The sequence below is a fragment of the Methylotenera sp. genome, from assembly GCF_029945535.1.
In the GTDB taxonomy this organism is placed as follows: Bacteria; Pseudomonadota; Gammaproteobacteria; order Burkholderiales; family Methylophilaceae; genus Methylotenera.
Genome location: NZ_JAQSCU010000013.1, coordinates 174,536 through 232,206, shown reverse-complemented (window position 1 = coordinate 232,206; position 57,671 = coordinate 174,536). Strand labels below are relative to the sequence as shown.

Genomic DNA, 57,671 nt, shown 5'->3' with positions numbered 1-57,671 from the left:
AAACATGAAGAAGAAGCTAAGTTAGTCGCCAATATTGCACTTTGGCACGATGCCCGTGTAATCGTAGCGGCTCAAACAGCTAAGCAATACTCTAACTATCGGTTGTGTGAGAGCTTGAATATAGTAGCAAAAAAGAATGCTGATTCTAGTCGTGAAACGGCTCGACTATCAGATTTAACAGCAAAAGCTGGTTTTTTAGCGCCTGCCAGCGCCAGTCAATCCTTAGCCCAAGCTGCAGAAGCAGCCAATCTGCAAAAGAAACAAGCACTAGAATGTACTTTAAATATTAAAAGTTTAGTTGCTATCACAGCAATACCTGAATCTGAGTTAGTTGCAAAACTTGCAACTAATAGTGGTGTAATACCCACCCCTGCCGATATTGAAATAGCCGAAATGCCTGCAGGTCTACTAGCACAACGCCCTGACGTTCTGAATGCTGAGCGAAATGTTGCTGCAGCCAGTTTTGAAATTGTGTCGAATGAGGCACAGCGTTATCCTCGCTTAAGCTTAGCAGGAAATATAGCGTTAAGTTACGACTCATTCTCTCGTACATTCAGCAAAAATCGATCTGCATTAGACGGGCTGACATGGTCAATTGGCCCTCTGGCAGTATCTTTGCCGATTTTTGATGCTGGAGTCAGAGCTGCTAATGTAGAAAATGCTAAAGCACAATATGAAGCCGCCAAAGTCACTTACGAAAGCGTGGCACGAAATGCTGTGCGTGAGGTAGAGGAAGCTTTAGCCACTCTAAACAGTACGGCACAACGCTTTAACGATGCCAATCAAGCTGCAGAAGGATTTAAAATATCTTTAGCTGCCACTGAAGCTCGCAACAAAGCCAGCCTAGGTAATTTATTTGAACTTGAAGAGGCGCGCCGTGCGAGTCTGCAAGCCGACAATAATTTACTTATCTTAAAGAATGAACGGGTACTTGCATGGATTTCTTTATATCGCGCTATGGGTGGTGGCTGGACTGCGGCACTAAACTCCCCAACACTTATTTTTGACCAAAAACTTAATCAAACCGAACAGCTGGAAGCTGATTCTATAGCCACAGATTCTGCGCCTACTGATTCAGCTCAATGAGATAAGCCATGACACAAGTAACTAAGCCATTACCAGCCAATTTATTAGAGAACAAGTTTCTCCTATTACTTTTACCAATCTTAGCATTTGCTCCAATTCTTGGTCTTGCTGAAAAAACCAGCACAGAAACAATCTCTACGCCAGCGCTCACGGTAACACTCATACAGCCACAACAGACTGTTCTACCGCTCAAAATATCAGCCAATGGTAATATCGTAGCCTGGCAAGAAGCCATTATTGGCAGTGAATCCAACGGCTTACGACTCACACAAGTGTTAGTGAATGTGGGTGATGTTGTGAAAAAAAGTCAATTACTCGCAACTTTCTCTGCGGAGTCTATTGAGGCGGAATTAAACCAAGCTAAAGCAAGTTTAATGGAAGCCGAAGCACAAGGCCGAGAGGCAATCAATAATTCAGACCGCGCACGCACTTTACAAAATACTGGCGCTATGTCGAATCAGCAAATTGATCAATATACAACCGCCGCAGACACGTCTAAAGCAAGAGTTGAAGTAGCAAAAGCTGCAGTGGCCACACAAGAGATACGCTTAAAAAATACTAGAATTTATGCGCCTGATAGCGGCGTTATTTCTTCACGTAGCGCTACGGTTGGCGCGGTGATGGGTGCAGGTAGCGAGCTATTCAAATTAATTAGACAAAGTCGCCTAGAGTGGCGTGCCGAAGTTGTATCGAGTGACTTAGCCAAAATAAAAGCAGGCATGCAAACCAACGTCATTGCAGCAGATGGCTCAAGCTTCAAAGGTAAAGTACGTATGATTTCGCCAATAGTGGATACACAAACCCGCAATACGCTTATCTACGTTGATTTACCAGCTAACAGCTCAGCAAAAGCTGGTATGTATGCAAAAGGTGAGTTTATCTTAGGTCAATCAAGCACCTTAGCGCTTCCTCAGCAAGTGCTGGTGCTACGTGATGGCTTTACCTACGTGTTTGCAGTTAGCAATATCAATGGTAAAAAAATTGCCAAGCAAGTTAAAGTGAAGACTGGCAGGCGTGTAGGTAATCTCGTTGAAATTATCAGCGGTATAGAACCTAACCAGCAGCTTGTAGCTACTGGTGGTGCATTTTTATCTGACAATGATTTAGTGAAGATTGCTCCGCAAGCTAATACTAAAAAATAAAACCTTAACAATTAGCTTTTATAAAGACCCATAACCGCATGAATATTTCTGCTTGGTGTATTAGAAATCCGATTCCTGCCATCATGCTATTTGTGATGCTGTCGTTCGCAGGCGTCATTAGCTATCAAGCAATGAAAGTGCAAAACTTTCCTGATCTTGATTTACCTACTGTGGATATTACCGCGTCCCTTCCCGGTGCCTCGCCTGCGCAGCTAGAAACTGAGGTTGCGCGTAAGATTGAAAACAACTTAGCGTCATTACAGGGCTTAAAGCATATTTACACCAAGGTGCAAGATGGCGTAGTCAGCATTACGGTCGAGTTCCGCTTGGAAAAACCTGTACAAGAGGCGGTAGACGATGTGCGCTCAGCCGTAGCACAAGTCCGAGCAGATTTACCTAGCGACTTACGTGATCCTGAAATCAGTAAACTCAACGTAGCATCATCACCTATATTGTCTTACACCATTAGCTCGCCAGGCATGGATGATGAGGCGCTCTCTTGGTTTGTAGATAACGAACTCACCAAAAAACTACTCAGTGTAAAAGGCTTGGGCAAAGTCAGCCGTGTAGGCGGCGTCAATCGTGAGATTCGCGTTGAGCTAGATCCAAGCAAACTACAAGCACTCAATGCTACGGTGGCAGAAATTTCACATCAATTGAAATTAAGCCAAATGGAGTCTGCTGGCGGCCGCACTAAACTTGGTGATAGCGAACAACCCATGCGCACCATTGCCATAGTCAAATCTGCCGAAGCCATCGGCGATATTGAACTTAACTTAACTGATGGCCGGAAAATTACACTCAATCAAATCGCTAATGTGTCAGATAGCTTTGCCGAACCACGCTCCGCAGCATTTCTGGATGGTAAACCAGTAGTTGGTTTCGAAATCTCACGCAGCAAAGGTGCGAGCGAAATTGAAGTGGGTGATGGCGTAGAAAAAGCCTTTGCTGAACTCAAGCTCAAGCACCCAGATATTGTACTCACTGAGGCATTTAACTTTGTGCAACCAGTTCGAGATGAATACAAAGCGTCTATCACCATGCTGATAGAAGGTGCCATTCTTGCGGTGTTCGTTGTGCTTCTATTTTTACGTAACTGGCGTGCAACTTTTGTTTGTGCAGTAGCGCTGCCATTATCAGTTATTCCCGCGTTTATCGGCATGTCCAGCTTTGGCTTTAGTATCAACATTGTTACGCTTTTAGCGCTATCACTCGTGATTGGTATTTTGGTAGATGACGCCATTGTAGAAGTCGAAAATATCGTACGCCATTTACGCATGGGCAAAACGCCCTATCAAGCAGCGATGGAAGCTGCCGATGAAATTGGCTTAGCCGTGATTGCCACTACATTTACCCTAATTGCCGTATTTTTACCTACAGCATTTATGAGCGGTATCCCAGGTAAATTCTTTAAACAATTTGGCTGGACTGCGGCTTTTGCCATCTTTGCATCACTTGTGGTGGCGCGTGTGCTCACACCAATGATGTCAGCTTACCTGCTCAAACCAAACAATACCCATCAAGAAGATGGCGCAATAATGCGTACCTATTTACGTTGGAGCCATTGGTGCTTGCAACACCGATTAATTACAGTGATTGCAGCTATATTATTTTTATTTGGCTCAATTAAACTGATTCCATTGCTACCTACTGGCTTTATTCCTGCGGATGATAGCTCACAGACACAAGTTTACTTAGAGCTTGCCCCTGGCTCAACATTAGAACAAACCAAGCAATCAGCCGAAGAAGCACGACAAATCATCAAAAGTATTGCCCATATCAAAACAATCTATACAGCTATTGGTGGCGGCAGCGCAGGTACCGATGCTTTTGTGAGTACGGGCGCTGCTGAAACAAGACGAGCAACCCTGACAATTGCCCTAGATCCTCGCTCTGAAAGACCCCCTAAGCAAGAAATTGAAAGCCGTATTCGTGACGCACTCACTAATCTAGCAGGTGTCCGTAGCAAAGTTGGCTTAGGCGGCTCAGGTGAAAAATATATACTGATGTTGAGTGGTGATGATTCTGCTGCCTTACAAGAAGCGTCTAATGCCGTTACACAAGATTTACGTACGATTCCTGGCATAGGCAATATTGCCTCTAGCGCAACGCTCATTCGCCCTGAAATGATAGTACGCCCAGACTTTAGTAAAGCTGCCGACTTAGGCGTAAGCAGTAATGCGATTAGTGAAACATTGCGTATCGCTACCGATGGCGATTATGATTTTTCTGTGGCTAAGTTGAATCTTAGTCAGCGCCAAGTGCCTATTGTCGTCCAGTTATCAGATGAAGCACGTAAAGGTCAAAGCATATTAGAACATTTAACCGTGCCCGGCTCTAAAGGCCCCGTCATGCTCGCGCAGGTAGCAGACTTTAATTTAGAAGGCGGCCCGGCAGTGATAGACCGCTATGACCGCACGCGTAACGTACAGATTGAAGTTGAACTCTCCAAACTTACTTTAGGCGATGTTACCGAAGCGGTAAAACACCTACCTAGCTTACAAAAGCTACCTGCAGGTATTAAACAAACTGAAATCGGTGATGCGGAAGTCATGAATGAATTATTCGGCAGCTTTGCATTGGCAATGCTCACCGGCGTGCTATGTATCTACATTGTATTGGTCATTTTGTTTAAAGACTTTTTACACCCATTTACCATTTTGGTCGCGCTACCCTTGTCATTAGGTGGTGCATTTGTAGCACTTTTAGTCGCAGGCAAAAGTTTTTCTATGCCTTCACTTATTGGACTGGTCATGCTCATGGGCATCGCCACTAAGAACTCAATCTTGCTGGTGGAATATGCCATCGTGGCACAACGCGATCACGGCCTAAGCCGCTTTGACGCCTTAATAGACGCCTGCCACAAACGTGCAAGACCGATTGTGATGACAACCATCGCTATGGGTGCAGGTATGCTACCAATTGCCGCTGGCTGGAGTGCTGGTGACACCTCATTCCGCTCTCCTATGGCTGTCGCTGTTATTGGTGGTCTAATGACCTCTACGCTATTAAGCCTATTGGTGATTCCATCAGTATTTAGCTATGTTGATGATATCAAGAATTTCTTTAAACGCAGGTTCGAATAGTTACCCTGCGTCTGTGATTAATTTAGACACACCAGAACAATTCAAACTCCAGTAAATCGACAATCATAAAATCGAAATGTTACTACAGAGCAATTAATCAGTAAGGCCTTACTGCAACTTTGGCTTTTCATCAGGATATGCCTTCAAATAAATCGCTAAATCCTCATCTAATGTATCCCAATTAATGGTTCTTGCCACCTTAGCATACACCCAATGGACGATCGAATTATTATGCTGACAGTAATTAGTGAGAGGGATCAACTGATTACCCAATTCAACTTTTGCCGAGTAACCAGTTTGACCGCTCTGTATGGATTTTGCTTTAATAGAGGCAGACCAATCAACTGCGACTTCCCATAATCTGAAATATAAAAACCACTCTTTTGGTTTTGTATAATCTATGCCGATGAATTTATTAATGACATGGTCGCCCATTGCAAAGCACAGCATAAATGCAACTACTCGTTTGCTTTCGCGCTCTTTTAGCACCACAAAATAAGCGTGTTTTTCAGCAGCGATTAAATCAAAGAACTTGCGATTTAATCGCTCGAATTTGGTTGAGCCTTTTTCATAGGTTTGCCAAAACAGGTTGAAAATCTCATCCATTATGGCGTTATCTGGCTGCTGAATGACTTCTACATCTACAGGTGCGCCTGCCGCAGCTTTTAATTTCTTTTTTAACTTATTGCGGCGTGACGATTTAAGGGTGCTTAAATAGCCTTCTTTAGTCGAGTTTGGTAACTCCACCACAGTACCGGGGAAGCTGACTAATGGGAATAAGTTAGACGGGAATGCGGCAAAGTCTGGTGCATACTCCTGCGGAAAATCTTTCCAAACGCGCATAGATGCATTGAGCTTTCTGGCTTGAAGCACCATTGAGTCATTGACGAGACGCAGCACTTCAACACGATTGACGTTATTGAGCATGCCTACCCTGCCCTCATCGCTGCAAGGTGAGCCGATAAATAGCGTGCGTTGGTACAAAGCGGATGGTATGGCTTTTCCAACAATATTTGCTAATGGCAATAGTGGTGCTGGCAATACTAATCGCATCGGCACGTTCATAACAAAAGCTGGTGCTATTGCGATTGGGCCGTTGGAGTCACTGACTTGTGCGTATAAAAATGTGAATTGGTCGGCAATGCCGCATTGCTCAAGTACTTTGTACCACCAGCGACCTTCAAAGGGCGCAGGAAAGCAGGCTTCCCATAACTCAGAGGCAATCTCTGATTCAGAATTCAACCAGTTAATCGTATATTCAACCAATTACGCGTTCCAATACTTCATAAATCTTCGAAAAATCGCTCTCGTCCAGCCACGGGCTATTCGTGATGGTTAATGTACGTGCTGCAAAGTCTTGTGCATTGGGCGCTTTAACTTCACTAAAGGGCAAATATTCATAGTCACACAAAGCATATATGAATAAACGCCCTACGCCCAGTTTGGCTGACCAAAGCTCTGCCAAGGCAGCATCTCGCGATTGTTGCGTAGGCATTAATACCAAAAGATATGGCCATGTGCCTGTGTCTCCTTCGGCATCGTCCATCACGTTTATGCCATGAATTTTGCAGAGTTGCGCCTTACGATTAAACGCTTGCTTGCGGCTGACCTCATGAAAATCGGGTAATCTCATTAAGGCTTTTGCCCCAATGGCTTTACGCCAACGCCCTACATGATGTACAGGGAAGTCGGCTAAACAGTCATCCCCTACCGCCTCAATTAACTTACCTTCTTGAAGGTTCTTCCGTAATGGCATGCCAAAAACAAGACCTAAACCTAGCGGCCGATAAAATACATAATAGCCAATCAGGCCTAATAATCGCTGTATTTCCCATGTCAGTTTAAAAGGTACGATTTCAACATGGGTGGTTTTTAACGCCTCTCGCACTTCACTTTTACGTGCAATAACTGCACCACCACCGTAAATGGTTAAGCCCTTACCTACGCCTAAGCTATAACAGCCAATATCACCAAGCGTACCAACCAACTGCCCCTGCCAACGCGCGCCTAAGGCTTGTGCGGCATCTTCCACCACATAGGCACCACATTTTTGCGCGATTTTCATAATGCTAGCTAGGTCTGCAACGCGTCCACCAAGGTGAGTAGGCATAATCGCCAAGGTATCTTCATCACAAGCGGATTCAAGCGAGGTTAAGCAAAAATCAAAATGATTCTTTTTAGTTTCACAAATAATTGGTTTTAGGCCACAGCGCAAAATAGCGAGCGGTACAAATGGGCAAGTGTATGCGGGAATAATGACGGAACGGCGATTACTTAAGTGCTTAAGTGCTGCCAGTGCAACCATAATAGCCGCCGTACCTGAACTTTCAATTTGTACATATTCTTGCTGTAAAAAAACCGCTAAACCTTCTTCAAGCGAAGTTTTACTTGGTAAAAAATCCGACATTGAAAGAGGCAAGCCAGCAGTTGGTGGCGGTTCATGAAATAAATGAGCCATGTTGCTTTGCCTTAATTACGCTTTATTCATAAGGATACTAGCCATGTGGATACTTAGCCTCACTTAAACTCAAGAACACAATGCCAACCATGATGCTCACAGCACCTAGTAATTGCATAGTGGTCAGCTTTTCACCAAAATAGCTGGCTGAAATCAGCAATACTGGAATTAGCCCTAAATGCGAAGCTGCAAACGCAGGGCCGACTGGGGCGTGCTTTAACAAAGTCATCCAAGCAAAAAATGCCCCTATGTAACCTAGCACAGCCGCGTATAACCAAGGGTTATACAGCACAACTAGTAACCAATCTACACTCATTACAAATGCGCCAGCTTGTACAGATGCAAGTTTAATAGAAACCTGCGTTAAGGTATCAAAAGCGATTAAGATTGCAAAGCCGATGGCATAGAAATATAGCTTCTTCACGCGTAGCCCCCAACCAGTGCCACTCCCACTGTAATAAAGGTGATGCCTATAATACGTAAAGGGTCTAACATTTCTTTAAAGATCAACCTGCCAGCAATCATGATGGCTACAGTATTGAACCCACTAAGCAATATACCAAGCGACAATGGCAGCATGGAAAGCAAAACTAACCACAACATAAACTCTAAACAAAAGCAGAATATACCAACCCAGAGTGGCAAAGATGACAACATGCTTTTCCAACGCAGAAGTTCGCTTTCACTCTCGGTAACAGCTGCATATTTGAACGCAATATGCCCTGTAGTATCAACAACGATATTTAACAACCAAACAAAAATGGCGAGTGTAGACAAAGAGAATTTACCTAGCGAAGGTTAATATGATGCTTAATATTTTTTGTTGAAATGATAAATATTTCTTACCGCTTTGCACGGAAGAAACATCATCAGTTTAATTTTTTCAGAATCAAAGCAGCGCCTGTACCGCCAAACGCAAATGAATTTGACATAGCATATTCAAGCTTTGGTAAGGTTTTAGAGTGATTAGGCACATAATCTAAATCGCATTCAGGATCTGGATGCGCTAGATTAATTGTAGGTGGCAGTGTGTTGCTATGCACTGCGAGCGTAGTGATGACTGCCTCAAGCGCGCCTGCCGCACCCATCAAATGACCATGCATAGACTTAGTCGAGCTAACGCTCAATTCATGCGCATGTGAACCAAACACCTTCTTAATAGAATTGGTTTCAGTAATATCATTTAGCTTTGTACCAGTACCATGCGCGTTAATATATTGAATTGCATTTGCGCTTAAATTTGCATCATTGAGCGCTGCTTGCATAGTTGCAGACTGCCCATTCACGGAGGGTTGTGTTATGTGGTTACAATCATTCGCAGCACCATAGCCTGCAACCTCTGCATATATCTTAGCGCCACGCGCGACCGCATGTTCATAAGACTCTAATACAAGCATCGCAGCCCCTTCACCAAGTACTAAGCCTGTGCGGTTTACCGAGAATGGCTTACAAGAGGCGCCAATATCACTGGGATCTTCTTCTGCCAGTGTTCTTAAGGCTTCCCATGCTTTCATCGTACCAAAGGTCAAGAGTGCTTCTGTACCACCAGCTAACATCACGTCAGCATATCCATGACGAATCAATCTAGAAGCTTCGCCAATAGCCACTGCGGATGAAGAACATGCCGTAGAGAAAGTTTGATTAGGACCGGTGAGTTTATGCTCTAAAGCAATGGCCGAAGCCGCTGCATTATTCATACCCATCAACACGGTAAAAGGCTTTAATCTACTCGCACCATCTTTAAAAAGTCTAACATAACCATCTTCCACAGACTGCGCGCCGCCCATACCTGTTCCAAGATATATGCCCATGCGAGGTTTCAAGGCATCATCTATAGTTAAGTGGGCATCCTTAATCGCCTCTATACTAGTATGTAGCGCAATCTGACTAGTGCGGTCCAACATTGAGTAGGTATGTTTAGTGAAGTAGTCTTCAGGATTGAATTGAGCTTGCGCGGCTATTTTGCAATCCATTTGATCTACAAATGGAGTATCTAAGCGCTTGATACCAGAAATGCCAGAAAATACATTTTTTGTTAACTCGGCAAGGCTATTACCGAGCGGTGACACGATACTTAAGCCAGTAATGACTACCCGTTGCGCATTTGACGAATAAGCCATATCTATTTTAAATTTCTGTTCTAAACTTTAAGGTTTCTGAGTAAGTATTAGCTGATGCACCAAGATTGCAACATCATGCAAGGTAGTAATATTTACTTGGTCGTTAGGTACTTTAATTTTAAAGTAATCTTCCGCGCTAAAAATAATATCAAAGGTATCAAGCGAATCTAATCCTAGCTCTTGTAAATTACTTTCAGGCAGAATAGTCGCAATATCAATTTCCATTTTATCAGCAATCATTTTTGCTAATGCATTTGAAACTTCTTCAATACTTGGGTTTACTTTATCATTTGTTGTCATTATCTATTCACTTCTCAGCAACTTCTATGCAGCGATTAAAATTTTAGCGTTCGAAGTTAATATGTGTGCTTGTTCTTTGCAAAACTGAGCAGCCCGCTTAGCAACATCATCTTTACGTTTGTCGAGCGTAAGTACATGGTAAGTGTCATCGACAAAAAAGGTTTCTACAGTTTCGGATGAGATATTCGCTTGTGTGTAATGTGCGTTTTTAATACTAGCCATATCATCTTCTGTTGCATGAACAATTAAAGTTGGCACAATCACCTGTTTCAGCGCTTTTTTAGTCGCATTAATCAAACGCACACTTTCTAGAATCACAGTGGCTGGCGTTTTGAAATAGCCAATTTTATCTGCCGCCTGATTATCGCGATTTTCTAAAATAGCATGTACTAATGCACGCGTACGCTCATCTTTAATGCCATATGGAGAGGTTTCTTCCCAATGTACAAAATATTTAAGCGGTGTATAAAGTACAAGTGGTAATAAGATTGCTTGCTTTAATTTTGGTACGTTCCAACCATCGTAAAAAAACGTTGTTGAAAGTAGAATAACGCCAGCAACTTGATTGCCTTTTTTTGCCGCGAGTAAAAGTGCAATCAAAGCGCCCATAGAAAGACCTGCTACAAATACATGATCACACTCTTGTTTAAGTGCATCAAATGCCTTCTCAATTGACAAGTACCAATCATGCCATTTAGTAGCTGATAGCGCTTCGATGGTAGCACAATGCCCTGCCAGTTCAGGGCAAGCAACAGTGAAGCCCTTACGAGCAATCACTTTGCCAAACTGCTTCATCTCAGTAGGCGTGCCCGTAAGGCCATGAACCAACAATACGCCTACACTACCTTTACGCTCGATAAAACCAACAGGCCCCAACAACTCATCAATAGTAGGCTTTCCTGAACTTGGCTTTTCAAAAGCATCGTGCACGTGATTACTCATATCTTTATAGTATTCTAATGTTCAGCAACGATTACTTAGCGCCGCAGCGTTTAAGTAAAGATTCAAACAATTGGATACCTAGATCAATTTCTTCATTCGTAATCAATAACGATGGTGCCAAAGTAATTACATTCTTTTGATAGCCACCAATGTCTAGCACTAAGCCATACATTTTACCGCCAATATCAATATCGCCTTTTAAGCCTTCATTAAACATTTGGTCTGCTAATTGACGGCTGGCAGTAAAGCCATCATCAGTGCATAACTCAATACGCAATGCCAAACCTAAGCCACTGACATCACCCACACATTTCCAGCGCGATTTTAAACCTTCAATCGCTTTTAGAAAGTATGCACCACGTTCATTAACCTGCGCCTCAAAATCACCCTCAGCCGTCATTTTCAGCACTTCTAAAGCCACTGCTGTACCTAGCGGATTAGAGGCAAAAGTTGAGTGCGTAGTTCCTGGAGGAAATTTCTCTGGATTAATATACTCTTCTTTAGCCCAAATACCTGAAAGCGGATTTAAGCCGTTTGTAATCGCTTTACCGAATACAAACACATCTGGAACGATTCCAAAGTTTTCCCAAGACCATAATTTACCTGTACGGTAAACACCCATTTGAATTTCATCGGCAACAAGTAATATATTACGTTTTCTTAAGCTTTCTTGGAGTTTAGCCATGTAACCTTCTGGTGGAATAATGTAACCTCCAGTACCTTGCATAGGTTCAATGTAGAACGCTCCAAATTCACTCTCATTTGTTTTCACATCTAAAACTGATTGATATTCAGTTTCAAATAATTTTTCAAACTGTGTATGGCAATATGTGTTGCAGGTCTCCACTTTCATGTCGTACGGACAACGGAAGCAATATGGATATGGTACAAAATGTGCTCGATCAGCAAAGTTACCAAAACGACGACGATAGCGGAAGCTAGATGTAATAGCTGAAGCGCCAAGCGTACGTCCATGGTAACCACCCATAAAGGCAAACTGATGTGTTTTACCTGTATGGTTACGTACTAATTTCAATGAATCCTCAACAGCTTGAGCGCCGCCTACATTAAAGTGAACGCGGCCTTTTTCACCGTATTTATCTTCCATGTATTTACAAATTATTTCTGCTAACTCTACTTTTTCTTTATGTAAATATTGACTAGCTAACTGCGGCAATGTGTCTACTTGCTTATGCAAAGCATCTGATAAACGCTTGTTTTTATAACCAAAGTTCACCGCGGAATACCACATTTGCCAATCTAAATATGGTGTTTTATTTTCATCGAACAAGAAGCTGCCTTGGCAATCTTCAAACACTTTTGGTGGATCTGCATAATTCACAGTATCGCCATGTGAGCAATATTTGTTATTTTTATCTAAAATCTCAATTATCTTTGCATCCATCAAAAGCACTCTTTCATTCTCAAAGTTATTTTATAAATTAAGCTATAAATTAAACTGTAGTTGTAATATTACTGCTTGATTAGCAACTATTTTACGCTACTTGCTGACCTGTCAACGCTCTCGCTGTAAGCTTTTTGGCAGAATCCCATTTTTTGACCACATCTAAAACTTCAGCAAACGTCTGAAACCTTCTAAAAGGAATATTTTCTTGCTCACAATGAGTAATTAATTTGCCTTTTGCAAACACAACGTCCGCATGTTTAGCCAAGCAATAGTCAGATTTACCATCACCAATTAACACCACAGGACCACCCACATCTGAAGATAACTGCTCAGCAATTTGACACTTACACACGCCATTACCTGCTTTGCATTCTGTGTTGCGATATGGGTAGCTAATTGACACACCATTAGGCTTAAACGTTAGTTTATTTGCATAAATCGGCATTTCGGGAATTGCAGCATTGTGAGTAGCCACATCAATCGCATGATCTAAGCCATCACTGACTATCGCTACTTTAGCGAATTGGCTAATATATTTATGAAATGGAATAAAACTAGCATCAAGCTGAATGCCGCGAAAGAAATTCTCCAGAGTAACTTGATCAACCTCAACCAAATCTAACTGCTGCTTCATGCATTCTATAGCGGTAATATTACCGTTTAACCATTCGTCTTCAAGATCTTTCCATCGATCATCTGCGAATCGCTCAAGCATTGCATCTACCGTGTCACCAACAGAAAGCGTACCATCAAAATCAATTACAAAAAGCATCTATATCCTCTAGTTGTTAAGTAGGATTCAATTACTAAAGGTAACATTCTACTTGAGAATTGCTTACACAAGCTTACAGTTTAAAAAGAGCATAGCCAATTCTGTATACAACAGCCTCAAAAAATAACCAGTCAATTGCGAACCTTATAGGTAATACTCATCACAAAGTAAAAATACATTAACCGATTATATTGATTAGGATTTTATGAGGATTTACTGCTACTTGGTGCCGACGGAGAGACTCGAACTCTCACGACTATTCGTCACAACCACCTCAAGGTTGCGTGTCTACCAATTCCACCACGACGGCAATTTTCTGAGACTAGCTCAGAATATCTAACTATTTTGGTATATCTTGCGCCGGCACTACTGGCGGAGTAACAGCATCAGTTTTTGCTGCTGAAGAAGAGGCATTCACAACAGCACTTTTCTCTGCCAAGACTTTAACCACACTGCCACCACCCTCTTTATGGCTAGACATGTAAGCTAGCGTTAAACTTGTAGTGAAGAATATCAACACAAAAACCGCCGTTGCGCGGCTCATAAAGTTAGCCGAGCCAGACACACCGAATAAGCTGCCAGATGCGCCGCTACCAAATGAAGCGCCCATATCAGCGCCTTTGCCATGCTGCAAAAGAACCAAGGCAATCACGCCTAGCGCTGCAATCACATGAATTACTAATACTAATTTTTCCATTTTCCACCTAATGCTATTTAATTTTTACAACCAATACAGAACTCATACCGCAATAATTTGTTACGCCTTTTTAGGCTGCAACGCGACATATTTGTTCAAATTCTTGTGCATTTAATGAGCACTTGCCGACAAGACCTCCGTCTATATCCTGCATAACGAATAATTGTACCGCATTTTGCGGGTTTACGCTGCCCCCATAGAGGATTTTCATGCTTGCTGCAGCCTCTTTATCTAGCATAGCAACCTTGCCACGAATAAATTCGTGCATGCTTTGCGCTTGATCAGAACTTGCAGCTAGACCTGTACCAATGGCCCAAATTGGCTCATATGAAACCACTGATTTAGCAAATACGGCTGCGCCATATGTACTGATAATAGTATCTAATTGCTTACCAACCACCATTTGCATGACACCTGCTTCGCGTTCAATCAAAGTTTCACCCACGCACAAAATAGGCGTTAAACCATGCGCTTGCGCTTGCACAAATTTAGTGGCGATATTTTCATCTGATTCACAATAGGCCGTTGCACGTTCCGAATGACCAATAATCACATAGCTTGCACCAAAGTCTTTAATCATTGCGGCGCTCACTTCACCTGTGTGTGCCCCTACTGCATCTTTACTTAAATTTTGCGCACCCCAAGCGATATTGGTATTTTGCAACATGGATTGCGCTTGCGCTAGATAAGGATATGGCACACAAACAACAACATCAGTATTTTTTAGGGAGGACAGCTGATTAATATAAGCTTGAAGCAACCGCTTATTTTCGGCCATATTGCCATGCATTTTCCAATTGGCAACGACTAATTTTTTACCCATGCTAACCTTAGTTGATATTTACAAACAGGATTTTACATTTTTAATTGTGGATAGTCATCGTTTAACTAGACGTTAAGATTAACTAGGCAGACTGTGAGCTTAATTGATTAATGATATTCCGTGCCTCAATCGCAACCTCTGATGCAACAAGACCTACCGGGCCGACTCCTTTTGCAACTAGTGCATCGGCCGCCGCTCCATGTACAAAAACACCTAACTTAGCTGCATTTAAGCCACTTACACCCTGTGCTAAGAAGCTGCCAATAATGCCACTCAGTACATCCCCAGTGCCTCCACTAGCGAGACCAACATTGCCTGTAGAGTTAATAAAGTAATTGCCATCGTCATATGCCACCACGGTATTAGCACCTTTAAGCACGCAGGTCGCATGCAGAATGTGCGCTAACTTAAGTGCGCTTTCAGTTCGGTTTTGCTGAATATCTTCGCTAGTCACATCAAGCAATCTAGCGGCTTCTCCAGCGTGAGGCGTAATGACTGTTTCAGCATGGCGCTTTTTGCAAATTGCAGTTAAATATGAATGTTTAGCCATTAGATTAAGCGCATCAGCATCTATCAATAACACTACATTTTGACTCAACCAGAACTCCAACATCTCGATAGCTGCTTGTGATTGACCAAGCCCAGGACCAATCACAACACAATCCAGTTGCGCTAAGTTAGTTAAGTCAGCTGGTTTGCGAAACATGATTTCAGGGTGCAGCATATCAACACTAGGCGAGTTGCTTGATAAACAAGCTGCATAAACTCGCCCTGTACCGCTCAACAAGGCAGCTCTGGCTGACAGCAACACAGCGCCGACCATGCTAGCGCCACCACCAATAATCGCCAGACTGCCGAATGTGCCTTTATGCGCATCAACTTTACGTGCTGGCAAAGTGTTTCCCAGCATGCTTTGCATTAACAAATGAGGGTTAGATTGTGCTGTTTTGATGATATCAAATCCTAAAGTTTGCTAAAGATTGTAAGATAAATCCATCACGTTGCTTAATGACCAAAAGCAGAACTGGCCTGCTTATTACGCCTTAATTAAGGGTAAGCTTAAAGACCTGTAGACTATTATAGTCATAAACTTAGCCATAAAATTTACTCAATCCGCATTGGAGATATTTTATACGACTACTCGTAGCTAAGACAAAACCAGAATCACATAACATTGCTATAGGTGAGAATACTTTATGATGAATGTACTTTATATTGTTTGGAAACCACATGATGATATTGGTGTTCCCATTATTGATGAGCAACATCGCGCGATTGTTGCCACCATTAACTCACTCTACTATTTCATCCAAGAGGGTTGGGGGCTTTCTGCGCTTGCACCAACGCTCAATATTATTAAAAGCTACTCTAGCTTTCACTTCAAAACTGAAGAAGGAATATTATCTAAGGCAGGATATAAAGAGTTACATAAGCACATTATGGCTCAAAAGCAATTCACAAAAGATGTAGACGCTGCTGCCCAAGAAGCCATCGCCTATAAAGATGCTTTTATATTACTTAAATTTTTAAAAGACTGGTGGATATCTCATTTGAAGAAAGAACATGTCGAATATGCCGCTAGCCTTGATACGCTAAAAGAAAAAAGCGACGACTAATCAGATTTAAATCGCCACATAACGTAGATTCAGTTGCACTTTTTGCGTACCGTTATAACTATTGGTTTGCAACTGATAAGCGACTTGAATTGTGCTTGGTAAAAACTCGGCGTGATTAAAATAAATCGCATCAATGACACTTGCATCTTTTTTCAAGCTAAGTTTAAGATGTTTTTCGCCTAGCAAACGCTGATTCAGCACTTCAAACTCATCATAAAACAATGGTGTTGCGAACCCCTGCCCCCATACTTGGTTTTCCAGCGCTTGTGCCGTTGCAAAAGTCATTTCGCTTTTGCTCAAGCTACCGTCAACCTCTAACACGGACTCCAAATCGGCTTCAGTAATCAAGCTTTTCACTACAGCCTCAAAACTTTGATTGAACAATTCAAAATCAACCTGCTTAATAGTGAGGCCAGCAGCCATGGCGTGCCCACCAAACTTTAAAATTAAATCTGGCTGATGTTTACTGAGCAAATCAAGCGCATCGCGTAAATGCAAACTAGCAATAGATCTACCCGACCCTTTAAGCAAGCCATCACCAGCACTTGCAAAGGCAATCACAGGGCGGTGATAGCGCTCTTTAATGCGCGATGCCAAAATACCAATGACGCCTTGGTGCCAATCTTCCTGATAAATGCTAATCGCAAATTGATTATCAATATTAATCTCTTCCAACGACAGGCTTGCGCCATCTTGCATGTCAGCTTCTATGCTGCGGCGCTGCACGTTTAAATCTTGCAAACGCTGTGCAATTGTTGTGGCTTCAAGTTCAGATTCGGCAAGTAAACATTGTATGCCTAAAGTCATATCATCCAGCCTGCCAGCGGCGTTCAAACGAGGGCCTACATAAAAACCTAAATCTTGTGCATTGGTACTTTGCGGCTGACGGCCTGCAACTCTTAATAAAGCCAATATGCCTTGCGAACAAGCGCCTGCACGGATTCTGCGCAAACCTTGTTCGACTAGAATGCGATTATTATCATCTAGCTTCACCAAATCTGCCACTGTACCCAATGCGACTAAATCGAGTAATTCTGTTAAATTTGGCTCTGGCTTTTCTGCAAAAAGACCACGCTCTCGCATTTCAGCACGCAAACCGAGTAAGCAATAAAACATTACGCCTACGCCAGCCAGATTCTTGCTGGCGAAACTACAACCATGTTGATTAGGGTTAATAATACAAGCAGCTTCTGGCGTGACTTGGCCTGGTAAATGATGATCAGTAATTAACACCTGTATGCCAAGCGCATTCGCTGCTGCTACGCCATCTACACTGGCAATACCATTATCGACGGTAATAATCACATCAGGTTGCTGCATAGCAGCTAGCGCTACAATCTCAGGCGTTAAGCCATATCCGTATTCAAAGCGATTTGGTACTAAAAAATCGACCGTTGCGCCAAAAGCTTTTAGTCCTTTCACGGCGACAGCCGTTGCGGTAGCACCATCAGCGTCGTAATCACCAATCACCAGTAATTTTTTATTGGCTTGAATCGCATCAGCCAATAGCTTTGCCATGGCTACGTTATTGGTCAGCGTATTAGGGGGCAATAGATTGCTTAAATAAATGCTGAGTTGATTTGCATCGCTAATGCCGCGTGCCGCCAATAACCGCGCCATCAGTGAGGATGCGCCTGATGCTTGCAAAGCCTGCGCTGCTTGAGATGGAATATTACGTTGTACAATTTTGGTCATTTGATCTTGGTCATTCCAGATATTGCATAATAGGTTTTGGTTTTCGCCAAAACTTATAGATATCTAACGGTTTAATCACAACCACTAAGCATTTTTCATAAAAACCTAAATTCAAAGTGAGTTGCTCAATCTGTTTATTTCTTAATGCGGCAAATAAAGATGTAATCCAAGTTTCATCTAAGCCATTAGTTTGAGAGTGATTACTTTGTGGCAATGTTAGCCGCACATGCTGTGCCGTACTCTGCAAAATTTTATCTAAACTCGCAGCTACGGGCTGGCAAGATATATTTGCCCATGCTGCCAAACCTTGGTTTAAAACATCATTCGCAATGATTAAATCAACATCATGCTGCAACACCTTAGATGATGGCATGACGCCGCCGCCAGACAACCAAACACTATTTACCACAAGCTCACCACTAGATTCGCGTGCTTCATTGGCTGAGTGATCATGCAGCAGCATTTGCACTTCATTCAGTATAGATTTCCACTTTGCAGAATCTACACCTTGCGGCATAAAGTGATGCACGTTTTTATCCATAGCCACGCTGGGCAAGGTTGTTGCAATGTGCGCAACTTTATCCGCATGCAAATACCATGCGCCTGATTTGCCAATACAGAATACCAAGCCATCTTGTTCAAAATGTTTATTTAAACTGGCAACCATCAGCGTTGCATGTTCTGGCTTTATGAACAACGGTGCGGGTTCACTTAGACTAAAACAATCTCGCTGCATCACAAAATGCACTGGGTCGGCTCGCAGCCAATAACTATCACTTACCGCTAAGCCATCCGCCGCGGCACTAATGGCGGCAATAGGCAAGTCGCCCTTTTCATTTAATCCAAATTGCTGAGAAATTAAGGCTTCTAATGGTACGTTCAATTGTGCAACCTGAGCTTTTGCCAGCAGACGTGACAATGCACTTGCACCTTGCAAGTTGGCTAACTCATGGTTTAAAACGCAATCTACCGTTAATTTCACACAAGACTCATCTTAATAATACCTATAGGCTAGATTTTACTTGCAAGCATCATTGCATGGGTGATTTCGCATAGGAAATTCTGAAATATAAAAAAACCCAGCAACCTCTTTGGGGCTACTGGGTTTAATCATTGCCTAGCTTTATGGGCTAGACTAATAAACTATTATTTAATTAACTGCTATCTTTACTTACGATTTTTACAGTGAGGCTTAATAGTAACGTCTGTCACCTCGGTCATCATCATGTTTATCCCAACCACGGCGACCGCGGTCATGGCTATCATGATCATCATCCCAGCCTCTATTGTAGTTAGCAGGCTCCACATAACTTACTTGCGAAACTACACGGCTACGTGGCTCTATTGCTACATTCACATCAATATAGCGGCCAGGCTGTTCATTCGTGACAGTGCTATAAGTTCTACCGTTGTATTCATAGCTCACTAAATAACCTGTAGTCACACTTTGCCAATTATCAACTTGGTAACATGTTTGCACTGGCACGCTACGCGTACCGCCGTAACCACGTTGATTATTCGCGATACTATTACCGGCTATGGCACCTACACCAGCACCCACCGCAGCGGCAGCAACACGGCCATTACCACGACCCACAGTATTACCTAGCAAACCACCAGCAATACCACCGATGATGGCACCAGCCATAGAATTATTACCGCCATTGCTATAGCTTTGTTGTTGATATTCTGTACGGCATTCTTGGCGCGGCACATTCACACGCTCTATTTGAGGTGTTGATGAAAGCACGCGGGCTGTATCAGAATATTGATCAGCCATTGCTGGCACTGCAAACACTGCAGTCAATAAAGCTGGTACTAACATTTTTACTCGCACGTTTTTTACAAAACTCATTTTATTTCTCCTTTTTGTCTAGCTGACTTTTATGATTTAAGTTAAGTCGCTAGACCTTAGTTACGCCTAATTAGCGCGATGGATTGAATTCAAAAATTAGCACTTTTAACATTCAATCTCTGCGATTTATTTTGCAGATGGTGAGTTAACGCGTCTATTTTCTGTTTGGACTACAGACAATTGTTACGAATTTGTAACTAATGATTTTCATTAGAGAAACTAACCGACCAATCAATAGTCTTAGTAGTAGTTATTTATCGTTATGTGACATTAGTTACAAAGTATTAGCAATCAAGAGTGAATAATGCATTTAGCTGCTTAACCATAAAGCAGAACATTGGAGAACTATATGAATATAATCAAACAATTAACAATAGTCATCGGTCTAATGCTAAGTAGCCACTCCTACGCCGCAGAGTTTAATAATCAATGTACCAATGGTTTATCACAAGGCATCTCATTTACGACTAACTGTGAAATTAAAGAAGTATTTGGTGGTAAAACTTATTGCTTCAGTGGTGAAGCCGCAAGAGCAGCATTTTTAGCCAATCCGCAAGAAGTCATCAATAAAGCGAGTGCCTTTTATGCCAAAAATGCAGATAAAGCAGTTAAAGATGTTGAACCAGAACGTGAAAAAATCAGTCAAGCCGATGCACTTAAGCAAATTAACAGCACAAATTGTGACTTAAGTAATAAAGACGCCGGATATTTAGAGTTCGATAAAATGGATTTACGTCATTGCAAAATGGTCAATACCAGCTTCTTTGGCGCTTATTTACGCGGTGCAAATTTAAGTGGTGCCAATATGCAAAAAAGTTATCTGAATCTTGCCAGACTTGAAGATGCCAACTTAAGCGGTGCTGATTTAACTGACGCGACTATCTTTCAGGCAATCTTTGATAAAACCAACTTTCAAGGTGCAAACCTCACCAATGCACGCATGATAGGCACGCTAGGCAACGTCAACATGAGTGATGCTACCGTCATTAGAGGGCGCTTTGGTTTAGATATTGGCAACCAACCGATGGGCGCGATGCGCTTTGATGCGATTGGCGGAAAATTCGCCCACACTAATTTTGAAGGTGCTGACATCAATCGCTCTAACTTCAGATTTGCCGATTTTAGAGGTGCAAACTTACGCAATACCGATTTGTTTCGCGCGGACTTTAGTAAAGCAGATTTAACTGGCGCGGACATTACAGGTGCAAAATTTGGTGAAGCCATATTAGATGGAACGATTATGACCAATGTGAAAGGCTTAGAGGCGATCAAAGGCTACGAAGAATCAAAAGGTAAATGCGTAGATTGCACAATTACCGCCGCCCAGCCAGAATCTAAGGCCGAAACGCTACAGAAAGTAAGTGCTATTGATATGATGACCGCAGAAAATCCTGCGGTAAAAGTTTGTAACATTCGTGGTGCGAGATTTTAAGACGTAACTAGTTAAATTCAAATAACCCATGGCACTAAAAGCTTAGCTGATTTAATGCTAAATTCATTAGCGGCGGCTGAAATATATTACACTGATGCCATGGCGAATAATCAACTTAAGATAAGAATTGCAAACGACAGCTCAGTAGTCATGGGGCCAGGTAAAGCTGAGTTGCTAGAAACTATTGACGCTTGCGGTTCTATTTCATCCGCAGCCAAGCAAATGCATATGTCGTATCGCAGAGCTTGGGAGCTGGTAGACGTCATGAATAAATCGTTTAATCAGCCCCTAGTAAGCAGCTCACCTGGTGGTCATCATGGTGGCGGCGCACAGCTCACCGATTTCGGTCGTTTTATTCTGAAAAACTATCGAGATCTTGTCACTAAGGCGCAAGCTGCTGTCGAAGTTGAGCTGAACCACATTCTCAGTAATCTGAAAAAGTCTGATTAAATAAAAACCACCTTCCATTTGCAAGATAAAAATTAATTCAGCCACCGCTATTCCTGTTTGAATATAGCGTTAGTTATGGTTAAATGTGAGTAATAAGCCGTGCGCCTAAAAAGTATTAGGTATAAATAAAAAATTGAGTATATAAAAGACAACTTACATAGAAAGAATCTAAGGGGATAGCCATGCAAATTAATCATCATTTTTCGAAATCACTGCTTGTTTTAGCGATTACGACTGCTTTTCCAACCACATTGTTTGCGCAAGATGATGATGCAGCAGCGCGTATTAAGAGTTTAGAGCTAAAAGTACAACAGTTGATAGATCAACGTGCCGAGCAAGACAAACAAATAGACGTGTTAACCAAAGAGCTTGTTGGAATAAGCAACCAAGTCAGCCAGTCAAAAATTGCCAAATCTGAAGAAAAAGGCAACAGCAAAGGCAATCCTGTCTACGCCAATTTCAAAGAAGGGATTAAATTTGAAGATGGCACTGGCAATTGGAACTTACAGTTTAATGGACGTGTTCAAGCTGACTACCGCTCATTCAGCGGCGATGAGGGTAATCCTGATACTTGGAGCATCCGTCGCGCACGATTTAACACACAGTTAGGTTTTTATCAAAACTATTTACTTCGTTTAGAGATTGATCACTCAGCCGCTAGCACGCGGCTTGTGAATGGCTATGTAGAAGCCAATTGGTGGCCGCAAGCTAAGTTTCGTATCGGTCAGTTTAAAACATTCAAAAGTTTAGAAAACTCAACAACTGATACCTATTCAGATTTTCTTGAGCGCTCACTAGCCTACAACACGTTTGGTGATGATATTTATGAGCGAGGCGCCATAGTCTATGGCACACCGTTTAAAGGCAGCACTTATGCTTTTGCTGTGACAAATGGAACAGGTCAAGGCAATGATGAAGCGCTTGGCACAGCGCAGAGTAAAGACGGCAAGGATGTCACCTTACGCGCAACAATCAACCCAGCACAATGGGTAGGATGGGATAAAACCGTGACGCATGTTGGTGGTTGGTATAACCATGGTATACAAGCCACAGCAAGCGCATCTGCAAGCCAAACTGAAGCACGTGGCGTGAACTTTTTTGCCCCAGCAGCCTTTACTGGAGATAGCGTAGATAGAACACGTTACGGCGTTGAAACGGCTTTGGCGCACGGTCCAGTGAAACTTCAAGGAGAATATGATGTATCTAATTATCAAGGAACATCTGCGGCAACAACGGGTACAGGAGCTACTCCAGCAAGAGATTATGATAAAGACGTTAAAGCTTGGTACGCAGAAGCGATGTGGTTAGTCACAGGTGAGAACTATGCAGACAGTTACAAAGACGGTCAATTTGGTCGCATCTTGCCTAAAAGCAATTTTGAAATCAATAAAAATGGCTGGGGAGCGTTAGAGCTTGGCTTAAGGTATAGCAAGTTTGATGCGAGCGACTTTGCATTTGCAGGCGGTGGATGTTCTGCGGCAACAACTGTGCGAAATATCGGCGATGGCTCAATCACGCCAGCAGGGACATGTGCTGCAGGTGTATTTACACCATCTAAAACTGGCGGCATTGTACTCGGCACCAACGAAGCCGATGCATGGACGCTTGGCGCCAAATGGATACTCAACCCATACACACGCATCATGATGAATTATGTGCATACAAAATTTGATACGAACATCAACGTGAATGGCAAGCTAAACGACAAAGAAGATGCATTGACCATGCGCGCTCAGTTAGATTTCTAAGGTCAGTTCAATTCAAAATCATCATCAATATTAATAGGTAAAAATCATGATTAAAAATAGTTATATCAAGCTGATACTTAGCGCGATGCTCATGTTGATGAGCATCGCGTCAAATGCTCAGGATAAAGTCACGATATTTGCCGCAGCAAGCTTAACCAACGCCATCACTGACATCGCTGCTCAATATGAAAAAGAACAGGCTGTGCAAATTCAAACTTCATTTGCCTCGTCCTCCACATTAGCTAAACAAATTGAAAAAGGCGCGCCTGCGGATATTTTTATCTCAGCAGATACCAAGTGGATGAGTTATCTGCAAGACAAATCTCTACTTAAAGTCGATAGCAAAGTGAATTTATTAGGCAATCAATTAGTGCTGATTGCGCCTAAAAATAAAGCATTTAAGGTAGAAATGGACAAAGGCTTTAATATTGTAGGGGCTTTTAGTGGAAAATTATGTACAGGTGAATTAGAGTCTGTGCCAGTTGGAATTTACGCGAAGCAATCATTAAAAAATCTTAATTGGTGGGATGCCGTTAAAATGCGTATTGTTGGCACACAAGACGTGCGAGCAGCTTTAGTGTTTGTTGAGCGCGGTGAGTGTGATGCAGGTATTGTTTATGCGACCGATGCCAAGGTATCAAACAAAGTTGAAGTTTTATCTGCGTTCCCTGATACGAGTCACGACTTAATTGTGTATCCTTTGGCACTGGTAAAAACTGCAAGTCCTGCAGCTACCGGCTTTTATGATTATTTAAAATCCGAAAAAGCAAAGGCAATCTTTATCAAATATGGCTTCACTATTAATCTTCTTTAGCCAACCTGCCTTGAGAATTTATATAAAAGTTTTAATAACCCTATATGCTAGATATATTACGATTCACACCATCTGAAATAAGCATATTAGCGCTGTCTTTAAAGGTGGCGCTATTTTGTGTCGTACTGATTTTAGTGCCCGCAGTTGTAGTGGCTTGGGTGCTCGCCAGAAAATCATTCTTTGGTAAATCGTTGCTTGATAGCCTTGTGCATTTACCTTTAGTGTTACCGCCTGTAGTGCCGGGCTTCTTGCTTCTACTATTATTGGGTAACCAAGGTTTAATCGGCAAATACTTGCATAATATTTTTGGTATCAGCTTAGCCTTTACTTGGATGGGCGCGGTGGTCGCTTCTGCAGTCATGGCATTTCCACTAATGGTACGTTCAGCAAGATTAGCGATTTCACAAGTAGATAAAGGCTTGGAGATTGCAGCGCAATCTTTAGGTGCACATCCGCTAAAAGTATTTTTCACCATTACTTTACCGCTATCTATGCCAGGCATTATTACCGGCTTGATTCTGGCATTTAGTCGCAGCTTGGGTGAGTTTGGTGCAACCATTACCTTTGTCGGTAATATTGAAAATGAAACACGTACACTGCCATTAGCCATTTATAGCTACACGCAGATTCCCGATGGCGATTTGCCTGCGCTACGACTGGTTATCTTGAGCATGGCACTGGCGCTGGGCGCATTGATGATCAGCGATAGGCTAGAACGTAAAGCCAATCAGAATATTGGTCGTCACCATGATTGAAGTTCAAGTACGCCTTAAGCGCAAACACTTTGAGTTAGATGCCTCACTGCAATTAAGTCAACGTGTTACGGCAATATATGGCCCCTCTGGCGCAGGTAAAAGCACGTTATTAAGTATCATTGCAGGCATCACACAGCCCGATAGTGGCCGCATTGTGATAGATGGTGAGTGTTTATTTGATAGCCAAGCACGCATCAACAAGCCGATTCATCAGCGTAAAATTGGTTTAGTATTTCAAGAGGGGCGCTTATTTCCGCATCTCACCGTCGAACATAACTTAAGCTATGCCTTAAATTTTACACCAGTAAAAAACCAGCAATTTCAGCTGAAACAAATCGTTGCATTGCTAGAACTTGAAGCTTTATTAAAGCAACGTCCACATCAACTCTCTGGTGGTGAAAAACAACGTGTAGCCTTGGGGCGCGCCCTACTAAGCTCACCAAGGTTATTAATGCTAGATGAGCCGCTAGCTTCTTTAGATGACAGACTGAAAAATCAGATATTACCGTTCTTAAAATTAGTATCCACCGAAATTAACATCCCGATGATTTACATTAGCCACTCCAAAAAGGAAATCATGCAAATCACCGACAATTTAGTGGATATTCAACATGGTAAAGTGAATTATCAATTGTAGTAAAACTGTTTAGTCATCACCATCACCCTCCACCACTAAGTCTGGAATATGGTTAAAAGCAATGCGCATAGGCGCATCTTTTAAGGCATCATGCGCGCCTCCAAAATAGATGGTGTTTTTACCAAACTTGAGATTGAGTGTATCTATGGCTTTATTAAGCTTTTTCTCATTCTCTAGCGGCTCGATTTGAAACAAATCACGCGCTACTTCATCTGCCGTCACTAAGCCAGAAAAAGATACGCCAACTGCATACGGTTCATTGTTAGTTTGTGGATAATGCTGCAAAAAGGCTTCGAGCGCTTCTATCAAACGTAAAGTGTTATCTGTAGGTGAAATCGCGCTATCTGGGCTCCAGCTAGGTTGATTGCGGAATTTTACTTTCACGCTAATTCTTGAAGCCAATAAATCATAACTACGCATACGCATACAGGCTTTTTGCAGCAAGCGATGCAACACGGCTTTCACACCTGCCGTATTACGCTGCTCTGGCGGCATCACATGCGAATGCCCCAAGCTACTACGCGCATTTTTAACGTAATGAGGCTCTAAGCCGCGCAGTTTGTCATACATGCGCTCACCCTCTATGCTACCCCACGCAGACTGCAACTGCTGACGATTTGCCGCATACAATTGCTCAACCGTAGTGATTTTAAAGCGATTCAATCGCGCTTCCATCTGCTTGCCTATGCCGTTTAAAGCGCGCAATTTCAGACCATACAAACGCTGTGGCAACTCATGTTGCTCAATCAACACACAACCATCAGGCTTTTGCATATTCGATGCAGTTTTTGCCAAAAATGTATTTGGCGCAATACCTATTGAGCAGCGAATAAAATCAAACTGTTTATTGATCTCACGCTTAATTTTGGCTGCAAGCTTAAGTGCATTTACAGGTAGTTGCTGACTACCAGTGAGCTTGCAGACCATTTCATCAATCGAAAGCACTTTTTCTACATGTGTGCAGCTTTCCACGATTTCAATCAGTTTATGGTGAAACGTCACATAGGCGGATGGTCGAGCTTCTACGAAAATCATCTCTGGGCATAGCTTTCGTGCCTCTTTCACCAAAGTGCCTGTTTTAATACCAAACGCTTTAGCCTCATAACTCGCGGCGATACAGCACGTGGTCTCGGCCATCACCGCCAGCACCCCTACTGGTTTGCCACGTAACTCAGGCCGCAGCTGTTGTTCTACCGAGGAAAAGTAAGAGTTGAAATCTACGTATAACGCGTTTAAGGACATGGTTTATTAAACATTACAATCATCGCAAAATGATACGCTGATTTATTAGCGCTTAAAGAATAGTATTAAAAAAATGGGAACCTAAGCTCCCATTTTTAATACTCTCTCTAATACAAACGCACTTTAAGCTTGTTTATTTTTACGACGAGCTACTGCGCCCATAATCCCCAATCCAACCAAAAGCATGCCGTATGTTTCTGGCTCCGGCACTGGTGCGGTAGAGGTGAGTACAATCAGCTGTGACTTCTCACCAGCCAGTGCTGTTGCATCTTGCACTTGCTCAGCCACTAGATAGATCGTACCATTTTCGTCAATAGTCACGCCTTCAATGGCATTGTGCGGCAAGACCGTTGAAAGATCAAAGCTACTTAATATATTGCCCAAACGGTCAGTTTCAACAAGTTTTTTTGAACCTAAACTCAGGAAAAGTAAATTGTCCGCACCTGATGTTCCAGAAAGTGCACTCACTGCTGATAGGGTTTGCACGTCAGATAGACTTGATAAACCCAATAAAGCAGGGTTAAACAAATTAGTCACCGTTGAAGTACCACCGCCAGCTGGTGATGACCCATCACCAGAAGTGCTTGGTGGAATACCTGTTGCAGCAGCAAAAGTCAGGTTTCCAGAAAGAACATCCTCTGGAGATTGTTGTTTAATCGTCACAAAACTGCCGTTACGTGAGTCGTAGCTAATACCTTCCATGCCGTTATTGCCAACCGCGGTATTGCTCATAGACACGAAGTTATTTTTTAGTGTAACCGTTCCACCATTCACATAACTAAAGCTATAAGCGTCTTGCAAACGCTCTTCGCCTACAACTAATTGACCATTACCTAAGTACGTTAGCCCCTCAGTATCATGCTTGGTGCTGCCAGTACCTGTCCAATCGAAGAAGTTATTGCCAAGCGTTGCGCCCGTTTTCGAAATCTCGATAACACCAGTGCCTTCATCACCAACGAAGAAAAGTGAGCTGCGATCTTGAGCATAAGTGATTGCAGAACCTTCAAGGCCAGAAATTGACCCGCCTACACCACCTAAAATATCGAGTGCATATGTACCACTTACACTGTAATTAGCTAAATTGATGGAGCTTGCAGCCTGCGCAGAGACAGAAAAAGTAGCTGCAAGCGCAAAAATAACTTGTGATATTTTCATGATAAATTAGCCTTTACGTCTACGTGAAATAAAACCCATTAAGCCAAGACCAACCAACAACATGGCGTAAGAGTCGGCCTCAGGCACGGCTGCTGCAATTTTGCCTGGTGATCCGATTTCACTCACATCGTTTGACGCTACAAACGCACCGTTTACACCCACCACGCTTAAGGTAGAAATTGCAGCGTTGTTCAAGCCCGCAGCATTGTCAAAAGTTTGATACGGCGCAATCGCATCAGATGCAGCAAAGGTGACATTGGCTTGTAACACACCGCTAGCGTTATAAATATTCACAGCATCAGCTGAAGCGCTTAAACCAACACCAGAACCTGTATAGCTACCAATTTGCAAACTTGCAGGTATATTTGTACCAAACCAAGTACTTAGAAAGCTAGCATTAGCAGCGTTCTCTGTAAAAATGACTGATTCACCAGCACCAATGCTGGTAATGCCTGTAAGGCTAGTAGCCGAAGCGTAAGAGTTAGAGTTATCGTCCATTTTCCAGCCAGAAATATTCACCACAGAAGAGCCTGTGTTGGTGAGTTCAAACCAGTCAGTAGCATAAGGGGCATTACCACTACCCCAAGGCGCGACTTCAGTAATTAACACCGCGGCATTTGCCTGAACTGTGATTAAGGATAATATTGCTAACCCGATGAGTGACAATGGTTTTTGCATTTGCGATTCCTATAGTTTGAATGTTGAACGATTTGATAAACTTAATTTCAAAGTACATACAAACTACAGGTGAATTGTTACCGCTTAGAATTTTAAAAGTAGTCCAGTTAGACTACATCCGACTTATAGCTGAAATAATACAAGTAAGAGAGATTTAGCAACCGTATGATTAGTAAGTGTTTATTGAGCTAGCCAGTTTTGTAATAAGTTTTAACAACCAGTCAATTTTAACGAGATAAAAATAACTTTAAAGGTAACGTATCATGAGTAATGAGCAAATTGCAATTTTCGCAGGCGGTTGTTTTTGGTGTACCGAGCCAGTGTTTAGCCAGCTAAAAGGCGTAAGTAAAGTTGAATCTGGCTATATTGGTGGGCATACGACCAACCCAACTTACAAAGCCATTTGCAATGGCGATACAGGCCATGCTGAAGGCATTAGAATTAGTTTTGATGCAGATGCGGTGAGCTTTGAAACTTTGTTAGAAGTGTTCCTGGTCAGCCACGATCCAACTACGCCTAATCGCCAAGGCAATGACATAGGCACGCAATATCGCTCAGCAGTGTTCTGCCAGAATCAAGCACAGCATGATGCAGTTGAAAAAATGATTGCAGAGTTTAATGAAGCACAGGTTTATGGCGCACCAATCGTCACGCAAATTAACGGCGCCGAGACATTTTACCCAGCCGAAGATTATCACCAGTATTATTTTGATAAAAATCCTGGAAATCCTTACTGCATGGCTGTTGCAGCACCGAAAGCGGCGAAGATTCGTGCCAAGTATGCAGCGCTGATTAAAGGTTAATCATTTCTCATCTCAAAAAATAGAGATGATAAATTAGGACTTACTACTCAACCACTGCCTGCGCCAGAATATCAAAATCATCACTAGCGCAATACCCGTCATAATGGCAAGGGCATACCAAAAACCATTGTCATGGTCAGTCCAAGGCATATGCCTAAAGTTCATGCCAAAAATACCTGCAATCAAGGTAGCGGGCATAAACAGCATGGCCACTACGGTTAAGGCGCGAAGTTCTAAGTTAACACGCTGACTCACACTTGCCATGTAGATATCCATCATGCCGCTCAAAGTGTCTCGTATCGACTCTAGCGACTCAATGAAATTGACGGTATGGTCGTAAACATCCCGCAAATACGGCATGGTGGCAGGCTTAAAAAAGCCTTTTTCATTGCGAGTTAAACTGTTAATCACCTCACGCAATGGCCATACCGCGCGGCGCAATTCAATGCTGGAATGTTTGAGTTGGTGAATGCTGTGCAGCTCTGCATTCGTTGGGCTTTTAAAAAGCTGCTCCTCTAAAATTTCGCTCGCGTCACTCACTTCTTCCAACACACTGAAATAGCGATCGACTATGCTATCCAACAAAGCATAGGCCAGATAATCCACACCTAAATCTCGAATCGGCGCACGGGTTGCGCGTAAACGCTCACGTATGGGCTCAAATGCGCCCGTTGAGCGCTCTTGGAATGTCAGTAGAAAGTTATGCCCTAGCACCAAGCTAATTTGCTCAGAGCTAGTCGACATGCTCTCTGCATGATAATAAAACAGCCGCGTTTCTAAAAAAATATACTCATCAAATTCATCAATTTTCGGGCGTTGCTCGGTGTTAAGGATGTCTTCAATCACTAAGGGATGCAAATGAAACAAGTCGCCCACTTGCTTAATCAACGCCGCATCATGTACGCCATGTATATTGAGCCAGACCTTCTTGGTGTCATCGCGTTTAAAGTTGGTGAGGTCATCACTCGATAACTCACATTCAACCAAACCACTAGCATCATAGATAATCTTACTGACTTTAGGTTTGGCTAAGTTTTTAGTATCGGCATTACCTACATAAACCAGCGCACCTGGCGGTAAGCCAATTTTACTTACACGATGTTTTTTACGGCGAAGTAAACGAGGTTTTTTCATAATCTAGTGATGCTTTACAAATGAATATATCAAACCATTGTAATGCCAGCCTGCAATAAAATGTTAGCTTTACTCATCAAAAATTGGCAAAAAAAGCGCACCTAAAACGACTAGGTGCGCGAAGGAGCAGCTTATTAAGGCTAACTCAAGGGGATAGGTGTAAGCTAAAGTACATCAGCTTAATATCAACAACTTTAAAACAACATTTGGTTTTACTTTCTTAATTCACTCACTTGTTCTGGTGTTAACAAAGCCAACACTTGATATTCACGCTCTGCCTGTAATACCGCTAGCTTAGCAGTGCCATTGGCAATACTATCAGCGGCAATATTGGCAATCGTTTCATCGTAAGTTTTTGCTAGCGCCATATCACGTAGCAAACCACGTGCATATTCAATAGTTTCAATATTTGAACTAATCACTGGCATTTGTTTATTTAAAATTTGTGAAAACACACCTCGTTGCTCTGCTGTAAGCGCTACGCCTTGCAAGAATGGAAAGCTAAACGCATCCACATCAACATTCTTAACGCTCAGCTTTTGTGGCGATGAAGTCGGCGCCACTTTGATAGCACTAACTGCAGGACTTGGTGTTGCACTAAACGGAAATGAATCCGCCAATGCACTATTGGATAAACTCATACTTGCCACAGAAATTAATACAGCGGCTAATAAAGACTTAACGTGTATTTGTTTGCTTTTCATGATGACTCCTCATTGATTAGGTCAACTTAAGCAATGCTGCTGACCTCTCGATATGCAAACCATTATAGGGAGCGACTCGTTAAATTACGTTAAGCTAAAGTAAAGCTGAGTAAATTTTCCAGCCCACGCCAAAAGCGTATCCTTTCTAAAAGCGGATTCAACATGTTTGTCATTACGCAATAATGCGTATTTTTCTCACCACTATGGTGTTTACCGTGCTGGCGCGGCCCTTGCAAGATATGCATCGTTTGCAACCATTTCACAATGGCATGTTTTTCTGAGTGATTTTGATGCGACCATTTATGGATTTGGTTGGCATTGGTAATCAACACTGAAAACAGCACAATTTCCCAGCTAAGAACGTTAAACCACCAAGCAGTTGCAATCAGCACCGCACAAGCTAAAACAATATCCCACGAACTCTGCCACCAGTTCTTTTTAAGAAACTCGCGTGGACGCGTGTGATGCAATTGGTTATCCACTGCAATTTGATGAATAAAACGCATACCGGGCTTCGCGTACACATCTTCTAGCCAATGAATATAACCAGAAACAAAGTCAGCCAGCAACGTAAGTAATAAGGCCTTAATGGCAATAAGCATTTCAACACTCCAATTCAAAACTCAGTTAAATGAGGGAGATTGAAGCTTATTTAAAAGATACTTTAACCACAACGATGGCGAGTTAAAGTATTGAAATTTGATACCAAAAGGAGAGCTACACGATGCGCGCTCTGGTGAAATAAGTAGTGAAGTGAGTTAAAGCTATTGGTTTTCGTGCTTTTTAATCATGGATTCTAATAAACCATCACGCCACGGCCGCAGTGTGGTGGCCATGCTAAAGCCTGTGCGTTGGCTCAACGGCAAACGTTGATCTTGATGTTTAAGTTCATTAAACAACAAGCTTAAGCGATCTAAGTGTTTTGAAATCTCATCGCGAGAAGCGGCAGATAGCATGCCAGACACGAACTGTTGCTGACCGCCAGCGCTTTCAATATCACCCTCCATAAAGTCTTTTTGTACAGTTTGGCTTAAAGCACGTTGAATCGGCCCATTTTTGCGCCACGAGAAATTAGGGGAAATCAGCAAACGAATTCGGTTGTTAGGCTCTAAATCAATCACACGTAATTTATCTAACACCAAGAGATAATGCACCAAGTCCGCGGCGTTGATTGGGTAGCGCGTCAGAATATTATCAAACGCCCAACCATTCACCACCAAAAAAGCTACGCCTAGCAAACGCATGTCCGCCGCTGCGACTTTTTCTTGCTCTTCGGTTAGCTCGCTAATGCGCGGTTTGTCGCGGTTCATCATCTGCACTAGGTCAGATAAATCTATATTAATCAGCGCGCAAATTTGCTCTAAACGCTGTAAAGACAAACTCTCTTCAGCAAAAATACGCTTAATGCTCGACTCACTCATTTCTAGCTTATCCGCCAAGATTTTGTAAGTTACGTTATTAGCTTTTAGTATTTTTTTAAGAGTAGCAATGAGGAGCGGTGTTTGCTGCATGATGGATGCCTAAGCCTGAATTGCCTCGCCCGTTGCAAAAAACGCCCCACCCGCAATGTGATGTATGGTGCGCAGCTCATCATGACCTTCAAAATGCCAATGACTATCACTGAAAACACGCTCATCTGCATGCGCCGCAACCACTTCAGCAATAAATAAATCGTAAGTATTTTGATTATGCGGCTCTGGGATCAGCTTACACTCCAGCCAAGCCACGCAACCTTTTAGCAAAGGCGCATCAATTTCAGTCGCAGAAAAAATCTCTAAACCATACTCGGCGAATTTGTCAGTGTCCTTCAATTCACGTCCAGAAGTCGTCCCCACTTTGCGCACAATATCCACCTGCGCCACACATGGCACGTTAATGGCAAATGTACCAGCAGCCTCAATCAACTCGCGGGTGTAAGCGCTTTTATCAATCACCACCGTGATTTTAGGTGGATCAAAATCCAGCGCACAAGCCCACGCCGCTGCCATGATGTTTTGTTTGCCATTGTGGCGAGCAGAAACGAGGATGGTGGGGCCGTGGTTTACGAGGCGGTAAGCTTTAGATTTATCGACTGAAACTGAAATCATCAGATTAAACTGTTAAGTTTTTTGAATAAAATTCATCCAAATTCAAAACTGCTCGTCTTATTGATCTGTAGTCTGTTTGCGGCACATCTATAAATTTATTCGCTCCATTTGCCTCCTCCTCAATTGCCTCAAAAAGCCCCCTAGGTGCAGCTGAAGAGTTAACTAGTTCAACATAGCATCCATAATCCAGAGTAAAAGCATTGAACTTTTCTCCTGGTTCCTCTTTTGAGGAAATACTTCGCTTAATCAGATGAATCACTCGATTGTCAAACAGAAAGTCTATCAATGAGTCCCGGGATTTCACGTTCAGCAAAAATCCTCTCGCCCTTCTGCCTTTAATTACTTCCTGAACAATCCATTCAAGTAACTTATATGCACTATTTCTACTAGATACATCATTGTGTTTTGATGACATAAACCAATTTCTTGCAGAGTCTCTTACTGTTGGTGTACTAATTTTGTCTTTGTTCGCTTTTAACGCACATTTTGAAAGAATATTGATTGCATCTCGAGGCACGCCTTCTGAAGCTTTCACAAACTCATCAAAAGCATCTTTTTGTGTAAACATAGAGTTAACAAGCTCTGCTCGGTTTTTTAAATCGAATTCAACACCATCTTTATCTGCCGATGCTTTCATATGTCTAAATAGCATCTCTGAAAAGAATTCACTGGCTGCGTGCGGATCATTTTCAAAGACCATATAGTCATCTAAGTTGAGACTTGTTGACACATCTGCCCCGAGTTCAATTCCAACACTCATTAAACCATCATCACTTACCTTACGAAACGATGATCTATGTTCAATCGCTGCAAATTTTGCAGTAACCCCTCTTACAGATAAAAAGCCTCTCCTGATCATGTCAGCCAGATATGGTTGAAGATCGATAGGAACTTCACTCCACTCATCGAGAAGTAGCCAAAGCCTTTTATTAGGCATATTTGCAACGATATTACTAACAGAGGCAGAGAGACTACCAAAATTAATTCTTGCTATTGCCCTACCAGTAACAGCTCGCTTTGTAGTTTGTGACTCTGTGGTAACAAGTTTATCTTCTAAATTAAGATCTAGTTGCGGGGCAGCTTTGAGTTTAATGCCTATTCCAAAATTCGCCTCATCATTCAACGAGGTAATAGCCTGAATCTCATTATTAACTTGACCTTCAACCTTAACTTCTGCGGCGGCATCGGCTAATTTATCAATAGCTTTTACTATATCTATACCATACTTCTGTGTACCGGGATTTGTGTACGACTCTATTATTCTGTCATATACAGCATTTGCAGTGTCTCGAAGAAGCCTAGTTGCTCGTTCTGGTAGAGGAATACTGCTATCAGCATAAAGTCCAGAAGATGAACCTATAGTTCGCATGTCTATAGATATAACGACTGAACCACTATCTTGTATTGTCTTATTTATGAACGACAACAAATGAGTTTTTCCTGTTCCTCTTCTTCCAAATATAATTGCCGAATCGTTGTTACTTAAAAGTGTTGGAATATTTCCGACTGAAACAAAAGTTCGAGCTAAATGTTCGTCATCATTACTTTCTGCTCGTTTGCTCAACGATAAGGAAATTTTATTTAAGTCTTCTGAATTCATTCTTTCACCTTATAAATCATAATGAATTAAAGCTTACTTCTGCCAAGCATCTTTCAAAGTCACCGTTCTATTAAACACAGGCTTACCAGTCACGCTGTCTTTTTTGTCTGCAACAAAGTAGCCATGGCGCTCAAATTGGAAGCTGTCCTCGGCTTTAGCGTCTTTTAAGCTTGGTTCTAGTTGCGCGGTGATGACGGTGACTGAGTTTGGGTTAATGTCAGTTAAGAAATCTCTATCGCCTTCACCCGGATGCGCTTCTTTGAACAGTCTGTCGTATAAGCGCACTTCGCATTCGTAAGCGTGTTGAGCAGAAACCCAGTGAATATTGCCTTTTACTTTTACGCTGTCTGAACCCGGTGTGCCTGATTTGGTATCTGGCAAGTATTCGCAATGCACTACGGTGACGTTGCCATCGACATCTTTTTCACAACCAGTGCATTTCACCACGTAGCCATAACGCAAGCGCACCATGCCTTCTGGCGTGAGGCGGAAATAGCCTTTGCTTGGTACTTCCATAAAGTCTTCGCGTTCTATCCATAGTTCGCGGGTGAGCGGCACTACGCGTTTGCCTAGTTCTGGTTTTAGCGGATGGTTTGGTGCAAAGCAATCTTCCACTTGGTCTGCTGGATAATTGTCGATGACCAACTTGATTGGGTCTAACACGGCAATGCGGCGCTCTGCATTGATGTTTAGCACTTCGCGCATGCAGTCTTCAAAGGTTGAATAGTCAATCCATGAATCTGCTTTACTTACGCCAATGCGGTCGGTAAACAGTTTAAAGCCTTCTGCCACGTAGCCGCGGCGACGCGCGCCTGCAAGCGTTGGCAGGCGTGGGTCGTCCCAACCGCTCACGTGTTTTTCTTCTACTAATTGAATGAGTTTGCGTTTTGACAGCACCACATACGTGAGGTTTAAACGCGCAAATTCGTATTGTTTTGGTAGCGGATGCGCTAGCAAGCCAGCTTCGGCAAGGCGCTCTAATAGCCAATCGTAGAATGGGCGTTGGTCTTCAAATTCCAAGGTACAAATAGAGTGCGTGACTTGCTCAAGCGCATCTTCAATCGGGTGCGCAAAAGTGTACATTGGGTAGATACACCATTTATCACCAGTGTTGTGGTGATGCGCACGGCGCACACGGTAAATGGCTGGGTCGCGCAGGTTAATATTAGGCGATGCCATGTCAATTTTAGAACGTAAAATCAAACTGCCATCAGCATGTTTTCCATCGCGCATTTCGCGGAATAGTGCAAGATTCTCCGCCACAGTGCGGTCGCGCCACGGTGAGTTTTTACCTGCTTCAGTCAGTGTACCGCGGTTAATGCGCATTTCTTCTGCGCTTTGGCTATCCACGTAAGCATGGCCGTTTTCAATCAGCGCTTCAGCGGCTCGGTACATAAAGTCAAAGTAGTTGCTGGCAAAATACAAACTAGACTCTTTGTTACCTTCTGGCCATGTTTTTTCCCAACCAAAACCTAGCCATTTAACAGAATCGGTGATGCTATCAACGTATTCCTGGCTTTCTTTTTCTGGGTTAGTGTCATCAAAACGCATGTGGCACACGCCGTTGTAATCACGCGCCAAACCAAAATTCAAAAAAATACTTTTGGCATGACCAATGTGCAAATATCCATTTGGTTCGGGCGGGAAGCGTGTGCGAATCTTGGCTGGGTCTGGCTGACCCGTTGCTTGATGCGCCGCATCACCAGGGCTGCCCGCCCATTTGCGTGATGCGTAAACGCCTTGTTCAAGGTCTTTATCTACAATCGCTCGAATAAAATTAGAGCCTAAAGGAATGGGTGCTTTTTCTGATGACATGTTTTTAACTTAAATTTTGAAGTCGAAATAATTATGCTTATTTTACACTGTTGAAGCGCGCCTTGCCTCAACTTGCTATAACTTACTTTAATTGAGCTTGTGCTAAACTTCTCACCGTTATGAACGAACTTACTTTCCCTATTTTAAGACTGCTCACCGATGGCAAATTTCACTCGGGTGAAACCATTGCGCAGCAATTAAAAGTCTCTCGCGCCACGGTGTGGAATGCACTTCAGGACGCAGAAAAACTCGGCATTGAGATTTTTTCAGTGCGCGGACGCGGTTACAAACTACCACAGTCAGTCACGCTACTGGATGAACAAGCTATATTGAGCGCAATGGGACCACAAAGTTCTTTGCTTAAATTGGAGATTCACGACCATTTAGATTCGACCAATACCTATTTGATGAAGAAACTAAGCACGGGGCAAGCGCACGCCAACTGCGTGGCTACCAACTTACAAACCAACGGTCGCGGCAGACGTGGTCGCACTTGGCAAGCGGGCTTGGGCGCTAGTTTAACTTTTTCACTGTTATGGCGCTTTCAATGTGGTGCGGCTGGTTTATCTGGCTTGAGTTTGGCGGTAGGTATTGCCTTAATTCGCGCTCTGCATCACTTTGGTGTAACGCAGGCGCAGCTCAAATGGCCAAATGACGTGCTAATTGGCCACGAAAAATTAGCAGGGATTTTGATTGAATTGCAAGGCGATATGGAAGGCCCAAGCGTTGCGGTGATTGGTGTGGGCATTAACTTAAATCTGCCAGCAAGCATCAAACAACAAATTGATCAGCCCGCCACCGATTTAGCTAGCGTGACGCAAACACCCATCAACCCCAATTTGCTGCTTGGCGAATTATTGAAACATCTAACTGACGTTCTCAGCACTTTTGAACAACGCGGCTTTGCGAGCGTGCGCGATGAGTGGACGAGCTACCATGCCTATCATCAACAAGCAGTCAGGATGTTACATCCCGATGGTCGCGAAACGACAGGTATTGTCGTTAACGTGGCGGAAGACGGTAACTTATTAGTGAGCACAGCCGCTGGTGAGCAACGCTTTTCATCGGGCGAGATTAGTTTGCGAGCGTCATAAAATGGATTATTTATTAGCCATAGATGCAGGGAACACTCGCGTTAAGTGGGGCTTATTTGACACGAACGGCACGCTGCTAGTCAACGGCGCCTGCCTGAACGCTGAAATCGTGCACACAAAATTACCAGCTGCTGCACGTGTCATCATTTCAAACGTGGCTGGTGAGTACATCAAAAAACAGCTTGAAGAAATACTGCCGAAACACATTCCTACCCACTGGATAACGGCAAAAGCCAGTGAATGCGCCGTAAACAGCCGTTATGATCAACCAGAAAAACTCGGTACCGACCGTTGGGCAGCACTAGTCGCGGCTTGGCATATTAAACAAGCACCTTGCGTGGTGGTGAATGCGGGTACCGCAGTGACTATAGATGCACTGGTAAACAATCACAATCAAGGTGAGTTTATCGGTGGAATGATTTTGCCTGGCATCTACTTAATGCAGCAAAGTTTAGGGGTAGCTGCTGCACAATTACCCAAGCTCCATAAAGAAAAATCAATACCATCCGTAATACACCAGTATCAAGATATTTTTGCCAAAAATACTGCTGACGCCATGCGCGCTGGTGCCATTAATGCTGCTTGTGGTGCAATCAAGCAAATGCATACTGCGCTTGCTGCACTCAACTCTGACGATAAACAAGCGCCCTATATTTTCATTAGCGGTGGCAACGCGCAGCTCATCAAAGATAATCTTTTGAGTGACGTGACAAACCTTGCATTAATCGTAGATAATTTGGTCTTACGCGGTTTGTATTTGATAGATAACTTTGCGCCTGAAAACCTTACGAAGAGTGAAAAGTAATGAAAAAGTTGGTTTGGTTATTAGTATTGATTAACGTAGGTTTACTGGCCTATTTTAATAAAGACGTTATTTTGCCTAGCGCGCCAAAAGCGGCATTGCTCGCCATACACCCTGAAAAAATCAGCATTGTGACCCAACAACAGATTGATGCCCTACCTAAAAAAGGCGCTGCTGCAACTGCACCAACCTTAGCAGCCATTACACCTCCGACCCTAGATGCCGCAGCCGCAACAATCGCCACCCCAGCGCCTGTGCTAACACCTGCTAAAACAACATGCTATGAATGGGGCGTATTTTCAGCCGCCAATTTGACGGGTGCACAAACCGCTGTATCAAATTTATCAATACAAACTTCGATTAAAGAACAATCTTCGCTAGAAGCTAAACGTTTTTGGGTCTATAAGCCGCCACTAAAATCAGTGGAAGCAGCGCAAGCTAAGGCGCTAGAATTAAAAGCGCTAGGCATTCAAGATATGTATATTGTGCAAGATGCCCGATGGAGAAATGCCATTTCATTTGGCGTTTTTGAAGATGAGCAACTCGCCACCAATTTACTGAATGAATTGAAAGCCAAAGGTGTTAAAGAGGTGGTAAAAGCCTTGCGCAACCAAGGCAAAGGACACGCAAGCTTGCAATTTAACAGGCTAACAGACACTGAAGTTATTGAGCTTAAAAAACTAAAACCTGAATTCCCTGAAGCTGACCTTAAAGAAGTAGCTTGTAGTTAACTGACTAAATATTGAGATTTAGCTAAAAAACGGCGCTTTAAAACTAGGCTAATCCTCAATTACTTGCTACTTTTCGGGCATTTTCCGTTTTCAAGCATTTTTTAGCGTTGCCGCGTACTAAACAGCCCGTCTTACACTATAATTTGCATATGAAAACTCTTTTAGCGACAAGCTACGCATGAAAATACTACTTTCCAACGACGATGGTTATTTTGCGCCAGGCCTTAACATTTTAGCTGAGCACATTGCTAAGATTGCCAATATCACAGTAGTTGCCCCCGAGCGAAATAGAAGCGGCGCGAGTAATTCGCTCACATTAGATAGACCGCTCAGTGTAAAAAAAGCCGCAAACGGCTTTTTTTATGTCAATGGCACTCCAACAGATTGCGTTCATATTGCATTGACTGGCTTAATGGATACCATGCCAGACATGGTAATTAGCGGTATTAACGATGGCGCTAACATGGGCGATGATACGATATATTCAGGCACTGTAGCTGCAGCTATGGAGGGCTATTTACTTGGCATTCCGTCGATTGCAATTTCGATGTCACAACATAATTCCACCTATTTTGAAACTGCGGCGAAAGTAGCCGTTGAGCTAGTACAGCATTACCAAAAAGTCGGCTTTAAATCAGCCACATTGTTAAATGTTAACGTACCCGATATTCCATATAGCGAGCTGCAAGGTCGCGTGGTGACTCGTTTAGGTAAACGTCATAAAGCTGAGCCTGTGATAAAACTCCAAACACCTCGGAACGAAACGGTGTATTGGGTAGGCGCCGCTGGTCAGCCAAATGACGGTGGCGAAGGTACTGATTTTTACGCAGTGGCGAATAACAAAGTTTCACTCTCACCGATTCAAGTAGACTTAACCAACCACGCGCAGCTGACGGAAATCAAAGACTGGCTTAACCTCGATATTAGCAGTACTGAAAAGAATAACGCAGGAAAGAACTAATAGTGGCTCTCGCAAGACCTCCAACCCAGTCAGGTATAGGCATGACATCTCTGCGCACGCGTGACCGTATGTTAGTGCGTTTGCGCGAACAAGGCATTAAAGATGAAGTTGTGCTTTCAGCGATTGGAAGTACACCTAGACATATTTTTGTAGATGAAGCGCTGTCGATTCGTGCGTATGAAGACGTTTCGCTACCCATAGGCTTTGGTCAAACAATCTCACAGCCTTACATCGTGGCGCGCATGTCAGAGATTCTACGTAATGGCAAACCGCTCGATAAAGTACTGGAAATTGGCACTGGTTGTGGTTATCAAACCGCGGTATTGTCCAAGCTTGCTAAAGAAGTCTACTCTGTTGAACGGATTCGCCCTTTGGTGATGAAAGCACGCGGCCATCTGCGTGAACTCAAATGTGTGAATGTTAAGTTAGGTCATGCTGATGGCAATATAGGGATTGCAGAATATGCACCATTTGATGGCATCATCGTCACCGCTGCCGCCAGCCATATGCCGCAAGACTTATTAGATCAACTCGCTGTTGGTGGGCGTCTAGTGATTCCTGTGGGCACCGATGAGCAAATCTTATACCTTGTAGAGCGACATACTCAAAAAGATTATCGCCACACTAAACTCGAGCCAGTAAAGTTTGTGCCTTTACTCGGGGGCACATCATAACGATGCGTAACGCTTTATATTTAATCATCTTTGCATTCCTTGCAGGCTGTAGCAGCACCCCTCCAGCACCAGTCATTGATCGACTACCAACAAGCAAGCCAAGCGCAACTAATAATGTAAACACTGCGAAAAAAACCAATAGACCTACGTACAAAACAGGTGATTGGCGACCAGATACTTACGTTGTTAAAAAAGGTGATACGCTATTTAGTATTGGTCTTGAGTTTGGTTACTACTATAAAGATATTGCTCAGGCTAACAATATTAGCGCGCCTTACAATATCAATGTTGGGCAAACGCTCAAATTTAACGCCTTAAAAGATAAATCAGCCACGGTTGAAACAAAGCCTGTTTCAACAACCACTAACGATGGCGTCGAAATCTCGCCAATCAATACAGAGGCTAGCTCCAGCACTACTACGACTACGAGTGCAGTAATTAAAGCGCCAATCATAGTCGCGATTACTGAGCCTAAAGCCATGCGCGAACCTTACAGCGAAGAAGCGCTTAAAAAACCTTTACCTGTCGCTAAAACGATTGAAAAAACCGCTGACAAAGGCACTGAGAAACCTGTTGATAAAGCTGTAACAACTACGCCAACAACTAAGCCTGTCGTCGCGTCCACATCTGACACCAAGCCGAGTGCCGAAGTAAAACCAAACTCTGACGTAAAATCAAGCGTTGATTCAAGCGAAGATATTGATTGGGCATGGCCAACTAAAGGTAAGGTCGTGGCAAACTTTAATGAGGCGAGCAATAAAGGGCTTGATATCGGTGGTAGCACAGGTCAGGCAATTACTGCTGCCGCCTCTGGCAAAGTTATTTACAGCGGTTCAGATTTACGCGGTTACGGCAAATTAGTCATCATTAAACATAATGCCAATTACTTATCAGTTTACGCGCACAATAGTCTAATACTGGTTAAAGAAGGTCAGCAAGTGAGCCGCGGTCAGAAAATTGCCGAAATGGGCAATACTGACAGCAACTCAGTAAAGTTACATTTTGAAATTCGCCGCCAAGGTAAATCGGTGGATCCAAGTAAATATCTAGCCTCTAATTAACATTGATTTAGTTAAAACTCAAACTGATAAGCTTTAAATACTAAGGAATTCAATATGGCCAAGCAGAAACCAAATGATAAGGTAGATCCGAATAAATACCTCAAAAATAAGGATATTGCCCCTGAAAGTAAGTTGGGTGTTTTAGCTGCAATGGGTCGTATGGGCCTGATGCTGCTTGGTATTGTTGGGATTGCCATGGAGTTTTTTAGTGATGATGGCATACTAAAAAAAATACTGGGTAAATTATTTGAATCCACTACAAGTATGATGATGATTCCAGTGATTATTTTTGTGTTGTGGCTGCTTAATCGCTGGATGAGTTCTGGAAGTAAATCTGAAACTAAGAAAAGTGGTGATGTACCGATGTATGTGATGATGCTCATTGGCGCATATTATTTGTTCAGATTAATTACGACAGGTTCTTTCTAACAACGTACTACACAGCTAATAAAAAAGCGGCTTAGAGCCGCTTTTTTTATTTTAATCTATGATTTACCACTAGTTAGCTTTTTTAGCTTCCTCTGCGTAATAAGAACGCACTTCTGTCATATCAAAATCACGTGCCCATTGAATAATTGCGTCTAATGCTGGCGCGCCAATTTCACCGACTTGCGCATGAATACCAGCTTGCTCACGAATGACCAAAACACCTGGAATCTGATTCACTTCAAAATACTCACCAATTTCAGGGTCTGTTTCAGTATTCACCATACCAAATACAATATCAGGATTTTTTGCAGCAGCAGCTTCAAATGTTGGCGTAAATGCTATACATGGATCACACCATGGTGCCCAAAAATCAACAATAATAAAATTATTGCCTTCGATTGTTTCTTTAAAATTTTCTTTGTTGAGTGCAACAACCGCCATGACTAGATCCTAAATTTAATTGATTAATTTGATGATTTAAGTAACTTGTAAATAATTTGTAACTATCAGACTAGATTTTAGCAGACCTAGCAGGTTTAGTTAAGCCCAGTCGGCTTTAACTAAACCCTAAAATGCTAGTTAATCAAGTATTTAAAGTTAGCTAACCTATTTATTAATAGGCTGATCCCAACCATTGGCAAAAAACAATTCATTTAATGGGCGACGTGACCGTGGCGCAGTTTCACGTACTAATGCTTCGCCAGTCACCGTTGCAATATCTGCAGCATAACCAACGCAAACCATCGCCATAGGCGTGAATTGCGCTGGAATACTGAATTTTTCACGTGTTAGATCCACATTAAAACCGCCCATTTGATGTGCCATCAAACCCATACTTGAAGCTTGTAAGCATAGGTTTTCGGCCGCTGCACCAGTGTCATATTGCGCCCAACGATTAGGTTGCTGATTATGGTTAAACAAACTACCCGCACACACTAGTAAAAGTACAGAGGCATCTTTCACCCAAGCTTGGTTACTTGGTGCTAAACAGTCAAACGCTTGTTGCCAAGCGGCTGCATCTGTATTTTTATCCCACACAATAAAGCGCCATGGTTGATCCCCAAAGCAAGATGGTGCCCAACGAGCCGCTTCAAGCAAGGCAGTAATCTGCTCTGTGCTAACCGGTTTTGCAGCATCGTAGGCACGACCACTCCAACGGTTAGCTAGGGTTTTATCAATGTCGACTTGGGTGATTGCTGGATTGTGCATGAAGGTTTTTACTCCAAATTAGGCGTTTAAAAAAGGATAATCAGTGTAACCTTTTTCGCTTCCACCATAAAAAGTATTTGAATCTGCTTCATTGAGTGCAGCATCCGTTTTATAGCGTTTCACTAAATCTGGATTGGCGATAAACGGTACACCATAAGCAATCGCATCAGCTTGACCGTTAGCAATTGCCGCGTTACCACGCGCTTTGTCATATCCTAAATTAGCTAAGTAAGCGCCTTTGAACAGTTGACGTAATGCTGCAAAATCAAATGGATCTGCGACTCCCCCGCCATGTACGCCACCCTCTAGCACATGTAAATAAGCAAGATTAAATTGATTCAGTTCGCCTACCACATAATTAAATAAGGCTTGAGGATTGCTATCTTGCATATCATTGAATGGATTAACTGGTGAGATGCGAATACCCACTTTGTCTGAGCCAGCAACGTCAACAACCGCTTTGGTGACTTCCATCAACAAGCGAGCACGATTTTCAAAACTGCCTCCATAATTATCTGTACGTTTATTCGTACCATCACGTAAAAACTGGTCTAGCAAATAGCCATTGGCAGCATGTATTTCCACTCCATCAAAACCTGCAGCGAGTGAGCATTTAGCCGCGTGTACATAATCCTCAACGATGTCTGCAAGCTCGCTGGCATCTAATGCGCGCGGCTCTACATAATCTACCAAACCTTGATAAGTAAAGGCTTTACCTGCTGGTTTGATGGCGGATGGCGCAACGGGTAGCACACCATTAGGCAGTAAACTTGGATGCGAAATACGGCCTACATGCCACAATTGCAAGACGATTTTTCCGCCTTTAGCATGGACTGCGTCAGTGACTTTTTTCCAGCCCGCAACTTGTGCATCTGTATATATACCAGGCAAAGCTGGGTAACCATGCGCCATGGCTGATATCGGTGTAGCTTCGGTAATAATTAAGCCTGCAGTGGCACGTTGTTCATAATAGGCCACATTAATGGCTTGCGGTACGCCACCCTCACCTGCACGATTGCGCGTCAATGGCGCCATCACCATTCTATTTTTTAATGCAATTGAACCCAAACTGACTGGGCTGAATAAATCTAATGCCATATATTTCTCCATATGATTGCTGTGAATGTGCGATATCAATTACGCGAAGGATATTACTTAGAAATGATTACTTGATGACAATCTCTGCAGGCTGTTTAACGCCCTCTATTAACAAGGTGACTTCAATGTCGTCACCTATAGGCGCGCCCGCTTTGCTTGCCCAGCCAAAGCCATAGTCAGATGCTTTAATCATAGTATGTGCTTCAATGCCCACTCGGTAGCCGCCCCATGGATCTGAACCGAAACCTAATATTTTAAATGGAAAGGATATTTCTTTAGTCACACCGTGCATAGTGAAATTTCCAGTCAATATCCCTTCGGCAGGCGCACTGCTAGAAGAACTACTCACAGCAACTTTTGTACTCATAAAAGTCATTAGATTAAAATTAGCCGCGTCTAAGTATTCTTTCTTTTTGATATTCTCATCTCGTTTAGCATGGCTGGAATTAACACTGAGTACATTTATTTTCGCCATGACTGAGGAGTTTGCTAAATTGGTTGAATCAATTATCAACTTACCACTCACGTCACTAAAAGTGCCAGATGTCTTAGACGCGACATGACGAATCGTCCAATTTGCAAAACTATGGGTATTGTCGATACGATAAGTATCAGGATCAGCCATGACCAAGCTAGAAAGCATCATGGATGCGAGTAAAACCGATATTTTTAAGAGATGTTTTTTCATGTTCGCCTCGCTAGTTCAATCAGTCAAAAAAGTTATTTTCAACTTACCAATTTAGCGAAATTTGACCAGCCGATATATAACAACGTTCACTACTGCTGCATAATATCCACTGAATGATGAATAGGCAGATCAAACAAAAGTATTTCTGATTGCGTTAACGCCTTAAATGTAAATTCCTTTGAACCGTCTGCCATCAGCGCATCACCCGCTGATAAATGCTGCCCACAAACTTCAATCTCCCCACTGGCAAGCTGAATATAAAGGCTTCTATGAGCGGGTAGCATGTAGTCCAACGATTTATTCTCAGCCAGCAATGTGGTAAAAAGTGAAATGTCTTGGTGAATTTTAAGCGAGTTCTCACGGCCATCGTGAGAGACAATCAAGCACCAACGGTTTTGCTTTTGAGCTTGGGTAAAGTGCTGATCTTTGTAGCTAGGCTCTAATAGTTTACGTTCCGGAAATATCCAGATTTGTAATAAATGTACCGCATTGGTCTCAGAAGCGTTTATTTCACTATGCACAATGCCTGTACCTGCTGTCATACACTGTACATCACCAGCTTTAATAACAGCAGTGTTACCCAAGCTGTCTGCATGTCGCAACTCACCTTGCAACATATAGGTAATAATCTCCATATTTTTATGCGGGTGCATGCCAAAACCCCGCCCTGCCGCAAATACATCTTCATTAATCACACGCAATACGGAGTAGTGCATATACGCAGGATCGTAATAACCAGTAAATGAAAATGAGTGATAACTCTTTAACCAAGCCTGATGAACATAGCCTCGATCAGAAGATTTTCTTAGTTTTGTGTTATTTGGGCTCGGTTTCATAATATTTCTTTCATGAAGTTTGATTTTAATTAATGTTATGCATCATTTATTTTTAATTTTTTCACTAAAAAAACACCAGACAAAATCCATACAAAGCCCACAAACAAGCCATCTAAGCGCATATGAGTATTTACATAAGTACTATAAGTGAGTTGCCTTTCGCCTAATAGCGGTTATTTTTGCATATCTAATTCAAAAAGTTTGATGCAAATATAGCTATTCAACTATTAGATTCAACTACTATAATGATTATTATGACTATTAAAATCTCTTTAGAATCTCTAGAAGTACTAGACGCTATTGCAAGCAAAGGAAGCTTTGCTGCTGCGGCTGAGTCCTTATTCCGCGTGCCATCTGCTATTACGTATACAGTACGTAAGTTAGAACAAGATTTAGGTGTCGCAATATTCAACCGCAGCGGGCATAGAGCTGAGCTTACCGAAGCTGGCGCCGAGCTTTTACGTGAAGGGCGTTATCTACTTAATGCCGCAAGCGAGCTTGAGTCTCACGTAAAGCTCGTTGCAAGTGGGGTAGAAACTGAGCTGACTATCGCGATTAGCGAACTATTCACCTTAGATGCGCTATATAAGGTAATAGATGAGTTCTACTCACAAAATTTTGGCACACGTCTAAAAGTGATACGAGAAGTGTACGGTGGAAGCTGGGATGCTTTAGTCTCTGGCCGTGCGGCAATATCAGTCGGCGCGCCAGGTGAAGGTCCGCACGCAGGTAGTTATACAACTAAAGCGATCGGCATTTTGGAATTTCATTATGCGGTTGCGGTCAACCATCCATTGGCACAAATAGCAGAGCCATTACAAAACATTGACCTCAAACAATATCGAGCAATTTCTGCGTCAGATAGCTCACGTAGCTTAGAGCCAAAAACTTCAGGCATCATTAATGGTCAGGAAGTGTTATCAGTACCTGATATGCAAGCTAAACTTCAGGCGCAGGTTGCAGGTTTAGGTACGGGATATTTACCGAAAAGAATGGCTGAACGACATGTAGCCACCGGTGAGTTAGTGATAAAAGCGGTTGCTGAGCCTAAACCAAAAATCACTAGCTACCTTGCTTGGCATAATAAAGGCGGCAAAGCTCAGCAATGGTTGATTGAAAAGTTAAAACAACTGACTTTAGACGAATTACTGATGTAAGCGTTAATCGTCGAGACCCTTATTGGAATTATATTGGTTATGTTTTTAAGTAAGTTAATAGCTGCCTAAGTTTTAATTAAGCTTTATCTGTATTATCATGTTTTGAGTTCTTTTTTGAATTACACACATGAAAAAAATAACAGATGCCATTATTTCCAAAACCAGTGAAGTCATTCTAGGCAAAGAGCAACAAATCAAACTTGCTCTAGCCTGCATATTGGCTAAAGGGCATTTACTTATTGAAGATCTGCCTGGTATGGGCAAAACCACCTTGGCGCATACTTTGGCGCAAGTACTTGGTCTACAATTTCAACGCGTACAATTCACGAGCGATTTACTACCTGCCGACGTGCTAGGCGTTTCTGTATACGATAGAAATGCCGCCAATTTCAAATTCCACCCCGGACCAATATTTACCAATGTTTTATTAGCCGATGAAATCAATCGCGCCACTCCCAAAACGCAGAGTGCATTACTTGAAGTGATGGAAGAAGCTCAAGTGACAATAGACGCAGTCACTTACACCCTACCCCAACCATTTTTTGTGATTGCCACGCAAAACCCGAGTTCTCAAATCGGCACTTTTGCATTACCAGAGTCGCAGCTAGATCGCTTTTTGATGCGTATTACCATTAACTACCCAGATGCAGCTTCTGAACGCAAACTATTACAAAGCAATGGCGGTCGTGAGCAACTGGCAAAACTAAGCCCCGTGATTGATGCCAAACAGTTACAAACGCTACAAGCTGCTTGTCACGACATTCATGTTTCGGATGCGCTACTCGATTACTTGCAAGCTATTCTAAAATACACACGTCAATCTGCACAATTCAATGCAGGCTTGTCACCTCGTGCAGGTTTAAGCTTAAAACAGTGTGCACAAGCATGGGCAATGTTGGATGGTCGCGACCATGTCATTCCAGAGGACATTCAAGCCATATTGCCAAGTGTGGCGGGTCACCGATTGGTCAGCAATAGCACATTGACAGGTAGCGTAGATAATATCGCCCAACTGCTAAAATCTGTCACTGTTTAAGCTTGACGTTCAGCATGGCAGAAAGCTTAAACCTATCGAGTGAGTCCAGTCTCAAGCCCGACTTTAAACTCAGCTCGCCAAAAACTTGGTTTCGCACGGCTATCGCCATAGATTCAACCACTACGCTAAGCCGCAGGCATATTTACATATTACCGACACGGTTTGGCTGGATGTATGGCCTGTTATTAATAGGCCTACTCACAGGTTCAATCAACTATTCCATCAGCTTAGGTTTTGCCATCACGTTTTTATTAACTGGATTAGGCTTAATCAGCATGCTACATACTTGGCGTAATTTAGCTCATTTAAAAATCGAAGCGAAACGCGCAAACCCTGTATTTGCAGGCCAACAAGCAGTGTTCGAGCTGGCTGTCATTGATGATAGCAATCGTGCCCGCTTCAGCATCTTTGCAAAATTTGCAGATGAAGAAGCTGATATTCAAGATGTTCCTGCACTTGATGAAAGCATATTTAGGTTATCTTTACGCAGCCAAAAGCGCGGATGGCTAAAAGCGCCTCGCATTACCTTTAGCACCGAATTTCCTGTGTCACTCTTTCATGTTTGGGCATATGCTGAAACGGCAAACCAATGCCTGATATACCCCAACCCAAGCTTGCGCAGTCAAATACTACCTAGTGCAGATGCCGATGGCGCCACTGGACAATTATCAACCACGCAAGGTGACGATGATTTTGCGGGGCATCGCAATTACCAGTTTGGCGACTCGCCTAAACGCGTCGATTGGAAAGCATCCTCCCGCGAACAAGGCTTGCTGGTTAAGCAATTTCAGGGGGAAGCCAGCTCTACATTGTGGTTAGATTTTAATGCAACGACTGGCAACAATATCGAATTACGCATCAGCCAACTCACGCGTTGGGTGGTAGATGCTGACGCACAGCACTTGAGATACGGTCTACGTTTACCACAACTCAGCATTCAACCTAGCATTGGCGATGTTCATTACCATCAATGTTTAACCGCATTGGCGCTCATGTAATGGCTAGTCAAACGGAGGCACAAATTAACATTAGCAAGCAAGCCATTATTTGGTTGCTGCTCTCGTTAAGTATCACCTTCACGCTATATGCATTTAATCTGGAAAACTGGGTGCCTGCATGTTTTGTGGTATTTGCAATTTGGCGTTATTTAATTGAAAAAAATAACTGGGCTTACCCCAAACTGTGGCTGCGCTTTCCGCTCACGATTGCTGGTGGTATCGCAGTTTTAGTCACCTATGGCTCACTGTTTGGACGCGATGCAAGTGTTGGCTTATTAGCCGTCATGATTTCAATGAAATTACTTGAAACCAGAACAAAGCGCGACTTTGTGGTGATGGTAGTGTTAAGTTACTTTCTCACGGTTAACATCCTACTTTTTACACAAGCCATCTGGGTTTTTCTGGCAGTCTTACTCGCATTGATAGGCCTTACAGCTTGTCTCATTAGTGTGAGCCATCAAACTAAGCAAACTACCATCAGCCCACAGATATGGAAAGTTCAAGCAAAACTAGCAGGTAAACTACTACTGCAAGCTACGCCTATCATGTTGGTGTTGTTTGTGCTGTTTCCACGTATTCCAGGTCCAATTTGGGGTATTCCACAAGATGCTTACAGCGGCATGACTGGGCTTTCAGATAGCATGGAACCTGGCAATATCAGTCAACTCAGTTTATCTAGCAAAATCGCTTTTCGTGTTGAGTTCAAATCTGCGATTCCGGCAAACAATCAGCTCTACTGGCGCGGCCCAGTGTTGTGGCATCAAGAAGGTCGGCGCTGGCAAATGACTAGCGACAACATTCCTTTACCTACGGAAACCATAGAAACTTCAGGCGAAGCGACTGATTACACCATCACGCTAGAGCCACATAATCGCAACTGGTTGCTAATGCTTGATTTACCCGATATAGCATCAAGCACATTGCCAGCTGAAGCTCACATCAAGCATGATATGCAGGTGCTTTCCAAAGAGCCTATTCGCACGCGCATTCGCTATCAGGGGCATTCATACTTGCATTACACATTAGGCGCTAAACTAAGTGAGCATGAACGCACGCTGGCGTTGCAATTGCTAGAGGACGAGAATCCTAAAACGCGCCAACTTGCTGCCACATGGGTCAGCGAGAATAAGTCGCCTACGGCAATTGTAGAAGCTGCACTCAGAATGTTTCGTGAGCAAACCTTCGTCTATACACTTGCGCCACCAAGACTAGGCAAAGAACCCGTTGATGATTTTTTATTCAATACCAAACGCGGCTTTTGCGAGCATTATGCCAGCAGCTTTGTTTATTTGATGCGGGCCGCAGGTGTGCCCGCACGCATCGTTACAGGCTACCAGGGCGGTGAAATCAACCCAAATGGCAATTACCTTATCGTTCGCCAATCTGACGCGCATGCGTGGGCGGAAGTTTGGATACAAGATCAAGGGTGGGTGCGCGTAGACCCTACCTCGGCTGTATCTCCAGACCGCATAGAATTCGGAATTGGTACAGCACTACCAGATTCCAATTTATTACCGTTACTCTCACGTCAAGATTACCCAGTGCTGAAAAATCTCTACATGAACTGGGATGCAGTCAATAACGGATGGAATCAATGGGTACTAGGCTACGACCAAGACAAGCAACTCGCGCTGCTCAAAAAACTGATCAATAAAGATATCGCATGGGAAGATATCGGTCTGATATTAGTCACGACTATGATTGCCCTGATGCTTTTTGTAAGCTACTTATTGCTGCGCAATAACGGCGGCGTTGTGCTAAATCCAACAAACAAAATCTACCAACAGTTTTTGAAGAAACTCTCTAAAGCTGGTGTAACTAAATTAAGACATGAAGGTGCAATTGATTTTGGTAATCGTGCCGCTAAAGCCTTACCAAATCAAGCCATTGAAATACTAGAAATATCAGCGCTATACTCGTCAATGCAATATGCTAAACATCAAGCTAGTAGCAATATAACCAATGCACCTAATCAACAAACCCTAAGCTTGCTCAAACAATTAGTAAAAAACCTAAAAATAAAATGACCTCACACTCAATCAATACAGATCAACAAACCCCTGATGAGCGCTACATGCAGCTAGCTTTAGCACTTGCGCAAGAAGCCGCCGTTGCTGGCGAAGTGCCGGTAGGCGCGATTGTTGTGAAAGATGGTGTAGTGATTGGTCGCGGAGGCAACTCGCCGATTGATACACACGACCCGACAGCCCATGCAGAAATAGCCGCCTTACGTGATGCCGCTAAGAGTTTAGGCAATTACCGCTTAGTTGACTGCTCACTTTACGTGACTTTAGAGCCATGTGCGATGTGCACAGGTGCAATTCAACATGCCAGAATCGCTAGGTTAATATATGGTGCGAGCGACCCTAAAACAGGCGCTTGTGGCAGCGTGGTGAATTTAATGGCAGAGCCAAAGCTGAACCATCATACTGAAGTATTTAGCGGTGTGTTAGCCGCAGAATGTGGCGCAATGCTGAGTGAATTTTTTAAGCAACGGCGATTAAAAAATAAGCAATAAAAAACCCGCCAAATAGCGGGTTTTTTTATTGCATAAGAATTTATTTAAAACCTAGTCGTTACTACCAAAAGACATCAAGATGCTCAATAAATTACTAAATATATTGTAGATGCTAATAAACAGTGACAGGGTTGCCATCACGTAGTTAGTCTCACCACCGCGTACGATTTGGTTCACTTCATACAAAATGAATCCTGATGAAATAAGAATAAATACCGCTGAAATAGTGAGTGATAATGCTGGAATATGTAAAAATAGGTTAGCAATAATCGCTAAAAACACGACCACTACACCTATCACCAAAAACTTACCTAAGAAACTGAAATCTCTCTTAGTAGAGCTGGCGATACCAGCTAATGTCAAAAAGATAATACCTGTACCTGCTGCCGCCAAACCTACTAACTGGCCGCCGTTACGTAAATGCAATGCATGTTGCAGTAATGGGCCTAACATCACACCCAACAGGAATGTGTAAACCAAAAGCAAGACAATACCTAAGCCACTGTTGCGATTAGCGGTGATCGCCATTTGCATGCCAATAGTCACTGCCATAAATGCGCCAAATGCCATAAATGGGTGCAAGGCTATAACACTAAAATCAATGCCCATACCAATAAAAGCACCAATCACGGTTGGGATCATGGTTAAGCTCAGCATTGCATAGGTGTTACGCAACACTTTATTAGTAGCCAGTTGTGCTGATTCTGAACGACCTAGAACCGGTGTATTGTCAAACATTGTGAATTCCTTTAAGTAATAAAAACTTAATTACTAAGTTTATTAAGATAGTGTTTATTAAGACACTGCTTACTAAGATAGCGTTTAAGCCAATAAGTTTCAAGTGATAAATTGTTACAAATTAATGATGATGAAGCTTACCTAGACAAACAACTCACCTTCAGATTTCCCAACTAAGGCCACTTGATGCACAGCTTTTACGAAGTCCGCACTTTCGTGCAATTGATCTAAACTGAGCGGATTTCTTTGTCCATGCATGCGCGCTAGCCTTGCAATGCTTTGCGCGGAAATCGTCCATTTGAGATTCGCCAGCAGCTCGTCTGCCATGGCTGGCTGATTGCATAGCAACACCATATCGCAGCCAGCATTTAAAGCGGCTAAAGCACGCGTGGTCACATCGCCACCCGCAGTTGCTGCCTCCATACTTAAATCATCGCTAAAAATCACGCCGTTAAAACCGAGGCGCGCTCTTAAGATTTTTTGCAACCAACGTGGTGAGAATCCAGCTGGCTTATCATCCACCTTAGAGTAAATGACATGCGCTGGCATAATTGCTTGAATACCATCGTCAATCAGCATTCTGAAAGGCTGCATATCATTTTGTGCGATTTGGTCAAACTCGCGGTCATCTACAGGCATGCTCACATGTGAATCTGCCACCACAAAGCCATGCCCTGGAAAGTGCTTACCCACTGCTGCCATACCACCTTTTTTAAGACCTTGCATCAGTGAAAAAGCTAAATCATTAATAGCCTGTGGCTTAAGGTGAAACGCTCTATCGCCAATGACTAAGCTATCGCCATAGTCCATATCAAGTACTGGCGTAAAACTGAAATCAATGCCGTGCGCACGTAATTCTGCCGCTAAAATCCAGCCTGCTTCTACTGCTAACTCTTTCGCTTTTTTCGGATTGGTGTCCCAAATCTTACCAAACTCACGCATAGCTGGAATTTTAGTAAATCCATCTCTAAAGCGTTGTACGCGGCCACCTTCATGATCCACCGCAATTAAAAGCGGTGGCTGGCGAACCGCATGAATGCTTGCTGTCAGGGCATCTAATTGCGCGTTATTTTCATAGTTACGTTTAAATAAAATAACACCACCCACCAATGGATGCTGCAAACGGCGTATATCTTCTGCCGTGAGCGTTGTACCAACCACATCCAACATAATAGGACCTAATGACATATTTCACCCTTTAAAATCTATTTTCAACAACTCTGTAGGTCGGGTTAAAACCCGACCTACAAATTTAGGTTTCTGTTCTTACGTCTAACTTATCACGTAAATAATCGCCGCCTAGGTTAATCGCTAAAATCAAACTCATCAAGCTTAATCCTACAATTAACACGTAATGCGGCGCGATTAGCATGTATCGCACACCATCGCGTAGCATGGCGCCCCAGGAGGCATTCGGCGCTTGTATGCCTAAGCCAAGAAAAGACAGGCTGGCCTCGGCAATCATCACACTAGCCAAACTATAAGTTGCTTCTACGACCAGTATTGATGTGAGCAAGGGCAATATATGCCTAAATATCATGCGAGGTACAGAGGCCCCTAACGATTCCGCAGCCAATACATGCTGACGATTTCGCAGCCCAAGTGCTTGTCCGCGCGTGAGTCTTGCGTAGCTCACCCAACCAGTAATGCTTAAAGCGATCATCAAATTTATCAAGCCTGGGCCGAGTACCGCCGCGAATGCGATTGCTAGCAAAATACCTGGGAAGGCTAAAAAAACATCGGTAATCTGCATCAATACACGGTCTATCTTGCCGCCATAGAAACCTGCTAGTAAACCTATACACACGCCAACCAACATGGTGATGACTGTAACGATGATGGAAACCATAAACGAAACTTCAACACCACGTAAAAGACGTGCCAGAATACTACGGCCTAAATCATCTGCTCCCAATAAGTAAGAAAAGCTCGGCGAACTGAGAATGCCACTCAAGTCAATCTGATTTGGGTTAAGCTGCAACAAGCGCCCAAGAACAACGGCGGCTAGCCAGAAAATCAAAATAGAAGAGGCGAATTTTTTCATTTAATCATCAAGCAAAATTTACGCGCTGACTCTAACTCTAGGGTCAGCAAATCTATATAAAACATCTGTGACTAAATTCACCAAGACATAACTCAAAGCGACAATCAGCACACAAGCCTGCGTTACGGGGTAATCACGCTTCTCAATACTTTCCACAAGCAAGCGACCAATGCCATCCCAGCTAAAAATAGTTTCGGTAATTACTGTGCCAGCTAACAAACTACCCATTTGCAAACCAACAATCGTGATAATCGGCAATAAAGCGGCACGTAAAGCATGGCGTAAAATCACTGCCTGCTCAGTTAAACCTTTGGCGCGGGCGGTGCGAATATAATCGTCATTCAGTACTTCCAGCAGACTGGTGCGCGTCATACGCGTGAGTATCGCGCTTAACCCAAAACCTAAAGTTAACGCAGGTAGAATAATCGAAGCGCCAGACTCCATGCCACTGACAGGCAGCCAGCCTAACCATACGGCGAATATCAGCATCAACATAGGTCCTAACCAAAAAGCTGGCATAGCCGATAAACGCACGCTCACCAAAGTCACTACAATATCTTGCCAATGATTCACTTTTAAAGCCGCATAAACACCCATAGGCACACCTAAAGCGATGCCAATAATCAAGGATAACAACGCCAATTTTACGGTGGCTGGATAACGCGTTTTCATCATTTCGATAATCGGCGTTTTTGTGTGTATAGACTTACCTAAATCGCCCTGCGACAGCTTAGCCAGATAGGCCCCAAACTGCTGGATAAGCGGCTGATCTAGCCCCAAGTCAGCACGTAATTGGTTGCGGTCAGCGCTACTGGCGGATTCGCCTAGCATGACTTCCACTGGGTCACCTGGTACAAGATGAATCAGTAGAAAAGTAAGTAGCAACACGCCAAAAATGACGGTAGCAAAGCTTGATAGCTTTTTAATTAAGAACACAAAACCATCCTAACTTGCCATCACACACTTAACTGTCATCCTGAGCATAGCGAAGGTTCCAGCAATTTGGTCAGAAAAAACTGGATTCTTCACTTCATTCAGAATGACGGGCTTGGATTGGCAACTCATTCCGAAATCACCACAGACGTACCAACATCAACCAAATCAAACAACTCAATCATCTCCGCATTACGCATGCGCACACAGCCATGCGAGCCAATCTTGCCAAGCTCTGTGCTATCTGGTGTGCCATGAATGTAAATATAGCGTTGCATGGTATCTACATTGCCAAGCCGATTAAATCCAACTTCAGTGCCAGAAAGCCACAAAATACGCGTCAAAATCAAATCTCTATTTGGAAACTCCGCCATTAACTCTGGCGTACAGATTTCACCCGTAGGTCTACGCCCAACAAACACCGTATTTTCTGCCGCCCCCGCACCAATCTTAGCGCGGATAATATGTTGCCCTAATGGTGTACAGCCACTATTTTTCTCGCACCCAGCGCCATTCGCCGCAGTAGATACATTGTATTTAGCCTTTACTCCGCCGAAGTTATCGAAAAGCGTGAGAGTTTGATTGGATATGGAGATTTCAATGCGCATAGCTAATTGTACCCAAATCATCCCAATTTCCATCAGGTTTTGCGTTGTAATTGGTGATGCTTTTACTCATGGCGGCAAACTGCCCTTCGTACCACAATGGTACATAAGGTAACTGTTGACGAATACGCGTTGTTGCCGCTTGCCAGTTTTCTTCAGCAAGCTGTTTATCTAGTTCAGCATCTGCGTATCTGCCACGGTTAAAGCCATTCGGAGGAACGCTGTGTGTGCCAAAAGCTTTTAAATAAATTTCAGGCGTTTTAATGCCGACCCAGGTGAGACCGTACAATTGAAAGTTGCCTTGTTTTACGTCTTCAAAGAATGTACCCCAGTCTAAGCTGCGGATTTCAAGGTCTATGCCTGCCTTCGCCATTTGAGCTTGTAATATAGTAGCGAAGCGCACCCGCTGTGCATCTGTTGAGGTTTTATAAACAAGTTTAAGTGGCAACTTAACACCAGCTTCTTGCAAAAGCTGCTTTGCTAAAACTGGGTTGTAGTCATTGAGCGTTAAATCTGCATGGAGTTGATTCGTGTAATGTTCGGGAGGCAAAATCATGTCCGCTTCACGGCTATGTTGAATCATGGCTTTTGCTATGATTTGCTTACGGTCTATGGCATGCGAGATGGCTTGCCTGACTTTAAGCTTTTGCAATACTGGGTCTTGAAAATTTAAACCCAGATAAGAAAAATTAGCACCTATGCCAGTTTTCACAATTACATCGGGCTTAGTTTGCAGATACTTCACTAGCTCTGGCGGCAACTCACCTTGTAACAAATCGACTTCACCATGCAGCAGCTTTAACACACGTACAGTTGGGTCTTTTACTTCTATCAAACTGATGCGTTGACCATCGTTGACACGTTGCAAAGTTAATTTATTCTGCCAAGCGATAAATTTTAAAGGGCCATTGCCCATAGGCGAATGCGAAAAGTCATAACTTTCGGCAATGAGTTTGGCTGGCAAAATTCCTATAATGAGTTTAGCTGAGAAGTGCTTATCTGCTT

General features: G+C 43.0%; 59 protein-coding genes and 1 tRNA gene (2 of these 60 running past the window's edge). 23 read left to right on the top strand and 37 right to left on the bottom strand.

Going from position 1 to position 57,671, the window contains the following annotated elements; translation table 11 throughout:
• The 3 genes in view from PSU72_RS08935 to PSU72_RS08925 are tightly spaced (at most 38 nt apart) and all read left to right on the top strand, a layout consistent with a single transcriptional unit that may run on beyond the window.
• Positions 1–1,086, top strand: the 3' portion of a protein-coding gene (locus PSU72_RS08935) for an efflux transporter outer membrane subunit (RefSeq protein WP_300431999.1). It extends 465 nt beyond the left edge of the window; the window shows 1,086 of its 1,551 coding nt (coding positions 466–1,551); its start codon lies beyond the left edge, outside the window; it ends in the stop codon at positions 1,084–1,086.
• An 8-nt stretch (positions 1,087–1,094) separates the two neighbouring features.
• Positions 1,095–2,228, top strand: a complete 1,134-nt coding sequence (locus PSU72_RS08930; RefSeq protein ID WP_300431997.1) for an efflux RND transporter periplasmic adaptor subunit — start codon at positions 1,095–1,097, stop codon at positions 2,226–2,228.
• A gap of 38 nt (positions 2,229–2,266) precedes the next feature.
• Entirely contained in the window at positions 2,267–5,314 is a 3,048-nt protein-coding gene (locus PSU72_RS08925) for an efflux RND transporter permease subunit (RefSeq protein WP_300431996.1), read from the top strand.
• A 108-nt stretch (positions 5,315–5,422) separates the two neighbouring features.
• On the opposite strand, the gene PSU72_RS08920 is transcribed toward PSU72_RS08925, so the two are convergent.
• The 13 genes from PSU72_RS08920 to PSU72_RS08860 all read right to left on the bottom strand — a co-directional run bounded on the left by PSU72_RS08920 (position 5,423) and on the right by PSU72_RS08860 (position 15,744).
• Positions 5,423–6,580: a GNAT family N-acetyltransferase gene (locus tag PSU72_RS08920; RefSeq protein ID WP_300431995.1), complete on the bottom strand. Its 1,158-nt coding sequence runs from the start codon at positions 6,578–6,580 to the stop codon at positions 5,423–5,425.
• A complete protein-coding gene (locus PSU72_RS08915; RefSeq protein WP_300431994.1) occupies positions 6,573–7,772 on the bottom strand; it encodes an aminotransferase class I/II-fold pyridoxal phosphate-dependent enzyme in 1,200 nt (399 codons plus the stop codon). Before PSU72_RS08915 ends, PSU72_RS08920 begins: the two co-directional genes overlap by 8 nt.
• Positions 7,773–7,809: 37 nt before the next feature.
• Positions 7,810–8,196: an EamA family transporter gene (locus tag PSU72_RS08910; RefSeq protein WP_300431992.1), complete on the bottom strand. Its 387-nt coding sequence runs from the start codon at positions 8,194–8,196 to the stop codon at positions 7,810–7,812.
• Positions 8,193–8,549 carry an EamA family transporter gene (locus tag PSU72_RS08905; RefSeq protein ID WP_300431991.1) on the bottom strand — a complete coding sequence of 119 codons (357 nt, stop codon included), beginning with the start codon at positions 8,547–8,549 and terminating at the stop codon, positions 8,193–8,195. The genes PSU72_RS08910 and PSU72_RS08905 overlap by 4 nt, the downstream gene beginning before the upstream one ends.
• A 92-nt stretch (positions 8,550–8,641) precedes the next feature.
• A complete protein-coding gene (locus tag PSU72_RS08900; protein WP_300431990.1) occupies positions 8,642–9,892 on the bottom strand; it encodes a beta-ketoacyl-[acyl-carrier-protein] synthase family protein in 1,251 nt (416 codons plus the stop codon).
• Positions 9,893–9,919: 27 nt separating this feature from the next.
• A complete protein-coding gene (locus tag PSU72_RS08895; RefSeq protein WP_300431989.1) occupies positions 9,920–10,192 on the bottom strand; it encodes a phosphopantetheine-binding protein in 273 nt (90 codons plus the stop codon).
• Between the two features lie 24 nt (positions 10,193–10,216).
• Positions 10,217–11,134 (bottom strand): alpha/beta fold hydrolase, encoded by a 918-nt coding sequence (locus PSU72_RS08890; RefSeq protein ID WP_300431987.1) that lies wholly within the window; start codon positions 11,132–11,134, stop codon positions 10,217–10,219.
• 31 nt (positions 11,135–11,165) lie between these two features.
• Positions 11,166–12,539, bottom strand: a complete 1,374-nt coding sequence (locus tag PSU72_RS08885; protein ID WP_300431986.1) for an aminotransferase class III-fold pyridoxal phosphate-dependent enzyme — start codon at positions 12,537–12,539, stop codon at positions 11,166–11,168.
• 91 nt (positions 12,540–12,630) lie between these two features.
• Positions 12,631–13,314, bottom strand: coding sequence for an MtnX-like HAD-IB family phosphatase (locus PSU72_RS08880; protein ID WP_300431985.1), 684 nt, complete (start codon positions 13,312–13,314; stop codon positions 12,631–12,633).
• 224 nt (positions 13,315–13,538) lie between these two features.
• Positions 13,539–13,624 (bottom strand) — tRNA-Leu (locus PSU72_RS08875).
• Between the two features lie 30 nt (positions 13,625–13,654).
• Positions 13,655–14,011: a preprotein translocase subunit SecG gene (gene secG / locus PSU72_RS08870; RefSeq protein ID WP_300431984.1), complete on the bottom strand. Its 357-nt coding sequence runs from the start codon at positions 14,009–14,011 to the stop codon at positions 13,655–13,657.
• A 70-nt stretch (positions 14,012–14,081) separates the two neighbouring features.
• The gene (gene tpiA / locus PSU72_RS08865) at positions 14,082–14,834 is read right to left on the bottom strand and encodes a triose-phosphate isomerase (protein WP_300431982.1); all 753 of its coding nucleotides are present in this window, start codon (positions 14,832–14,834) and stop codon (positions 14,082–14,084) included.
• An 82-nt stretch (positions 14,835–14,916) separates the two neighbouring features.
• Positions 14,917–15,744: an NAD(P)H-hydrate dehydratase gene (locus PSU72_RS08860; protein ID WP_300431981.1), complete on the bottom strand. Its 828-nt coding sequence runs from the start codon at positions 15,742–15,744 to the stop codon at positions 14,917–14,919.
• A 286-nt stretch (positions 15,745–16,030) separates the two neighbouring features.
• Between PSU72_RS08860 and PSU72_RS08855 the strand changes: the two genes are divergently transcribed.
• Entirely contained in the window at positions 16,031–16,450 is a 420-nt protein-coding gene (locus PSU72_RS08855) for a hemerythrin family protein (protein WP_300431979.1), read from the top strand.
• 6 nt (positions 16,451–16,456) lie between these two features.
• On the opposite strand, the gene recJ is transcribed toward PSU72_RS08855, so the two are convergent.
• From recJ to PSU72_RS08840, 3 genes are all read right to left on the bottom strand, one after another.
• Entirely contained in the window at positions 16,457–18,145 is a 1,689-nt protein-coding gene (gene recJ / locus PSU72_RS08850) for a single-stranded-DNA-specific exonuclease RecJ (RefSeq protein ID WP_300431978.1), read from the bottom strand.
• A 10-nt stretch (positions 18,146–18,155) separates the two neighbouring features.
• The gene (locus PSU72_RS08845) at positions 18,156–19,127 is read right to left on the bottom strand and encodes a hypothetical protein (RefSeq protein ID WP_300431977.1); all 972 of its coding nucleotides are present in this window, start codon (positions 19,125–19,127) and stop codon (positions 18,156–18,158) included.
• Between the two features lie 210 nt (positions 19,128–19,337).
• Positions 19,338–20,000, bottom strand: a complete 663-nt coding sequence (locus PSU72_RS08840; RefSeq protein WP_300431976.1) for a glycine zipper 2TM domain-containing protein — start codon at positions 19,998–20,000, stop codon at positions 19,338–19,340.
• Between the two features lie 349 nt (positions 20,001–20,349).
• Here PSU72_RS08840 and PSU72_RS08835 point away from each other — a divergent pair, with 349 nt between their 5' ends.
• The 6 genes from PSU72_RS08835 (at position 20,350) to PSU72_RS08810 (ending at position 25,836) form a co-directional block, all read left to right on the top strand.
• The gene (locus PSU72_RS08835; protein ID WP_300431975.1) at positions 20,350–21,432 is read left to right on the top strand and encodes a pentapeptide repeat-containing protein; all 1,083 of its coding nucleotides are present in this window, start codon (positions 20,350–20,352) and stop codon (positions 21,430–21,432) included.
• Positions 21,433–21,486: 54 nt separating this feature from the next.
• Complete coding sequence (locus PSU72_RS08830; protein WP_300431973.1) at positions 21,487–21,882, top strand: LysR family transcriptional regulator; 396 nt, start codon at positions 21,487–21,489, stop codon at positions 21,880–21,882.
• Between the two features lie 182 nt (positions 21,883–22,064).
• Entirely contained in the window at positions 22,065–23,630 is a 1,566-nt protein-coding gene (locus PSU72_RS08825) for a porin (protein ID WP_300431972.1), read from the top strand.
• Positions 23,631–23,676: 46 nt separating this feature from the next.
• Positions 23,677–24,444: a molybdate ABC transporter substrate-binding protein gene (gene modA, locus PSU72_RS08820; RefSeq protein ID WP_300431971.1), complete on the top strand. Its 768-nt coding sequence runs from the start codon at positions 23,677–23,679 to the stop codon at positions 24,442–24,444.
• A gap of 44 nt (positions 24,445–24,488) precedes the next feature.
• Positions 24,489–25,199 (top strand): molybdate ABC transporter permease subunit, encoded by a 711-nt coding sequence (gene modB, locus PSU72_RS08815; RefSeq protein WP_013148551.1) that lies wholly within the window; start codon positions 24,489–24,491, stop codon positions 25,197–25,199.
• On the top strand, positions 25,192–25,836 hold the full coding sequence (locus PSU72_RS08810; RefSeq protein WP_300431970.1) for a molybdenum ABC transporter ATP-binding protein: 645 nt from the start codon (positions 25,192–25,194) through the stop codon (positions 25,834–25,836). The genes modB and PSU72_RS08810 overlap by 8 nt, the downstream gene beginning before the upstream one ends.
• A 9-nt stretch (positions 25,837–25,845) precedes the next feature.
• On the opposite strand, the gene PSU72_RS08805 is transcribed toward PSU72_RS08810, so the two are convergent.
• The 3 genes from PSU72_RS08805 to PSU72_RS08795 all read right to left on the bottom strand — a co-directional run bounded on the left by PSU72_RS08805 (position 25,846) and on the right by PSU72_RS08795 (position 28,911).
• On the bottom strand, positions 25,846–27,078 hold the full coding sequence (locus PSU72_RS08805; RefSeq protein ID WP_300431968.1) for a DNA polymerase: 1,233 nt from the start codon (positions 27,076–27,078) through the stop codon (positions 25,846–25,848).
• Positions 27,079–27,201: 123 nt separating this feature from the next.
• A complete protein-coding gene (locus PSU72_RS08800; RefSeq protein WP_300431967.1) occupies positions 27,202–28,233 on the bottom strand; it encodes an SdiA-regulated domain-containing protein in 1,032 nt (343 codons plus the stop codon).
• 6 nt (positions 28,234–28,239) lie between these two features.
• On the bottom strand, positions 28,240–28,911 hold the full coding sequence (locus tag PSU72_RS08795) for a lamin tail domain-containing protein (protein ID WP_300431966.1): 672 nt from the start codon (positions 28,909–28,911) through the stop codon (positions 28,240–28,242).
• A gap of 263 nt (positions 28,912–29,174) precedes the next feature.
• Here PSU72_RS08795 and msrA point away from each other — a divergent pair, with 263 nt between their 5' ends.
• A complete protein-coding gene (gene msrA, locus PSU72_RS08790; protein WP_300431965.1) occupies positions 29,175–29,714 on the top strand; it encodes a peptide-methionine (S)-S-oxide reductase MsrA in 540 nt (179 codons plus the stop codon).
• 33 nt (positions 29,715–29,747) lie between these two features.
• Here the strand turns inward: msrA and corA are convergent, their stop codons facing one another.
• From corA to PSU72_RS08755, 7 genes are all read right to left on the bottom strand, one after another.
• Positions 29,748–30,848 (bottom strand): magnesium/cobalt transporter CorA, encoded by a 1,101-nt coding sequence (corA, locus tag PSU72_RS08785; protein ID WP_300431963.1) that lies wholly within the window; start codon positions 30,846–30,848, stop codon positions 29,748–29,750.
• A 212-nt stretch (positions 30,849–31,060) separates the two neighbouring features.
• On the bottom strand, positions 31,061–31,552 hold the full coding sequence (locus PSU72_RS08780) for a hypothetical protein (protein ID WP_300431961.1): 492 nt from the start codon (positions 31,550–31,552) through the stop codon (positions 31,061–31,063).
• 89 nt (positions 31,553–31,641) lie between these two features.
• On the bottom strand, positions 31,642–32,154 hold the full coding sequence (locus tag PSU72_RS08775; protein ID WP_300431959.1) for a fatty acid desaturase CarF family protein: 513 nt from the start codon (positions 32,152–32,154) through the stop codon (positions 31,642–31,644).
• 162 nt (positions 32,155–32,316) lie between these two features.
• Entirely contained in the window at positions 32,317–33,063 is a 747-nt protein-coding gene (locus PSU72_RS08770) for a helix-turn-helix transcriptional regulator (protein WP_300431958.1), read from the bottom strand.
• Between the two features lie 9 nt (positions 33,064–33,072).
• The gene (locus PSU72_RS08765) at positions 33,073–33,639 is read right to left on the bottom strand and encodes a flavin reductase family protein (protein ID WP_300431957.1); all 567 of its coding nucleotides are present in this window, start codon (positions 33,637–33,639) and stop codon (positions 33,073–33,075) included.
• 4 nt (positions 33,640–33,643) lie between these two features.
• A complete protein-coding gene (locus tag PSU72_RS08760) occupies positions 33,644–35,239 on the bottom strand; it encodes a hypothetical protein (RefSeq protein ID WP_300431955.1) in 1,596 nt (531 codons plus the stop codon).
• 33 nt (positions 35,240–35,272) lie between these two features.
• The gene (locus tag PSU72_RS08755; protein WP_300431954.1) at positions 35,273–37,054 is read right to left on the bottom strand and encodes a glutamine--tRNA ligase/YqeY domain fusion protein; all 1,782 of its coding nucleotides are present in this window, start codon (positions 37,052–37,054) and stop codon (positions 35,273–35,275) included.
• Between the two features lie 119 nt (positions 37,055–37,173).
• Between PSU72_RS08755 and PSU72_RS08750 the strand changes: the two genes are divergently transcribed.
• The 7 genes from PSU72_RS08750 (at position 37,174) to PSU72_RS08720 (ending at position 42,806) form a co-directional block, all read left to right on the top strand.
• Positions 37,174–38,148, top strand: a complete 975-nt coding sequence (locus PSU72_RS08750) for a biotin--[acetyl-CoA-carboxylase] ligase (RefSeq protein WP_300431953.1) — start codon at positions 37,174–37,176, stop codon at positions 38,146–38,148.
• A gap of 1 nt (position 38,149) precedes the next feature.
• The gene (locus tag PSU72_RS08745; RefSeq protein ID WP_300431952.1) at positions 38,150–38,953 is read left to right on the top strand and encodes a type III pantothenate kinase; all 804 of its coding nucleotides are present in this window, start codon (positions 38,150–38,152) and stop codon (positions 38,951–38,953) included.
• Positions 38,953–39,681: a sporulation protein gene (locus PSU72_RS08740; protein WP_300431951.1), complete on the top strand. Its 729-nt coding sequence runs from the start codon at positions 38,953–38,955 to the stop codon at positions 39,679–39,681. The genes PSU72_RS08745 and PSU72_RS08740 overlap by 1 nt, the downstream gene beginning before the upstream one ends.
• Before the next feature lie 178 nt (positions 39,682–39,859).
• The gene (surE, locus tag PSU72_RS08735) at positions 39,860–40,642 is read left to right on the top strand and encodes a 5'/3'-nucleotidase SurE (RefSeq protein ID WP_300431950.1); all 783 of its coding nucleotides are present in this window, start codon (positions 39,860–39,862) and stop codon (positions 40,640–40,642) included.
• Positions 40,643–40,683: 41 nt separating this feature from the next.
• Positions 40,684–41,316, top strand: a complete 633-nt coding sequence (locus tag PSU72_RS08730) for a protein-L-isoaspartate(D-aspartate) O-methyltransferase (RefSeq protein WP_300432511.1) — start codon at positions 40,684–40,686, stop codon at positions 41,314–41,316.
• A 2-nt stretch (positions 41,317–41,318) separates the two neighbouring features.
• On the top strand, positions 41,319–42,377 hold the full coding sequence (locus PSU72_RS08725; protein WP_300431949.1) for a peptidoglycan DD-metalloendopeptidase family protein: 1,059 nt from the start codon (positions 41,319–41,321) through the stop codon (positions 42,375–42,377).
• A 54-nt stretch (positions 42,378–42,431) separates the two neighbouring features.
• Positions 42,432–42,806, top strand: coding sequence for a hypothetical protein (locus tag PSU72_RS08720; RefSeq protein WP_300431948.1), 375 nt, complete (start codon positions 42,432–42,434; stop codon positions 42,804–42,806).
• A 69-nt stretch (positions 42,807–42,875) separates the two neighbouring features.
• Here PSU72_RS08720 and PSU72_RS08715 read toward each other — a convergent pair whose 3' ends face one another.
• The 5 genes from PSU72_RS08715 to PSU72_RS08695 form a co-directional block, all read right to left on the bottom strand.
• The gene (locus tag PSU72_RS08715) at positions 42,876–43,247 is read right to left on the bottom strand and encodes a thioredoxin family protein (protein ID WP_300431947.1); all 372 of its coding nucleotides are present in this window, start codon (positions 43,245–43,247) and stop codon (positions 42,876–42,878) included.
• Between the two features lie 165 nt (positions 43,248–43,412).
• The gene (locus PSU72_RS08710) at positions 43,413–44,015 is read right to left on the bottom strand and encodes a nitroreductase family protein (RefSeq protein ID WP_300431946.1); all 603 of its coding nucleotides are present in this window, start codon (positions 44,013–44,015) and stop codon (positions 43,413–43,415) included.
• Between the two features lie 18 nt (positions 44,016–44,033).
• Positions 44,034–45,113 carry an alkene reductase gene (locus PSU72_RS08705; RefSeq protein WP_300431945.1) on the bottom strand — a complete coding sequence of 360 codons (1,080 nt, stop codon included), beginning with the start codon at positions 45,111–45,113 and terminating at the stop codon, positions 44,034–44,036.
• A gap of 67 nt (positions 45,114–45,180) precedes the next feature.
• Positions 45,181–45,801, bottom strand: a complete 621-nt coding sequence (locus PSU72_RS08700) for a YceI family protein (RefSeq protein ID WP_300431944.1) — start codon at positions 45,799–45,801, stop codon at positions 45,181–45,183.
• Positions 45,802–45,890: 89 nt separating this feature from the next.
• Entirely contained in the window at positions 45,891–46,637 is a 747-nt protein-coding gene (locus PSU72_RS08695) for a pirin family protein (protein WP_300431943.1), read from the bottom strand.
• A 254-nt stretch (positions 46,638–46,891) separates the two neighbouring features.
• Here PSU72_RS08695 and PSU72_RS08690 point away from each other — a divergent pair, with 254 nt between their 5' ends.
• The 5 genes from PSU72_RS08690 to tadA all read left to right on the top strand — a co-directional run bounded on the left by PSU72_RS08690 (position 46,892) and on the right by tadA (position 52,346).
• Positions 46,892–47,794 carry a LysR family transcriptional regulator gene (locus PSU72_RS08690; RefSeq protein WP_300431942.1) on the top strand — a complete coding sequence of 301 codons (903 nt, stop codon included), beginning with the start codon at positions 46,892–46,894 and terminating at the stop codon, positions 47,792–47,794.
• Positions 47,795–47,921: 127 nt separating this feature from the next.
• On the top strand, positions 47,922–48,830 hold the full coding sequence (locus PSU72_RS08685) for a MoxR family ATPase (RefSeq protein WP_300431941.1): 909 nt from the start codon (positions 47,922–47,924) through the stop codon (positions 48,828–48,830).
• 14 nt (positions 48,831–48,844) lie between these two features.
• Positions 48,845–49,828: a DUF58 domain-containing protein gene (locus PSU72_RS08680; protein ID WP_300431940.1), complete on the top strand. Its 984-nt coding sequence runs from the start codon at positions 48,845–48,847 to the stop codon at positions 49,826–49,828.
• Entirely contained in the window at positions 49,828–51,855 is a 2,028-nt protein-coding gene (locus tag PSU72_RS08675) for a DUF3488 and transglutaminase-like domain-containing protein (RefSeq protein WP_300431939.1), read from the top strand. The genes PSU72_RS08680 and PSU72_RS08675 overlap by 1 nt, the downstream gene beginning before the upstream one ends.
• A complete protein-coding gene (gene tadA / locus PSU72_RS08670) occupies positions 51,852–52,346 on the top strand; it encodes a tRNA adenosine(34) deaminase TadA (protein WP_300431937.1) in 495 nt (164 codons plus the stop codon). Before PSU72_RS08675 ends, tadA begins: the two co-directional genes overlap by 4 nt.
• 51 nt (positions 52,347–52,397) lie before the next feature.
• Here tadA and PSU72_RS08665 read toward each other — a convergent pair whose 3' ends face one another.
• From PSU72_RS08665 to PSU72_RS08640, 6 genes are all read right to left on the bottom strand, one after another.
• On the bottom strand, positions 52,398–53,084 hold the full coding sequence (locus PSU72_RS08665; protein ID WP_300431935.1) for a Bax inhibitor-1/YccA family protein: 687 nt from the start codon (positions 53,082–53,084) through the stop codon (positions 52,398–52,400).
• Positions 53,085–53,225: 141 nt separating this feature from the next.
• Entirely contained in the window at positions 53,226–54,272 is a 1,047-nt protein-coding gene (gene nagZ / locus PSU72_RS08660) for a beta-N-acetylhexosaminidase (RefSeq protein ID WP_300431933.1), read from the bottom strand.
• Between the two features lie 64 nt (positions 54,273–54,336).
• Positions 54,337–55,128: an ABC transporter permease gene (locus tag PSU72_RS08655; protein WP_300431931.1), complete on the bottom strand. Its 792-nt coding sequence runs from the start codon at positions 55,126–55,128 to the stop codon at positions 54,337–54,339.
• A gap of 18 nt (positions 55,129–55,146) precedes the next feature.
• Positions 55,147–56,064: a nickel ABC transporter permease gene (gene nikB / locus PSU72_RS08650; protein WP_300431929.1), complete on the bottom strand. Its 918-nt coding sequence runs from the start codon at positions 56,062–56,064 to the stop codon at positions 55,147–55,149.
• 125 nt (positions 56,065–56,189) lie between these two features.
• Positions 56,190–56,669, bottom strand: a complete 480-nt coding sequence (locus PSU72_RS08645; RefSeq protein ID WP_300432510.1) for a L,D-transpeptidase — start codon at positions 56,667–56,669, stop codon at positions 56,190–56,192.
• Positions 56,659–57,671: the 3' portion of an ABC transporter substrate-binding protein gene (locus PSU72_RS08640; RefSeq protein WP_300431928.1), read on the bottom strand. The gene runs 406 nt beyond the window's last position; the window shows 1,013 of its 1,419 coding nt (coding positions 407–1,419); its start codon lies off the right edge, out of view; the stop codon is at positions 56,659–56,661. The genes PSU72_RS08645 and PSU72_RS08640 overlap by 11 nt, the downstream gene beginning before the upstream one ends.

Excerpts from the sequence above, each read along its gene's own strand:
- PSU72_RS08930 (WP_300431997.1), top strand. The coding sequence starts at position 1,095 with ATGACACAAGTAACTAAGCCATTACCAGCCAATTTATTAGAGAACAAG.
- PSU72_RS08925 (WP_300431996.1), top strand. The coding sequence starts at position 2,267 with ATGAATATTTCTGCTTGGTGTATTAGAAATCCGATTCCTGCCATCATG.
- PSU72_RS08915 (WP_300431994.1), bottom strand. The coding sequence starts at position 7,772 with ATGGCTCATTTATTTCATGAACCGCCACCAACTGCTGGCTTGCCTCTT.
- PSU72_RS08900 (WP_300431990.1), bottom strand. The coding sequence starts at position 9,892 with ATGGCTTATTCGTCAAATGCGCAACGGGTAGTCATTACTGGCTTAAGT.
- PSU72_RS08895 (WP_300431989.1), bottom strand. The coding sequence starts at position 10,192 with ATGACAACAAATGATAAAGTAAACCCAAGTATTGAAGAAGTTTCAAAT.
- PSU72_RS08890 (WP_300431987.1), bottom strand. The coding sequence starts at position 11,134 with ATGAGTAATCACGTGCACGATGCTTTTGAAAAGCCAAGTTCAGGAAAG.
- PSU72_RS08885 (WP_300431986.1), bottom strand. The coding sequence starts at position 12,539 with ATGGATGCAAAGATAATTGAGATTTTAGATAAAAATAACAAATATTGC.
- PSU72_RS08880 (WP_300431985.1), bottom strand. The coding sequence starts at position 13,314 with ATGCTTTTTGTAATTGATTTTGATGGTACGCTTTCTGTTGGTGACACG.
- secG (WP_300431984.1), bottom strand. The coding sequence starts at position 14,011 with ATGGAAAAATTAGTATTAGTAATTCATGTGATTGCAGCGCTAGGCGTG.
- tpiA (WP_300431982.1), bottom strand. The coding sequence starts at position 14,834 with ATGGGTAAAAAATTAGTCGTTGCCAATTGGAAAATGCATGGCAATATG.
- PSU72_RS08860 (WP_300431981.1), bottom strand. The coding sequence starts at position 15,744 with ATGCTGGGAAACACTTTGCCAGCACGTAAAGTTGATGCGCATAAAGGC.
- PSU72_RS08855 (WP_300431979.1), top strand. The coding sequence starts at position 16,031 with ATGATGAATGTACTTTATATTGTTTGGAAACCACATGATGATATTGGT.
- recJ (WP_300431978.1), bottom strand. The coding sequence starts at position 18,145 with ATGACCAAAATTGTACAACGTAATATTCCATCTCAAGCAGCGCAGGCT.
- PSU72_RS08840 (WP_300431976.1), bottom strand. The coding sequence starts at position 20,000 with ATGAGTTTTGTAAAAAACGTGCGAGTAAAAATGTTAGTACCAGCTTTA.
- PSU72_RS08835 (WP_300431975.1), top strand. The coding sequence starts at position 20,350 with ATGAATATAATCAAACAATTAACAATAGTCATCGGTCTAATGCTAAGT.
- PSU72_RS08830 (WP_300431973.1), top strand. The coding sequence starts at position 21,487 with ATGCTAAATTCATTAGCGGCGGCTGAAATATATTACACTGATGCCATG.
- PSU72_RS08825 (WP_300431972.1), top strand. The coding sequence starts at position 22,065 with ATGCAAATTAATCATCATTTTTCGAAATCACTGCTTGTTTTAGCGATT.
- modA (WP_300431971.1), top strand. The coding sequence starts at position 23,677 with ATGATTAAAAATAGTTATATCAAGCTGATACTTAGCGCGATGCTCATG.
- modB (WP_013148551.1), top strand. The coding sequence starts at position 24,489 with ATGCTAGATATATTACGATTCACACCATCTGAAATAAGCATATTAGCG.
- PSU72_RS08810 (WP_300431970.1), top strand. The coding sequence starts at position 25,192 with ATGATTGAAGTTCAAGTACGCCTTAAGCGCAAACACTTTGAGTTAGAT.
- PSU72_RS08805 (WP_300431968.1), bottom strand. The coding sequence starts at position 27,078 with ATGTCCTTAAACGCGTTATACGTAGATTTCAACTCTTACTTTTCCTCG.
- PSU72_RS08800 (WP_300431967.1), bottom strand. The coding sequence starts at position 28,233 with ATGAAAATATCACAAGTTATTTTTGCGCTTGCAGCTACTTTTTCTGTC.
- PSU72_RS08795 (WP_300431966.1), bottom strand. The coding sequence starts at position 28,911 with ATGCAAAAACCATTGTCACTCATCGGGTTAGCAATATTATCCTTAATC.
- msrA (WP_300431965.1), top strand. The coding sequence starts at position 29,175 with ATGAGTAATGAGCAAATTGCAATTTTCGCAGGCGGTTGTTTTTGGTGT.
- corA (WP_300431963.1), bottom strand. The coding sequence starts at position 30,848 with ATGAAAAAACCTCGTTTACTTCGCCGTAAAAAACATCGTGTAAGTAAA.
- PSU72_RS08780 (WP_300431961.1), bottom strand. The coding sequence starts at position 31,552 with ATGAAAAGCAAACAAATACACGTTAAGTCTTTATTAGCCGCTGTATTA.
- PSU72_RS08775 (WP_300431959.1), bottom strand. The coding sequence starts at position 32,154 with ATGCTTATTGCCATTAAGGCCTTATTACTTACGTTGCTGGCTGACTTT.
- PSU72_RS08770 (WP_300431958.1), bottom strand. The coding sequence starts at position 33,063 with ATGCAGCAAACACCGCTCCTCATTGCTACTCTTAAAAAAATACTAAAA.
- PSU72_RS08765 (WP_300431957.1), bottom strand. The coding sequence starts at position 33,639 with ATGATTTCAGTTTCAGTCGATAAATCTAAAGCTTACCGCCTCGTAAAC.
- PSU72_RS08760 (WP_300431955.1), bottom strand. The coding sequence starts at position 35,239 with ATGAATTCAGAAGACTTAAATAAAATTTCCTTATCGTTGAGCAAACGA.
- PSU72_RS08755 (WP_300431954.1), bottom strand. The coding sequence starts at position 37,054 with ATGTCATCAGAAAAAGCACCCATTCCTTTAGGCTCTAATTTTATTCGA.
- PSU72_RS08750 (WP_300431953.1), top strand. The coding sequence starts at position 37,174 with ATGAACGAACTTACTTTCCCTATTTTAAGACTGCTCACCGATGGCAAA.
- PSU72_RS08745 (WP_300431952.1), top strand. The coding sequence starts at position 38,150 with ATGGATTATTTATTAGCCATAGATGCAGGGAACACTCGCGTTAAGTGG.
- PSU72_RS08740 (WP_300431951.1), top strand. The coding sequence starts at position 38,953 with ATGAAAAAGTTGGTTTGGTTATTAGTATTGATTAACGTAGGTTTACTG.
- surE (WP_300431950.1), top strand. The coding sequence starts at position 39,860 with ATGAAAATACTACTTTCCAACGACGATGGTTATTTTGCGCCAGGCCTT.
- PSU72_RS08730 (WP_300432511.1), top strand. The coding sequence starts at position 40,684 with ATGACATCTCTGCGCACGCGTGACCGTATGTTAGTGCGTTTGCGCGAA.
- PSU72_RS08725 (WP_300431949.1), top strand. The coding sequence starts at position 41,319 with ATGCGTAACGCTTTATATTTAATCATCTTTGCATTCCTTGCAGGCTGT.
- PSU72_RS08720 (WP_300431948.1), top strand. The coding sequence starts at position 42,432 with ATGGCCAAGCAGAAACCAAATGATAAGGTAGATCCGAATAAATACCTC.
- PSU72_RS08715 (WP_300431947.1), bottom strand. The coding sequence starts at position 43,247 with ATGGCGGTTGTTGCACTCAACAAAGAAAATTTTAAAGAAACAATCGAA.
- PSU72_RS08710 (WP_300431946.1), bottom strand. The coding sequence starts at position 44,015 with ATGCACAATCCAGCAATCACCCAAGTCGACATTGATAAAACCCTAGCT.
- PSU72_RS08705 (WP_300431945.1), bottom strand. The coding sequence starts at position 45,113 with ATGGCATTAGATTTATTCAGCCCAGTCAGTTTGGGTTCAATTGCATTA.
- PSU72_RS08700 (WP_300431944.1), bottom strand. The coding sequence starts at position 45,801 with ATGAAAAAACATCTCTTAAAAATATCGGTTTTACTCGCATCCATGATG.
- PSU72_RS08695 (WP_300431943.1), bottom strand. The coding sequence starts at position 46,637 with ATGAAACCGAGCCCAAATAACACAAAACTAAGAAAATCTTCTGATCGA.
- PSU72_RS08690 (WP_300431942.1), top strand. The coding sequence starts at position 46,892 with ATGACTATTAAAATCTCTTTAGAATCTCTAGAAGTACTAGACGCTATT.
- PSU72_RS08685 (WP_300431941.1), top strand. The coding sequence starts at position 47,922 with ATGAAAAAAATAACAGATGCCATTATTTCCAAAACCAGTGAAGTCATT.
- PSU72_RS08680 (WP_300431940.1), top strand. The coding sequence starts at position 48,845 with ATGGCAGAAAGCTTAAACCTATCGAGTGAGTCCAGTCTCAAGCCCGAC.
- PSU72_RS08675 (WP_300431939.1), top strand. The coding sequence starts at position 49,828 with ATGGCTAGTCAAACGGAGGCACAAATTAACATTAGCAAGCAAGCCATT.
- tadA (WP_300431937.1), top strand. The coding sequence starts at position 51,852 with ATGACCTCACACTCAATCAATACAGATCAACAAACCCCTGATGAGCGC.
- PSU72_RS08665 (WP_300431935.1), bottom strand. The coding sequence starts at position 53,084 with ATGTTTGACAATACACCGGTTCTAGGTCGTTCAGAATCAGCACAACTG.
- nagZ (WP_300431933.1), bottom strand. The coding sequence starts at position 54,272 with ATGTCATTAGGTCCTATTATGTTGGATGTGGTTGGTACAACGCTCACG.
- PSU72_RS08655 (WP_300431931.1), bottom strand. The coding sequence starts at position 55,128 with ATGAAAAAATTCGCCTCTTCTATTTTGATTTTCTGGCTAGCCGCCGTT.
- PSU72_RS08645 (WP_300432510.1), bottom strand. The coding sequence starts at position 56,669 with ATGCGCATTGAAATCTCCATATCCAATCAAACTCTCACGCTTTTCGAT.